The 57671-nt window shown below is 49.4% G+C and carries 53 protein-coding genes and 1 tRNA gene; 22 read left to right on the top strand and 32 right to left on the bottom strand.

Features of this window, described 5'->3' with window-relative positions; all coding sequences use genetic code 11:
* Positions 1–71: 71 nt before the first annotated feature.
* Positions 72–836: a pyruvate dehydrogenase complex transcriptional repressor PdhR gene (gene pdhR / locus M979_RS21220; RefSeq protein WP_034460913.1), complete on the bottom strand. Its 765-nt coding sequence runs from the start codon at positions 834–836 to the stop codon at positions 72–74.
* A 556-nt stretch (positions 837–1392) separates the two neighbouring features.
* Here pdhR and aroP point away from each other — a divergent pair.
* Entirely contained in the window at positions 1393–2751 is a 1359-nt protein-coding gene (gene aroP, locus M979_RS21215; RefSeq protein WP_034460915.1) for an aromatic amino acid transporter AroP, read from the top strand.
* Between the two features lie 143 nt (positions 2752–2894).
* On the opposite strand, the gene ampE is transcribed toward aroP, so the two are convergent.
* Complete coding sequence (ampE, locus tag M979_RS21210; protein ID WP_064556295.1) at positions 2895–3749, bottom strand: beta-lactamase regulator AmpE; 855 nt, start codon at positions 3747–3749, stop codon at positions 2895–2897.
* Positions 3746–4309: a 1,6-anhydro-N-acetylmuramyl-L-alanine amidase AmpD gene (gene ampD, locus M979_RS21205; RefSeq protein WP_064556294.1), complete on the bottom strand. Its 564-nt coding sequence runs from the start codon at positions 4307–4309 to the stop codon at positions 3746–3748. Before ampD ends, ampE begins: the two co-directional genes overlap by 4 nt.
* Before the next feature lie 82 nt (positions 4310–4391).
* On the opposite strand from ampD, the gene nadC reads away from it, so the two are divergent.
* From nadC to hofC, 4 genes are all read left to right on the top strand, one after another.
* Positions 4392–5282, top strand: a complete 891-nt coding sequence (nadC, locus tag M979_RS21200) for a carboxylating nicotinate-nucleotide diphosphorylase (RefSeq protein WP_034460918.1) — start codon at positions 4392–4394, stop codon at positions 5280–5282.
* Between the two features lie 188 nt (positions 5283–5470).
* The gene (gene ppdD / locus M979_RS21195) at positions 5471–5920 is read left to right on the top strand and encodes a prepilin peptidase-dependent pilin (RefSeq protein WP_064556293.1); all 450 of its coding nucleotides are present in this window, start codon (positions 5471–5473) and stop codon (positions 5918–5920) included.
* 3 nt (positions 5921–5923) lie between these two features.
* The gene (gene gspE / locus M979_RS21190; protein ID WP_064556292.1) at positions 5924–7303 is read left to right on the top strand and encodes a type II secretion system protein GspE; all 1380 of its coding nucleotides are present in this window, start codon (positions 5924–5926) and stop codon (positions 7301–7303) included.
* Positions 7296–8501, top strand: coding sequence for a protein transport protein HofC (gene hofC / locus M979_RS21185; protein WP_064556291.1), 1206 nt, complete (start codon positions 7296–7298; stop codon positions 8499–8501). The genes gspE and hofC overlap by 8 nt, the downstream gene beginning before the upstream one ends.
* A gap of 39 nt (positions 8502–8540) precedes the next feature.
* Here hofC and M979_RS21180 read toward each other — a convergent pair whose 3' ends face one another.
* The gene (locus M979_RS21180) at positions 8541–9584 is read right to left on the bottom strand and encodes a GMP reductase (RefSeq protein WP_034460923.1); all 1044 of its coding nucleotides are present in this window, start codon (positions 9582–9584) and stop codon (positions 8541–8543) included.
* A 400-nt stretch (positions 9585–9984) separates the two neighbouring features.
* On the opposite strand from M979_RS21180, the gene coaE reads away from it, so the two are divergent.
* From coaE to yacG, 3 genes are read left to right on the top strand one after another with little or no spacing between them, the layout of a single operon-like run.
* On the top strand, positions 9985–10605 hold the full coding sequence (gene coaE / locus M979_RS21175) for a dephospho-CoA kinase (RefSeq protein WP_034460924.1): 621 nt from the start codon (positions 9985–9987) through the stop codon (positions 10603–10605).
* Complete coding sequence (gene zapD, locus M979_RS21170; RefSeq protein ID WP_034460925.1) at positions 10605–11348, top strand: cell division protein ZapD; 744 nt, start codon at positions 10605–10607, stop codon at positions 11346–11348. Before coaE ends, zapD begins: the two co-directional genes overlap by 1 nt.
* A 9-nt stretch (positions 11349–11357) precedes the next feature.
* A complete protein-coding gene (yacG, locus tag M979_RS21165) occupies positions 11358–11555 on the top strand; it encodes a DNA gyrase inhibitor YacG (RefSeq protein WP_034460927.1) in 198 nt (65 codons plus the stop codon).
* Here the strand turns inward: yacG and mutT are convergent.
* The 3 genes from mutT to secM all read right to left on the bottom strand — a co-directional run bounded on the left by mutT (position 11552) and on the right by secM (position 15289).
* Positions 11552–11941 (bottom strand): 8-oxo-dGTP diphosphatase MutT, encoded by a 390-nt coding sequence (gene mutT, locus M979_RS21160; protein ID WP_064556290.1) that lies wholly within the window; start codon positions 11939–11941, stop codon positions 11552–11554. The genes yacG and mutT overlap by 4 nt on opposite strands.
* Before the next feature lie 64 nt (positions 11942–12005).
* Positions 12006–14711: a preprotein translocase subunit SecA gene (gene secA / locus M979_RS21155; protein WP_064556289.1), complete on the bottom strand. Its 2706-nt coding sequence runs from the start codon at positions 14709–14711 to the stop codon at positions 12006–12008.
* A 68-nt stretch (positions 14712–14779) separates the two neighbouring features.
* Positions 14780–15289 carry a secA translation cis-regulator SecM gene (secM, locus tag M979_RS21150; protein WP_034460933.1) on the bottom strand — a complete coding sequence of 170 codons (510 nt, stop codon included), beginning with the start codon at positions 15287–15289 and terminating at the stop codon, positions 14780–14782.
* Positions 15290–15311: 22 nt separating this feature from the next.
* Here secM and M979_RS21145 point away from each other — a divergent pair, with 22 nt between their 5' ends.
* Complete coding sequence (locus M979_RS21145) at positions 15312–15830, top strand: DUF721 domain-containing protein (protein ID WP_064556288.1); 519 nt, start codon at positions 15312–15314, stop codon at positions 15828–15830.
* Positions 15831–15838: 8 nt separating this feature from the next.
* On the opposite strand, the gene lpxC is transcribed toward M979_RS21145, so the two are convergent.
* From lpxC to leuO, 20 genes are all read right to left on the bottom strand, one after another.
* Positions 15839–16756, bottom strand: a complete 918-nt coding sequence (gene lpxC / locus M979_RS21140; RefSeq protein ID WP_034460936.1) for a UDP-3-O-acyl-N-acetylglucosamine deacetylase — start codon at positions 16754–16756, stop codon at positions 15839–15841.
* Positions 16757–16856: 100 nt separating this feature from the next.
* Positions 16857–18008 (bottom strand): cell division protein FtsZ, encoded by a 1152-nt coding sequence (ftsZ, locus tag M979_RS21135; RefSeq protein WP_034460939.1) that lies wholly within the window; start codon positions 18006–18008, stop codon positions 16857–16859.
* A gap of 63 nt (positions 18009–18071) precedes the next feature.
* Entirely contained in the window at positions 18072–19328 is a 1257-nt protein-coding gene (gene ftsA / locus M979_RS21130) for a cell division protein FtsA (RefSeq protein ID WP_034460940.1), read from the bottom strand.
* Between the two features lie 2 nt (positions 19329–19330).
* Positions 19331–20167, bottom strand: coding sequence for a cell division protein FtsQ (ftsQ, locus tag M979_RS21125; protein ID WP_064556287.1), 837 nt, complete (start codon positions 20165–20167; stop codon positions 19331–19333).
* A gap of 1 nt (position 20168) precedes the next feature.
* Positions 20169–21089, bottom strand: coding sequence for a D-alanine--D-alanine ligase (locus M979_RS21120; protein WP_064556286.1), 921 nt, complete (start codon positions 21087–21089; stop codon positions 20169–20171).
* Position 21090: 1 nt separating this feature from the next.
* Positions 21091–22557: a UDP-N-acetylmuramate--L-alanine ligase gene (gene murC / locus M979_RS21115; protein WP_034460943.1), complete on the bottom strand. Its 1467-nt coding sequence runs from the start codon at positions 22555–22557 to the stop codon at positions 21091–21093.
* 67 nt (positions 22558–22624) lie between these two features.
* On the bottom strand, positions 22625–23692 hold the full coding sequence (gene murG, locus M979_RS21110; protein ID WP_064556285.1) for an undecaprenyldiphospho-muramoylpentapeptide beta-N-acetylglucosaminyltransferase: 1068 nt from the start codon (positions 23690–23692) through the stop codon (positions 22625–22627).
* Positions 23689–24933: a cell division protein FtsW gene (gene ftsW, locus M979_RS21105; protein WP_034460945.1), complete on the bottom strand. Its 1245-nt coding sequence runs from the start codon at positions 24931–24933 to the stop codon at positions 23689–23691. The genes murG and ftsW overlap by 4 nt, the downstream gene beginning before the upstream one ends.
* The gene (gene murD, locus M979_RS21100) at positions 24933–26249 is read right to left on the bottom strand and encodes a UDP-N-acetylmuramoyl-L-alanine--D-glutamate ligase (protein ID WP_064556284.1); all 1317 of its coding nucleotides are present in this window, start codon (positions 26247–26249) and stop codon (positions 24933–24935) included. The genes ftsW and murD overlap by 1 nt, the downstream gene beginning before the upstream one ends.
* Before the next feature lie 2 nt (positions 26250–26251).
* Positions 26252–27334 (bottom strand): phospho-N-acetylmuramoyl-pentapeptide-transferase, encoded by a 1083-nt coding sequence (mraY, locus tag M979_RS21095; RefSeq protein WP_034460947.1) that lies wholly within the window; start codon positions 27332–27334, stop codon positions 26252–26254.
* Positions 27328–28686 carry a UDP-N-acetylmuramoyl-tripeptide--D-alanyl-D-alanine ligase gene (gene murF, locus M979_RS21090; protein ID WP_064556283.1) on the bottom strand — a complete coding sequence of 453 codons (1359 nt, stop codon included), beginning with the start codon at positions 28684–28686 and terminating at the stop codon, positions 27328–27330. The genes mraY and murF overlap by 7 nt, the downstream gene beginning before the upstream one ends.
* Complete coding sequence (murE, locus tag M979_RS21085; RefSeq protein WP_064556282.1) at positions 28683–30170, bottom strand: UDP-N-acetylmuramoyl-L-alanyl-D-glutamate--2,6-diaminopimelate ligase; 1488 nt, start codon at positions 30168–30170, stop codon at positions 28683–28685. Before murE ends, murF begins: the two co-directional genes overlap by 4 nt.
* Entirely contained in the window at positions 30157–31923 is a 1767-nt protein-coding gene (locus M979_RS21080; RefSeq protein ID WP_034460951.1) for a peptidoglycan glycosyltransferase FtsI, read from the bottom strand. Before M979_RS21080 ends, murE begins: the two co-directional genes overlap by 14 nt.
* A gap of 15 nt (positions 31924–31938) precedes the next feature.
* Complete coding sequence (gene ftsL / locus M979_RS21075) at positions 31939–32304, bottom strand: cell division protein FtsL (protein WP_034460952.1); 366 nt, start codon at positions 32302–32304, stop codon at positions 31939–31941.
* Positions 32301–33242, bottom strand: coding sequence for a 16S rRNA (cytosine(1402)-N(4))-methyltransferase RsmH (gene rsmH / locus M979_RS21070; RefSeq protein WP_034460953.1), 942 nt, complete (start codon positions 33240–33242; stop codon positions 32301–32303). Before rsmH ends, ftsL begins: the two co-directional genes overlap by 4 nt.
* 3 nt (positions 33243–33245) lie before the next feature.
* Positions 33246–33704: a division/cell wall cluster transcriptional repressor MraZ gene (gene mraZ / locus M979_RS21065; RefSeq protein ID WP_034460954.1), complete on the bottom strand. Its 459-nt coding sequence runs from the start codon at positions 33702–33704 to the stop codon at positions 33246–33248.
* A 564-nt stretch (positions 33705–34268) separates the two neighbouring features.
* Positions 34269–35273: a catabolite repressor/activator gene (gene cra / locus M979_RS21060; protein ID WP_034460955.1), complete on the bottom strand. Its 1005-nt coding sequence runs from the start codon at positions 35271–35273 to the stop codon at positions 34269–34271.
* Positions 35274–35447: 174 nt separating this feature from the next.
* The gene (gene ilvN / locus M979_RS21055; RefSeq protein ID WP_034460956.1) at positions 35448–35939 is read right to left on the bottom strand and encodes an acetolactate synthase small subunit; all 492 of its coding nucleotides are present in this window, start codon (positions 35937–35939) and stop codon (positions 35448–35450) included.
* Positions 35940–35941: 2 nt separating this feature from the next.
* Complete coding sequence (gene ilvI, locus M979_RS21050) at positions 35942–37666, bottom strand: acetolactate synthase 3 large subunit (protein ID WP_072009481.1); 1725 nt, start codon at positions 37664–37666, stop codon at positions 35942–35944.
* A gap of 411 nt (positions 37667–38077) precedes the next feature.
* Positions 38078–39022, bottom strand: a complete 945-nt coding sequence (gene leuO, locus M979_RS21045; protein WP_064556281.1) for a transcriptional regulator LeuO — start codon at positions 39020–39022, stop codon at positions 38078–38080.
* Between the two features lie 842 nt (positions 39023–39864).
* Here leuO and leuA point away from each other — a divergent pair.
* From leuA to leuD, 4 genes are read left to right on the top strand one after another with little or no spacing between them, the layout of a single operon-like run.
* Positions 39865–41436, top strand: a complete 1572-nt coding sequence (gene leuA, locus M979_RS21040; protein ID WP_064556280.1) for a 2-isopropylmalate synthase — start codon at positions 39865–39867, stop codon at positions 41434–41436.
* A 1-nt stretch (position 41437) separates the two neighbouring features.
* Positions 41438–42529 carry a 3-isopropylmalate dehydrogenase gene (gene leuB, locus M979_RS21035; protein WP_064556279.1) on the top strand — a complete coding sequence of 364 codons (1092 nt, stop codon included), beginning with the start codon at positions 41438–41440 and terminating at the stop codon, positions 42527–42529.
* A gap of 2 nt (positions 42530–42531) precedes the next feature.
* Complete coding sequence (gene leuC / locus M979_RS21030) at positions 42532–43932, top strand: 3-isopropylmalate dehydratase large subunit (RefSeq protein ID WP_034460964.1); 1401 nt, start codon at positions 42532–42534, stop codon at positions 43930–43932.
* An 11-nt stretch (positions 43933–43943) separates the two neighbouring features.
* Positions 43944–44549: a 3-isopropylmalate dehydratase small subunit gene (leuD, locus tag M979_RS21025; protein ID WP_034460965.1), complete on the top strand. Its 606-nt coding sequence runs from the start codon at positions 43944–43946 to the stop codon at positions 44547–44549.
* Positions 44550–44788: 239 nt separating this feature from the next.
* Here leuD and M979_RS21020 read toward each other — a convergent pair whose 3' ends face one another.
* Genes M979_RS21020 through trmB form a run of 3 tightly spaced genes read right to left on the bottom strand, consistent with a single transcriptional unit; the run spans position 44789 to position 46605 of the window.
* Positions 44789–45505, bottom strand: coding sequence for a YggN family protein (locus M979_RS21020; protein ID WP_064556278.1), 717 nt, complete (start codon positions 45503–45505; stop codon positions 44789–44791).
* Positions 45506–45559: 54 nt separating this feature from the next.
* Entirely contained in the window at positions 45560–45886 is a 327-nt protein-coding gene (locus M979_RS21015) for a YggL family protein (protein WP_064556277.1), read from the bottom strand.
* Positions 45886–46605, bottom strand: a complete 720-nt coding sequence (gene trmB / locus M979_RS21010; RefSeq protein WP_034460969.1) for a tRNA (guanosine(46)-N7)-methyltransferase TrmB — start codon at positions 46603–46605, stop codon at positions 45886–45888. Before trmB ends, M979_RS21015 begins: the two co-directional genes overlap by 1 nt.
* 278 nt (positions 46606–46883) lie before the next feature.
* On the opposite strand from trmB, the gene mutY reads away from it, so the two are divergent.
* From mutY to M979_RS20990, 4 genes are all read left to right on the top strand, one after another.
* Complete coding sequence (mutY, locus tag M979_RS21005) at positions 46884–47969, top strand: A/G-specific adenine glycosylase (protein WP_064556276.1); 1086 nt, start codon at positions 46884–46886, stop codon at positions 47967–47969.
* Positions 47970–47971: 2 nt separating this feature from the next.
* Complete coding sequence (locus tag M979_RS21000; protein ID WP_034460971.1) at positions 47972–48244, top strand: oxidative damage protection protein; 273 nt, start codon at positions 47972–47974, stop codon at positions 48242–48244.
* 245 nt (positions 48245–48489) lie between these two features.
* Positions 48490–49566 (top strand): membrane-bound lytic murein transglycosylase MltC, encoded by a 1077-nt coding sequence (mltC, locus tag M979_RS20995; protein ID WP_064556275.1) that lies wholly within the window; start codon positions 48490–48492, stop codon positions 49564–49566.
* A gap of 255 nt (positions 49567–49821) precedes the next feature.
* Positions 49822–51075 carry a nucleoside permease gene (locus tag M979_RS20990; protein ID WP_034460974.1) on the top strand — a complete coding sequence of 418 codons (1254 nt, stop codon included), beginning with the start codon at positions 49822–49824 and terminating at the stop codon, positions 51073–51075.
* A gap of 44 nt (positions 51076–51119) precedes the next feature.
* On the opposite strand, the gene M979_RS20985 is transcribed toward M979_RS20990, so the two are convergent.
* Positions 51120–53258, bottom strand: a complete 2139-nt coding sequence (locus M979_RS20985) for an ornithine decarboxylase (protein ID WP_034460975.1) — start codon at positions 53256–53258, stop codon at positions 51120–51122.
* A gap of 436 nt (positions 53259–53694) precedes the next feature.
* Here M979_RS20985 and M979_RS20980 point away from each other — a divergent pair.
* Positions 53695–53770, top strand: a tRNA-Phe gene (locus M979_RS20980).
* 669 nt (positions 53771–54439) lie between these two features.
* On the opposite strand, the gene M979_RS20975 is transcribed toward M979_RS20980, so the two are convergent.
* Positions 54440–54781, bottom strand: coding sequence for a TehB family protein (locus tag M979_RS20975; RefSeq protein WP_064556274.1), 342 nt, complete (start codon positions 54779–54781; stop codon positions 54440–54442).
* 474 nt (positions 54782–55255) lie between these two features.
* Between M979_RS20975 and M979_RS20970 the strand changes: the two genes are divergently transcribed.
* The 4 genes from M979_RS20970 to M979_RS20955 form a co-directional block, all read left to right on the top strand.
* Positions 55256–55687, top strand: a complete 432-nt coding sequence (locus M979_RS20970; protein WP_064556273.1) for a PPC domain-containing DNA-binding protein — start codon at positions 55256–55258, stop codon at positions 55685–55687.
* Between the two features lie 32 nt (positions 55688–55719).
* The gene (locus M979_RS20965; RefSeq protein WP_034460977.1) at positions 55720–56298 is read left to right on the top strand and encodes an ECF transporter S component; all 579 of its coding nucleotides are present in this window, start codon (positions 55720–55722) and stop codon (positions 56296–56298) included.
* Complete coding sequence (locus M979_RS20960) at positions 56298–57008, top strand: energy-coupling factor transporter transmembrane component T (RefSeq protein WP_034460978.1); 711 nt, start codon at positions 56298–56300, stop codon at positions 57006–57008. The genes M979_RS20965 and M979_RS20960 overlap by 1 nt, the downstream gene beginning before the upstream one ends.
* On the top strand, positions 56993–57671 hold a 679-nt coding region (locus M979_RS20955), incomplete at its 3' end, for an ATP-binding cassette domain-containing protein (protein WP_064556272.1). The genes M979_RS20960 and M979_RS20955, both read left to right, overlap by 16 nt.

The raw sequence follows: 57671 nt of genomic DNA, 5'->3' as shown, positions 1-57671 counted from the left end.
TAAGACAGGTTCTGCGTTTAGTTGCCGCGCTCTAAATAGTGGCGCTTAAAAGAACCAGAAATTTCGGGTTCTCATTCCTTACGTTGCTGTAAGCGCCGTAGAGAACGTTCTCGACGACTCTGTTCGCGGCTGCGATCCAGCAATATTTCTTCGATAAATGCCAGGTGACGGTGCGACGCTTCGCGCGCCTGCTCCGGCTGGCGAGCCATAATCGCCGCAAAAATGCTGGCGCGATGGCTGCTCACTTGCGCCAGCATTTCACGGCGCGCATAGAGCAATTCAAAATTCTGACGAACGTTTTGTTCGAGCATAGGTGACATACAGCGCAACAAGTGTAGTAGCACCACGTTGTGGGCAGCTTCTGTGACGGCGATTTGATACTGCATAACAGCATCGGATTCCGCATCCAGGTCGCCGGACTCTTGCGCTTGTTGAATGGCTACATGGCAGTCGCCAATACGTTTGAGATCTTCGTCCGTACCACGCAATGCCGCGTAATACGCCGCGATACCTTCAAGTGCGTGGCGGGTTTCGAGCAGATCAAACTGGGATTCAGGATGGTCAGACAGCAGTTCGACCAGCGGGTCGCTTAAACTTTGCCAAAGACTGTTCTGGACAAAAGTACCGCCGCCCTGACGACGAAGCAGGAGTCCTTTCGCTTCGAGACGCTGAATGGCCTCGCGTAGTGAAGGACGAGAAACGTCAAATTGTTTTGCCAATTCGCGTTCTGGTGGGAGTTTTTCGCCGGGACGCAAGGTTCCCTCGAGGATGAGAAACTCCAACTGCTGCTCAATCACATCGGATAATTTTGGTTGGCGGATTTTGCTGTAGGCCATTTATTCCCTGTCTCTGCCATTAGCCTTCATGTAGTCAATTGGTATGACCAATTTCACATCGTTGACGCTAAAGTAACAAAGTATTCACCTTCTGTCCATATTGGTTTTGATCAGAATCATTAAACCGGGGGTATTTTAACAACAATAAAGGAATGATGTTTCAAAAATGCAACCACATACAAACCTCACGGTTACCACTAAAGAAGTAGATTTAACTTTTTATAAGTCACCAAATTCGCAATTTTGGGCAACTTGAACCGATTCATCAGTTTAAAATATGAATATTAATTCATCTAATGCGCTTATTGTGGGCGATTAATAAACGAAACGAATAACTCGGATTGGCTGACAACTGCTTTCTTTTTATTCAACTCGTCACGACAAGAATAGAAAGCAGGTGCAAACACTCGCGCTTACCACTATTCTTTGCGCTGCGGTAGTCCAATGCGCAAAATACTGGAATTAAAAACCGTAAAATAAAGACTACACATTACGGAATTACAAACTTACAGAGGCGTAATGAACGCCCTGAAAATAACCACACACGAGGTTAAAGATGGAACAAGGCGACACGCTTAAACGCGGCCTTAAAAACCGCCATATCCAGCTCATCGCGCTGGGTGGTGCAATCGGGACAGGTCTGTTTCTGGGCAGCGCATCTGTCATCCAGTCCGCCGGGCCGGGGATTATTCTGGGTTACGCGATCGCAGGCTTTATTGCCTTTCTGATCATGCGCCAGTTGGGTGAAATGGTTGTTGAAGAGCCGGTAGCAGGTTCATTTAGCCACTTTGCTTACAAATACTGGGGTGGGTTTGCAGGTTTTGCTTCTGGCTGGAACTACTGGGTGCTGTATGTGCTGGTAGCCATGGCAGAACTGACCGCAGTCGGTAAATACATTCAGTTCTGGTATCCGGAAATCCCAACCTGGGCCTCAGCTGCAGTCTTTTTCGTTGTGATCAACGCCATCAACCTGACTAACGTAAAAGTCTTTGGTGAAATGGAGTTTTGGTTCGCGATTATTAAAGTCATCGCCGTTGTCGCCATGATTGTGTTTGGTGCCTGGTTGCTGTTTGGCGGCCACGCAGGTCCACAAGCGACAGTTCGCAACCTCTGGGAACAAGGTGGATTCTTGCCACATGGCTGGACCGGACTTGTCATGATGATGGCCATTATCATGTTCTCGTTCGGCGGGCTGGAACTGGTTGGGATTACTGCGGCTGAAGCAGATAACCCACAAGTTAGCATTCCGAAAGCAACCAACCAGGTTATCTACCGTATTCTGATTTTCTATGTGGGTTCCCTGGCAGTGTTGCTGTCTCTGATGCCATGGACTCGCGTTACCGCTGATACCAGCCCGTTCGTACTGATCTTCCACGAACTGGGTGACACCTTTGTAGCTAACGCACTGAACGTTGTGGTTCTTACCGCCGCACTATCTGTTTATAACAGCTGTGTTTACTGCAACAGCCGTATGCTGTTTGGCCTGGCTCAACAAGGCAACGCGCCTAAAGCGCTGCAGAAAGTTGATAAGCGTGGCGTGCCGGTTAATACCATCATGGTTTCTGCTCTGTTCACCGCGCTGTGCGTACTGATCAACTATCTGGCACCAGCAGAAGCCTTTGGTCTGCTGATGGCGCTGGTGGTATCCGCACTGGTGATCAACTGGGCGATGATTAGCCTGGCGCATATGAAGTTCCGCCGTGCGAAACAACAACAGGGTGTGAAAACGCGTTTCCCTGCTCTGTTCTATCCATTGGGTAACTACGTCTGCTTGCTGTTTATGGCGGCAGTGCTGGTTATCATGGCGATGACGCCAGGCATGGCAATCTCCGTGTGGCTGATTCCTGTATGGGTGGTCATTCTGGGTATTGGTTATTTCATCAAACAGAAGAACTTGAAGAGCGTTAAAGCTTAAGCATGACTTCTGCAAAAAGCCCCGGTGAAGCCTTTGCTCACCGGGGCTTTTTGGTATTAACAATTGGTTATCAATACTATGTGATGTTTCCTGGCATAGAAATATGCCACTGTTTGGCATTCCACCTTACAACCACCGCGACTCTAAACCAGAGTGCCGTAAATAGTCAGTAATGCCACCACCACCAAAATCACCAGCGACGTTTTCTTCGCCATTGAAACTGCGGCTTTCGGTGTTTTGATTTTATCGAGATGTGGTTCTCGGGCTAGCGAATACTGAGCCAGCCTGGTCAATACCTGATATTGCGAAGTATGGCGATCGGCTAATGATGCAAACCATGCTGGAAGCGCCCTTTCTCCATGTCCCAGCAGTGCATATGCCACACCAAACAGACGCACTGGAACCCAGTCCAGTACATGTAAAATGGCATCAATACCTGAATGCAAACGCTCTTGCGGAGAATGATGGCGCGCAAGCCATGTCTGCCATGCACGCAAGAAAGCATAACCCGCAAGCGTTACCGGTCCCCACACACCACCGACGATAAACCAGAAAAGCGGGGCGAGATAAAAACGAAAGTTAATCCACAGCAGCGCATTTTGCAGTTCTTTCAGATACTCACGCTCGTCACAATCGGGTGGAACACCGTGAATCAGCGTCAGTTCACTCGCCATCGCGTCTCGCGCGTGGCTATCGCCATGGCTCGCCGCCTGCAAATACGCATGGTAATGCAAACGAACCTGGCCTGCGCCAATACACAACACGCCGAGAGCAATCCAAAAAACGAGCAGTGGCACGTTGAAGAACAAACCTTGCAACGCACGAATACAGAGGAAAACCACCAACATACACAGGGCGGTCATCAAAATGGTGCGTAATAACGAAAAGCTTTTTACTCGCCGGAAAAGCACTTCAAGGCGGTGATCTAGCTGCCAGTGCTCACCCAGCTTAAATAACCGTTCCCAAATCATCACCAGCAATAATGTAAACAGCGTCATTCCATCTCCTTATTCGACGTTACCTCTACCGAATGGCGAAAACGCGACCAGTCGAATGCAGGGCCTGGGTCGGTTTTACGATCCGGTGCAATATCACAATGTCCCGTCATATGGTCGGCAATTGCCGGATAAGCGTGTCCCAGCACATCCGTAATTTCAGCAAGTTTTTGATATTGCTCATCGGTATAGGGCAGCGTATCTATCCCTTCCAACTCAATACCAATGGAAAAATCGTTACAGCGTTCACGCCCGTGATATACAGAAACCCCTGCATGCCAGGCACGTTTATCAAAAGCAACATACTGAACAATTTCGCCATCACGGCGAATCAGGCAATGCGCTGAAACTCGTAAATGTGCGATACCCGCGAAGTACGGATGAGCTTCTGAATCAAGTGTTCCGGTAAACAACGCATCAATCCACGGCCCACCAAATTCACCTGGTGGCAAACTGATGTTATGCACCACCAACAACGAAGGTGTTTCATCCTCCGGTCGGCAATCGAAATGGGGGGATGGGACATGTTTAACACCCACCAGCCAGCCGTCTTTTAGCTGCATCCACGGTCTCCTTAGAGTGGTACTTGAGGTCGCATCAATGTAGCATGTTTCGACATTAACTAAGCCATTTCGGAGTTTTATCATGCCTCCTCGCCGTTATAACCCAGACCGCCGACGTGACGAGCTTCTCGAACGTATTAACCTTGATATTCCAGAAGCTGTTTCTCAGGCTTTACGTGAAGACCTTGGTGGCGACGTCAATCCCAATAACGATATCACTGCACAACTCCTGGATGCAGACCACCGTTCACATGCCGTAATCATCACCCGTGAAGATGGCGTGTTCTGTGGTAAACGTTGGGTCGAAGAAGTTTTCATCCAGCTTGGCGGGGATGTCAAAGTAACCTGGCATGTTGAAGATGGTGATCTCGTTGTCGCTGACCAGCCACTTTTCGAATTAACCGGATTATCGCGCGTGCTATTAACAGGTGAGCGTACCGCGCTTAACTTTGTGCAAACTCTGTCTGGTGTTGCCAGCGAAGTGCGCACCTATGTTGATTTGTTGGCTGGTACAAACACGCAATTGCTCGATACACGTAAAACGCTGCCGGGCCTGCGTACCGCACTGAAATACGCAGTACTATGCGGAGGTGGCAGCAACCACCGTTTAGGTTTGTCTGACGCATTTTTGATCAAAGAGAACCACATCATCTCCTCAGGATCCATACGCCAGGCGATAGAAAAAGCCTTCTGGTTCCATCCGGATGTGCCTGTTGAGGTTGAAGTCGAGTCTCTTGATGAACTGGAACAGGCACTGCATGCCGGGGCTGACATTATCATGCTCGATAATTTCAATGTTGAAGATATGTGTAAGGCGGTCGCTATCACCAGTGGTAAAGCGCGTCTGGAAGTATCAGGAAACGTAACGAAAGAAACTATCCGGGAATTTGCTGAAACGGGTGTCGACTTTATCTCTGTTGGCGCGCTGACTAAACATGTCCGCGCGCTCGATCTCTCCATGCGTTTCCGCTAATTTCTACCGGGCAGATGAGCTAAAACTCATCTGCTTATTTCTTCCCGTTACGTTACCGCTCGCATTTTTATTGCCACCTATGCAAATCGCAAAAATATCCTGGAAGACAGCTTCCTGATCTTTACACTCGCCCTCGCCTGAAGAATTTAAACGACGCAAAGTGCCGCTATCTCAACATGGAGCGGCATATGAACAAACAACAAGGATTCACACTTATTGAGCTGATGGTAGTGATCGGTATTATTGCGATTCTCAGCGCCATCGGTATTCCTACCTATCAAAACTACCTGCGGAAAGCGGCCCTGACTGACGTTCTGCAAACCTTCCTGCCCTATCGTACCGCTATTGAACTTTGCGCGATTGAACGGGGTGGAATTAGCGAATGTGACGCGGGCAGCAACAGTATTCCTTCACCTAAAACCACCCGCTATGTAAGCAGCATGAGCATCGAAAAAGGTGCTGTTACGCTTGCGGGGCAAGAAAGTCTCAATGGGCTCACCATCTCCCTATCTCCACGTTGGAGCGATGTAGAAGGAGTCGAAGGCTGGTCACGAACCTGTAGCACTGTCAGTAATAATTCTCTTCAACAAACCTGCGAAGAAGTCTTCCGTTTTGATAATAAGCAAGCGGGAAATTAAACCATGGCAAATCAGCAGATTCTCGCACTGTGTAACCAGTATCAGGCGATATTGCTCTCTGAAGCCCCATTGCTGCATATCGCTATTGCGCCAAACCCACCCGTACAGTTTTTTGAAGCATTGCGTTTTATCTGTGATAAGCCTGCCAATGTTGAATACTGGCCAGCTGAACAGCTGGAAAAAGCAAGACACTCACGGTTGTCTGTTAGCTCCGAGGAATCCCTTGAGAACACAGCGCCAGTGGTTCAACTGTTGCAAGATACTCTCCGCAAAGCCCAGCAATTAAGGGCATCAGACATTCACTTCGAACCAATAGAGCAAGGGTATCAAATTCGTTTTCGCATTGATGGCGTGCTGCAGCTGCAACCACGGCTACCATCGCATCTGGCTGCACCGCTAACCGCACGACTTAAGGTATTGGCAAATTTGGATATAGCAGAGCGCCGCCTTCCTCAAGATGGGCAAATGGAAATCGAAATAGAAGAGCGTAAATGTTCATTTCGCATAGCGACACTGCCGGTGTATCACGGTGAAAAAGTTGTCTTACGTTTGATGGCACAAACAGAGCAAACCTTTGAGCTATCGGAGTTAGGCATGTCACCAGAAGATAGCTCTCGCTTTCAAAGCGCGTTAGCCCATCCGCAGGGCATGATTCTCGTCACTGGCCCCACTGGTAGCGGGAAAACACTCACCCTTTACAGTGCATTAAAGATACTTAACCAAGCCTCGGCTAATCTATGCAGTGTTGAAGACCCGATAGAAATCCCTATGCAAGGTCTTAATCAAACGCAAATTAACACTAAAGCGGGGCTTAATTTTCAAAATGTTTTACGCGCCTTGCTACGCCAGGATCCGGACATCATCATGGTGGGCGAAATTCGTGATGGCGATACGGCAGAAATAGCCATTAAAGCTGCGCAAACAGGCCATCTGGTACTTTCAACGCTGCATACCAACTCCACAACTGAGACTGTCGTTCGCCTCGAACAAATGGGAATTGAGCGATGGATGTTAGCATCTGCACTGACCATGGTCGTTGCACAGCGACTGGTACGTAAACTCTGCCCACACTGTAAAGAACAACTTTCCGAAGACATCATTCTACCCACATCGCTTTGGGGAGCTGCTTTGCCTCATTGGCAAGCAAATGGCTGTGATCGCTGTTATGGAGGCTTCTATGGGAGAACTGCATTATTTGAAATTTTAATTATCGATACAGAACTTCAATCCGCAATTATTAACGGCATGCCAGCCAATGAAATTGAAACGCTGGCACGGCAACAAGGCATGATGACGCTATTTGAAAGTGGCTGCCAGGCTGTTGAGCAAGGGCTAACCACTCTCGAAGAGCTATATCGGGTGCTTGGTGTTCCTCATGGCTAAGTTTGTACTCTGGCACTGGAAAGCAGTCGATCAATACGGGCAGATTCAACATGGGGATGTGCTTGGGGATAATGCGGAATCTATCAGAGAGCAGTTAATTAGCGCAGAGCTTCAGCTTTTGCAATTGCGGAAAATACCGCGCGCCCGCCGAGGCTGCTGGCATATCCAGCAAAAAATCCAGGTATTCCGCCAGTTGGCGACGTTGCTACAGGCGGGAATATCCTTGTCTGACGGGCTATTACTCATCGCGCAGCAACATCCTTTTGGTGAATGGCGTGCGCTGCTAAAGGATATCGGGCATCGTGTTTCTAATGGCATATCTTTCTCTGCCGCCTTACAACAATGGCCAGGGATTTTTCCGCCGCTGTTCATCGCTCTGATTCATATTGGTGAGCTAACCGGAAAGCTAGACGAGTGCTGCCAAAAGCTGGCTAATCAACAAGAAAAACTGTACCAACTGCGTAAAAAGGTCATGAAGGCCCTGCGTTATCCACTGTTTATCGTGGCGATAGCACTACTAGTGACTATCGGGATGATGAGTTTTGTACTGCCCGAGTTTGCCAATATTTATCACTCATTTAATGCCCCATTACCCGCTATTACAGTAGCGGTAATGGCAGTATCAAACTGGGTAACAACACAGGGAATATGGTGGCTGTTGGCCAGTTTGATATTCATGACCCTTGGCTATTTTTTGCGAACAAAGAAACCTCATTGGCAAGAGTACGAACAACGTCTGATGCTGCGAATCCCATTGCTCGCTCCGCTATGGCGCGGGCAAATTCTCAGCCAAATCTATACTACTCTATCCCTTTCCCAGCAGGCAGGAATCCCCTTACTACAAGGACTTAAGGCCGTCGAAACCACGTTGCCGCAACGACTATGGAAGAAGGTTATTCAGCAAGTAACCCAGCAGGTGACTCAAGGTATACCTCTATGGCAAACACTCTCACAAAGCGAGCGCTTCACACCATTATGTTGCCAATTGATACGCATAGGAGAAGAATCAGGCGCGCTGGATTTAATGCTCGAGAAGTTAGCAAGTTGGCATCATAACCATACCGAGGAACTGGCAGACAATCTTGCCGCCGCTCTGGAGCCAGTAATGATGTTAGTTGTAGGGATTATCATTGGGACGCTGGTCATCGCGATGTATCTGCCTATTTTTCAGTTAGGCGATGCAATGAGCGCGGGATGACGGCGTAGCGAAAATGCCACGCCGTATATCGCTGATAGCTTAAAGGCTATTGAAAACGCGGTTTTCCTGCTCATTCACACGAATGAACGTAGTACGCTTGGTCAACTCTTTCAGGCGAGAAGCACCCACGTAAGTACATGCGGAACGCAAGCCACCCATGATATCGCGGGCAGTATTTTCAACAGGGCCACGTAATGGCAGCTTAACGGTTTTGCCTTCTGCTGCACGGTACTGTGCAACACCACCAACATGGCGAGTCATTGCAGATTCAGAACTCATACCGTAGAACAGCATGAATTTCTCGCCGTTTTCTTCAACGATTGTGCCGCCACTTTCATCATGACCAGCCAGCATACCGCCCAGCATCACGAAATCTGCGCCACCGCCAAATGCTTTAGCAACATCGCCAGGCATAGTACAACCACCGTCACTAACAATCTGGCCACCCAGGCCATGAGCGGCATCAGCACATTCAATAACAGCAGAAAGCTGCGGGTAACCAACACCTGTTTTCACACGTGTAGTACACACAGAGCCTGGACCAATACCAACTTTAACAATGTCCGCACCGGAGAGGATAAGCTCTTCGCACATCTCGCCAGTAACAACGTTACCTGCACAGATAACTTTATCTGGCCATGCTTCACGAGCTTTAGAAACGAACTGAGTGAAGTGTTCGGAGTAACCATTAGCCACATCGATACAGATAAATTTCAGCGCTGGGTTCAAAGAAAGAATCTGTTTTGTCTTCTGGAAATCAGCGTCTGATGTACCGGTTGAAACCATCACGAACTTCAGAAGGTCGTCTGAAACAGACTTAACGAAGTTGCTCCACTCTTCAACAGAGTAGTGCTTATGAACGGCGGTGAGGATATCAAACGAGGCCAATGCCTGGGCCATGCCGAATGTACCAACAGTGTCCATGTTAGCAGCGATGATCGGAACACCTGACCATGCAATACCGGAGTGTTTGAAAGTGAACTGGCGCTCAAGCTCTACATCAGAGCGGCTTTTCAGTGTGGAACGTTTCGGGCGAATAAGAACGTCTTTAAAACCTAACTTCAAATCTTCTTCAATACGCATGTTGCAGATTCCTGGGTCGAATGGCGAAGGACGCGTGAACGCAATCAGCAATCTATACCCTGAATAATTCGAGTGGCAGAAAGGCGGCAAGGGAGTAAATCCCCGGGAGCTTACTTGAGTAAGTGACTGGGGTTTGTGAGTGCGGCCAACGCATCTGCGGCTTGAAGTATGACGGGTACAACTACCAATTCCAGTGACGTTATCATACGCACTATTAATGGCTCTGCAAGACTGCGAAAACAGTCTTTTTTGCGCTACAATCGTTAGAATTTACCTGAGTAACAGGAAATCACTACATGGGCGTGTTTTTCCCCGTGATGTGGCACTTTCCTGAAGTAATCCAGGTGCAAATAAGCTTTCTATCTCTTTGTTGAAACGTAGATTTAGGGTCTGGTTTTTTATGGTTTATACGGTTGCATTAACGGGTGGCATTGGTAGTGGCAAAAGTACTGTCGCCGATCACTTTTCCCGCTTAGGTATTACCGTTGTAGATGCTGATGTGATTGCGCGTCAGGTCGTAGAGCCAGGACAACCCGCTCTTAGCATTATTTCTGACCATTTTGGTGGTGAGATCCTCCTTCAGGATGGCACTCTCGACCGTCGGGCTCTTCGCGCAAAGATCTTTTCTTCCGCAGAAGAGAAAAAATGGCTCAATGCTCTGCTACACCCACTTATCCATCAGCGAACCCAAGCTGAAATCAACCAGGCTCTTTCTCCCTACGTTTTATGGGTTGTTCCTTTATTAATTGAGAATAACCTACAACAAAAGGCAGATCGTGTTCTGGTTGTTGATGTCTCGCCAGAAGTGCAAATCGCACGTACTATTGCGCGCGATAAAGTTAGTCGCGAACATGTGCTGCAAATACTTGCAGCACAAGCGACGCGCGAGGCACGCTTAAGCGCCGCCGATGATGTAATTAATAATGATGGTGGCACTGTACAGGTGGCCGCACATGTTGACCGTCTGCACCGCCAGTATCTGGAACTGGCAGCCCAGGCCGCACAGCAGGATAACGAATAATGAGCACCCAGATTCTTTTTGAGCACCCACTTAATGAAAAAATGCGCACATGGTTGCGTATCGAGTTCTTAATCCAACAACTCGAAAGTTCATTACCGGTAGACGAAACGGCCAAAGCACTGCATTTTTTCCGCAATATCGGCGACCTGCTGGATGTCTTTGAGCGCGGTGAGATTCGTACTGATATTCTCAAAGAACTGGAGCGCCAGCAGCGTAAGTTATTGAACTGGTCAGAAGTTCCAGGTGTAGATATGCAGCGAATTGATTCACTGCGTAGCCAACTCAAAGAACGCGGCGGTGTTTTAATGGCCGCTCCTCGACTGGGGCAGGCATTACGTGAAGACCGTTTGATAGCCCTGGTTCGCCAGCGTCTGAGTATTCCTGGCGGGTGCTGTAGTTTTGATTTGCCAACCTTACACATCTGGCTGTATTCACCCCAGGATCAACGTGACGCACAAATTAATAGCTGGCTTGCGACGTTGCAGCCATTAAAGCAAGCGCTGGATCTGGTACTAGATATTATTCGCAATTCTGCACCATTCCGTAAACAAACCAGCCTTAATGGTTTTTATCAGGATAACGGGGATGACGCCGATTTACTGCGTTTACAGCTGGACCTTTCGTCGCAGCTTTATCCGCAAGTTTCTGGCCATAAGAGCCGTTTTGCGATCCGTTTCCTGCCGCTAGATAGCGAAAATGGACTCATCCCAGAACGTCTCGATTTTGAGCTGGCGTGCTGTTAAGGAGCCAACATGACTGAAACAATAAAAGTGAATTGCCCGGGCTGCGGTAAAGTTGTCATCTGGGATGAAACGAGCCCCTATCGCCCATTTTGCTGCAAACGCTGCCAGTTGATTGACTTAGGTGAATGGGCCGCCGAAGAAAAACGAATTCCTAGCAGCGGCGATTTATCAGAAAGCGACGACTGGAGTGAAGAAGACCTACGTTAACCTTGCTGTAATTTGCTAATTACCGGTTCATTGGCTGGTGGAAAATCTGATGCCACCAGCGCATTTTGCGCAATCCATTGACCCGGTTGCCCTTCTTTGCCCCACGGCTCGCCTTCCCAGCTTTCCACCATGAAAAACCACAGTGTGATGTGCCTGTCCGGAAACTGATAAGCCAGTTTATCAAACAGCGTGAAATCAGTGGCTGTGATACCTGTCTCTTCCTGAAGCTCACGGACTAATGCTTGTTCAGGCGTTTCATCGGCTTCAATCTTCCCTCCGGGAAACTCAAGCTTGTTGGCCATATGCGCATCAGCCGCTCTTTGAGTAATGAAAATTTCACCCGTTTGATTGCGGATGATACCGACGGCGATTTGTAGTTGTTTCATTTTTATGCAGATGCTCCATAGAAAAAAGGCGCAGCAAGCTGCGCCTTTATCGACAATTACGTTCTTAGCTTAAACGGCCATGACACTGTTTGAATTTCTTACCAGAACCGCATGGGCACGGATCGTTACGACCCACTTTGCGCTCACCCGTTTCTGCTGCCAATGATTCTGCAGCCAGTGTTTCGTCATCCTGGTGGCTCAGCTGTTGCATCTGTGCCAGGCGCTCAGCTTCTTCACGGCGCTGCTGTTCCATTGCCTCAACTTCTTCAGGCATACGAACCTGTACCTTACTCAGCGTACTGATCACTTCATATTTCAGCGCTTCAAGCATTGATGCAAACATGGCGAAAGACTCACGCTTGTATTCTTGCTTAGGATCTTTTTGCGCATAACCACGCAAGTGGATACCCTGGCGTAGATAATCCATTGCTGCAAGGTGCTCTTTCCACAGTGAATCCAGAGTCTGCAACATGACGCCTTTTTCGAAGTGACGCATCATTTCAACACCAACCACTTCTTCTTTGCGCTGATACACTTCGATAGCGTTTTGCAAAATACGCTCACGCAGTGTTTCTTCATGCAGCTCCGGCTCTTTATCCAGCCACTCTTTAATTGGCAGCTCAAGATCAAAGTCGTTTTTCAGACGCTCTTCCAGACCTTCGACATCCCACATTTCTTCCAGTGATTGCGGTGGAATGTGTGCGTCAATAGTCACTTTAAAGACGTCTTCGCGGATGCTATTGATGGTTTCGCTAACGTCGCTCACATCCAGCAATTCGTTACGCTGGCTGTAGATCGCACGACGCTGATCGTTGGCCACATCATCGTATTCCAGAAGCTGTTTACGAATATCGAAGTTACGGCTTTCAACTTTACGCTGGGCGTTAGCAATTGCCTTAGTAACCCATGGGTGTTCAATCGCTTCGCCCGGTTTCATACCGAGTTTACGCATCATGCCTGAAACACGATCCGATGCGAAAATACGCATCAGTGAGTCTTCCATAGACAGGTAGAAGCGAGATGAACCCGCATCACCCTGACGACCGGAACGGCCACGGAGCTGGTTATCGATACGGCGAGATTCGTGACGCTCAGTACCAATGATGTGCAAGCCACCCGATGCCAGAACCGCATCATGACGAACTTGCCAGTCAGCTTTAATCTGCGCGATTTGCTCAGGGGTTGGGTTTTCAAGCTCAGCAACTTCTGCCTGCCAGCTACCACCCAATACGATATCCGTACCACGGCCTGCCATGTTGGTTGCGATGGTCACGGCGGCTGGGTAACCGGCCTGAGCAACGATACCCGCTTCGTTAGCGTGGAACTTGGCGTTCAGAACGTTGTGTTTAATACCCGCTTTAGTCAACTCAGCAGAGACAACTTCGGATTTCTCGATGGAGATAGTACCCACCAGGACTGGCTGACCGTTAGTGGTACGTTCTTTGATGTCTTCGATAATCGCGCCGATTTTATCCAGTTCGGTCATGTAGACCAGATCAGGCATGTCTTTACGAATCATTGGGCGGTTAGTTGGCACAACGATGGTATCGAGCTTGTAGATAGAGCTGAATTCGAACGCTTCGGTATCCGCAGTACCCGTCATACCCGCCAGTTTTTCATACAGACGGAAGTAGTTCTGGAAGGTGATGGATGCCAGCGTCTGGTTTTCGTTCTGTATATCGACGCCTTCTTTAGCTTCGACAGCCTGGTGCAAGCCATCAGACCAACGGCGGCCTTGCATGGTACGACCGGTATGTTCATCGACGATGATGACTTCACCATCTTTAACAATATAGTCAACGTCACGGGTGAACAGCACATGCGCACGCAGTGCAGCAGTCACGTGGTGCATCAGCATAATGTTAGTTGGGGAGTACAAAGACTCGCCTTCTTCCATAATGCCTTCCTGAACCAGCAACTCTTCAACCAGTACCAGACCACGTTCAGTAATGTTTACCTGACGAGATTTTTCATCCACCGAGAAGTGGCCTTCGCCCTGGAAAGTATCAGAATCTTCTTTTTCCTGACGGATCAGGCTCGGGATGATTTTGTTTACTTTGCGGTACATCTCGGAGCTGTCTTCAGCTGGACCGGAGATGATAAGCGGTGTACGCGCTTCATCGATAAGAATTGAGTCAACCTCATCCACCAATGCGTAGTGCAGTTTGCGCTGAACGCGTTCTTCAGGACTGAACGCCATGTTGTCGCGCAGGTAGTCAAAGCCGTATTCGTTGTTGGTGCCGTAAGTGATGTCCGCTGCATAAGCTTCGCGCTTTGCAGGTGCCGGCATGTTTGGCAAGTTGATGCCAACACTCAAGCCAAGGTATTCGAATAAAGGACGGTTGTTTTCAGCATCACGCTGGGCCAGATAGTCGTTCACTGTAACAACGTGAACACCACGGCCGCTTAATGCATTCAGGTATGCAGGCAGAGTTGCAGTCAGTGTTTTACCTTCACCAGTACGCATCTCTGCGATACAACGCTCATTCAGAACCATACCGCCGAGCAACTGTACATCGAAGTGGCGCATGCCAAATACACGTTTACTCGCTTCACGAACAACAGCAAAAGCTTCCGGAATCAGATTCTCCAGCACTTCGCCTTTCTCAAGACGCGCACGGAATTCGCCAGTTTTTGCTTTTAGTTCATCATCGGAAAGTTTTTCAATTTCCGGTTCCATAGCATTGATAAGGTTTACAACTTTACGCATACGGCGCAGGGTGCGGTCGTTACGGCTACCGAAAACTTTTGTTAATAATTTGATTAGCATAATTAATTCTCAAACGCCTACCGTCAGGGCAGAGCTAAAAATAACGTTATAATTAAAGGAAATGGGGTTTAGCTGAGGCGTTGTGGGCCAGCGCGAATACCCTGGACCTGGCTTATCCAAATGGCAGGACTAAAAGTCTCGACAGCTGGCGATTGCCAAAGTGCAGTATGACGCACAATAACTGGGGGTTTACTTTCCTGGGTGAGCAGCGCGCTGAGCGTGTTCAGTAAAGCGAGCTTATGTGCCTGAAGTGGCAAACTCTCTTGTGCTACTGGCTGCGTTTGCGGCGCCATAGCAAAAGAAAGGTGGCGTATTACTGTTCGAATTGCATGCTGATGCCAGTAATCGACACTAAATGATGGTCGGCGGGTACTTTCCTGCAATAATGCCAGACTATTGAAGCTGACCTTGTTGAGGTAATCGTGGCTACTACTGGTGGCGGTTTCAGCAGGTGCAGTTGGCTCGGTATTTTGACCGAGCGCAGGCATGCCGAAACTTGCCGCGACCATCCCCAATAAGAGATGCGGCCAGAAATAACGTCTGCCAAACTGTCGCCAACAATTTAGAATACCAATCACTTTATCCGCCGGAGCATTATGTATGCGTGATAGTCGCCCACAATCTTTAGATCATTTGTTCGATGATGCTGGAGCCGAAAGCGTGTTGCAAAACGTGCAACAACGCGCAACTGCACTACTTAGGCTTAACAGGGCGGTGAAAGGGATATTACCCGCTCAACTACATCCCTGGTGCCGGGTAGCAAATTTCCGACAAGGCATTCTCGTACTTGAAACTGCAAATGCTAGCTGGCTGATGCGTTTACGCTATGAACAAGCCACGCTACTGAGTGCATTACGTGCACAAATATTACCATCATTGACATCAATCGACATCAGGATTAATCCATCACTGGCTGCAATTGGGCAAGAATCAGTACAAGAAAACAGCATTCAAACAGTGAAGGGTAAAACTGAAGGGGTTAACAGAGTTCTGAGTCAGCAAAGTGCTGAGGCACTAAGAATGGTGGCTGAGCGTAGCCCGAAAAAATTAAAGGCAATAATAGAACGACTGGCATCATTGGCCGGAGAGAGTACCAATGAAACCAGTCGCAATAAATAATTCTGGTGTTATGCCAGAACCATTTTCGGTGCTTTGAACGCTAACGGAAGCTCAGCATCGTCTTCGAAGGTTGCCCATTCCCAGGCTTCCTGCTTCGCCAGAACAGCCTGAAGCAATTTGTTATTCAGTGCATGACCTGACTTATAGGCAGTAAACGCGCCGATAATGTTGTGGCCGCACATGAACAAGTCACCAATCGCATCGAGCATTTTGTGACGAACGAATTCATCTTCAAAACGCAAGCCGTCTTCGTTCAGTACGCGATAATCGTCAACAACGATGGCACAATCGAAGCTACCGCCCAGGCACAAACCACGGGACTGCAGATATTCGATATCACGCATGAAACCGAAGGTACGAGCACGGCTAATCTGGCGCATGAAAGCGTCGGCAGAGAAGTTCATGCTGTAACGTTGGGTGCTGGCATCAATCGCCGGATGGTTAAAGTCGATGGTGAAATCCAACGAGAAACCATTATACGGCTTGAATTCAGCCCATTTATCGCCGTCTTCAACGCGCACTGTTTCTTTGACGCGTACAAATTTCTTCGCACAGTTTAATTCGTCAATCCCGGCATCAAGCAGCAGGTAGACGAATGGCGCTGCACTACCGTCCATGATAGGGATTTCAGGGGCATTGACTTCAATAATGATGTTATCAATACCTAATCCCGCAAGGGCGGCATTCAAATGCTCAACGGTAGAAATCCGCACATCGTGCTCGTTCACCAGGCAAGTACAGAGCATGGTATCACGCACAGATTTGGCATCTGCCGGAAAATCTACCGGAGGATTCAAGTCAGTGCGACGATAGATGACCCCGGTATTTGCCGGCGCAGGGCGTAACGTCAGCATGACTTTCTTGCCGGTATGTAAACCGACACCAGTCGCCTGAACGATACGTTTAAGAGTCCTTTGTTTGATCATCGTATAATCTCGCCAAATTAACTATCCAACCGAAGTGTATATCACAATCGGTGGGCCAGTTTAGCACAAAGAGCGCAGTTCCCCAAATTCCGGTTTATTCTTAATCAGCTTGCTTGCGCAAAAACGCTGGAATATCCAGATAATCAGGCTCTTTCGTCGTTTGTGGCGTATTGTCATTAACTACCTTGGCAGCAGGCTTCTGCTCTTGCTGAAGCGGGGCCATACCGTGTTGCTGGTAGCGATCCATAACTGGCTGCTGAGTCTGTTTGTTGGTCACAAGGGTAATTTCTGGACGTTTGTCCATGCCAATACCGGTTGCAACAACAGTTACACGCAGTTCGTCGTTCATCTCTGGGTCCAGAGAAGTACCGATAACCACAGTCGCGTTATCAGATGCGAACGCACGAATGGTGTTACCCACAGTTTCGAACTCATCCAGACGCAGGTCGAAGCCAGCGGTGATGTTGACCAGAACGCCACGAGCGCCGGACAGATCGATGTCTTCCAACAGTGGGCTGGAAATCGCCATTTCTGCCGCTTCTTCAGCACGGTCTTCGCCACTTGCAACACCAGAGCCCATCATGGCATAACCCATTTCGGACATTACGGTACGCACGTCAGCAAAGTCGACGTTCATCAGACCCGGACGAGTAATCAGTTCTGCGATACCTTGCACTGCGCCTTTAAGCACATCGTTTGCTGCGCCAAAAGCGTCAAGCAAAGAAATACCACGACCCAGCACTTTCAATAATTTGTCGTTAGGGATGGTGATCAAGGAGTCGACATGCTTAGAGAGCTCAGCAATACCCTGCTCCGCGAATGCCATGCGCTTCTTGCCTTCAAAGTTGAAAGGCTTAGTCACAACAGCGACGGTCAGGATACCTAGATCTTTGGCCACTTCTGCCACTACAGGTGCAGCACCTGTACCTGTACCACCACCCATACCTGCAGCGATAAATACCATGTCTGCGCCTTCAAGGGCCGCACGTAACGCATCGCGATCTTCTTCCGCAGCGGTACGACCCACCTCAGGGTTCGCTCCAGCACCCAGACCTTTGGTAATACCATTACCAATCTGGATAGTCTGGCCTACAGCAGTTTTACGTAACGCTTGAGCATCAGTATTCACTGCAAAGAATTCAACACCTTCGATGCGTTCACGCACCATGTGTTCAACGGCATTACCGCCGCCACCACCGACGCCGATGACTTTAATCACCGCGTCGTTGGTCAGTTCCATAGGTTCAAACATAGTTTCTCTCCGTTTTGTGCCTGTCGCCTGAGACCGCTAATTTTGTCTGGTCTCTTATAAAAATTAAAACTCTTTTCTCAGCCAGCTGTTGATTCGCTTAATCCATGAGCCGACAGAGGTTCGTTTTTCCACTTCTGCTTCACCACTGAGATGAGTTTCTTTCCCGTAGTGCAGCAAGCCGACTGCTGTGGAGTAATAAGACTCCTGGGCATAATCAGTCAGACCTGTAATATTTAGCGGTTGTCCTATACGTACTTGAGTATGGAACACCCGTTGCGCACAGGCTGCCAGGCCTTCAATTTGCGCGGCACCGCCTGTCAAAACAATCCCCGCGGCCAGGTGGTGCTTTACACCTTGCTGGCGAAGTTGTTCTTGTAACTGCAAAATCTCTTCGTTTACCAGGTTCAACAGCTCGGTATAACGAGGCTCGATGACTTCAGCGAGCGTCTGGCGTTGTAAGCTACGCGGTGGACGTCCACCTACGCTTGGCACTTCAACGTTTTCGTCTTTACCAACTATCGAACCCAGCGCGCACCCATGGCGCACTTTAATGGCTTCAGCATCACTCGGTGGGGTGCCGAAAGCATATGCGATATCGCTGGTCACCACATTCCCTGCATAAGGGATAACTTTGGTGTGGCGCAGTGCGCCGCCAGTGTAAACCGCGATGTCCATAGTACCACCACCGACATCTACTACGCAGACCCCTAATTCACGTTCATCTTCGGTCAATACTGCATAGCTTGCTGCAAGACCTGCAAAAATCAGTTGGTCAACTTTGAGACCACATCGTTCAACAGCTTTGACGATGTTTTTAGCCATATCGTTGTGGCAAGTAATCAAGTGCACTTTAGCCTGCATACGTACACCCGATAAACCTACAGGATTTTTGATGCCTTCCTGGTAGTCAATCGCGTATTCTTGCGGGATTACATGCAAAACACGATGTTCGTCACGTACGCGCACCGACTTTGCGGTGTGAACAACGTTCTCAACGTCTTCCTGTGTCACTTCTTCTTCAGAGATTGGCACCATACCAATCTCATTTTGACAGCTAATATGCTTACCTGACAGCGCAAGGTAGACCGAGGATATCTGGCAATCAGCCATCAACTCGGCTTGGTCTATCGCACGTTGAACGCATTTAACGACTGACTCAAGATCGTTTACGCCACCCTTGTCCATACCACGCGATGGGCAACTGCCCACGCCAATAATATTGACCATACCGTCAGGCAGAACTTCCCCTACTAAAGCGGCAACCTTTGCGGTACCGATCTCCAGTCCTACTACCAGTTTTCTGTCCGTCGCCTTGATCATTGTTATTCTGCCTGTGCCTGATTCTGTTGCTGATTAGGATTAGGTTGTTCTACTACGGGAGCAGGCTGCCAGCCTACTGCCGCGCCTGAGTCATAACGCAAGTCGACATAACTAATCCTTTTATTGTCGGCTTGCTCTTGCTGCTGCAGAACAGGGTAAAGTTCCACAAAGCGACTCAAGCGTTTCATCGTATCGCCCCGGCCCAGGTTGAGCTTAATGCCATTATTCAACGTCAATTGCCAGGAACGACGAGCGGTCATCGCCGCTTCTTTCAACGTAAATTTATCCTTTGCCAGCACTGCGCCCATGTCACGGAAGCCTTCCAACACTTCACCTTCACTGCCTTCTGGGCCGGATAACATAGGTAAATTCTGTTTTGCAGAACGTTCCGCCGGAACGCTAAACGAATTTCCCTGCGCATCAATCATATGCTGATCATTCCAGCGCGCGATGGGTACGTATTCGACCAGATGAATCTTCAGTTCGTCCGGCCACTGCTTTCTGACACTCGCCTGCTTAATCCATGGCAAACGTTCAATTTGCTGCTGGATGATATTCACATCCTGGGTCATAAAGGTGCCCGGGGGCCCAAGTGCCAGAATTGACTGACGAATATCATCATTACGGGTGTAGTGCCGTTCACCAGTAACCACCAACTTTGATAGCGGCAGACGCTGAGCATTTTCCATCCAGCCGACTACGATCCAGCCGCCGATAAATACCGTAAACAGTACTGCGCTCAGGAAAATAATCCCGGCCAGCCGCCCACCATTACTGCGACGAGAACTGGTTTCCTCTTCTTCCTGGCGATTACGCGTATTCAGAGCTGCTTGCGACATATCAGTCTGCCAACTCCAGAATACGGACTACCAGTTGAGAAAACGTCATCCCGGCCTGGCGTGCCGCCATCGGCACTAAACTATGGCTGGTCATCCCCGGAGAAGTATTTACTTCCAGTAGATAAAACTGGCCATCGCTATCAAGCATGACATCTACGCGCCCCCAACCACTGCAACCCAAAACTTGCCAGGCTTGCAGCACTAAAGCCTGCAATTCTTGCTCGCGCGGCTCAATTAAACCGCTCGGGCAGAAATATTGTGTCTCATCAGAGAGATACTTCGCCTCATAATCATAGAAAATTCCGGCGGGTTGGATACGAATTGACGATAATATTTCTTCGCCTACAATCGCAACCGTGTATTCGGGGCCGCTTAGCCATTTTTCGATTAGCACTTCTTCGTCATGCTCAAAGGCTAATTCAAGCGCTGCTGGCAGTGCTGAAACATTATCAACCTTAGACATACCAACGCTTGAGCCTTCACGGCTTGGCTTAACAATGACTGGCAACCCTAAGCTTGCGATGCGTTCGACTGTAGCTGCACAAATGCCAGCTTCAACATCACCGCGGCTTAGCGCAACCCATGGAGCAACCGGTAAATCAGCACCTTTCCACAGCAATTTGGTACGCAGTTTATCCATACTGACAGCAGAAGCCATCACGCCGCTACCGGTGTAAGGCAACTTTAGGAGTTCAAGCAAACCCTGCAGCGTTCCGTCCTCTCCGCCACGGCCATGTAAGGCAATAAATACTTTGTCAAAGCCCTGCGCTTTCAGTTCAGTAACTGGCGTATTTTTAGGATCGACTTCGTGCGCATCAATTCCTGCCTCTCTGAGGCCTGCAAGAACTGCAGCGCCTGATTGCAATGAAACCTCACGTTCAGCGGAAGTACCGCCCAGCAGGACAGCGATTTTATCAGCCATTTTATTCGCTCTCCTTAGTGTGGGACTGCAATTTAAATTCAGCCAGGTTTCTGGCAACTTTCCCGACATTCCCAGCACCTTGCACCAGGATCAGGTCATTTCCCGTCAAAACTGGCGCTAAAATGTCCGCAATCTGACTGGCATCTGGTACCAGAATGGGGTCAACTTTTCCACGCCCACGAATGGTACGACACAGTGAACGGCTATCAGCACCCGGAATTGCAGCTTCGCCAGCAGAATAAACATCCAGCATCAGCAACGAATCTACCTGAGACAACACGTTAGCAAAATCATCGTACAAATCACGGGTACGAGTGAAACGGTGCGGCTGGAAAATCATGACCAGATTTTTATCCGGCCAACCCGCACGCGCCGCCTTAATGGTTGCATCGACCTCTGTCGGATGGTGACCGTAGTCATCCACCAGCATGGCAGTACCTTCTTTGCCATTCACCTGCGCGAGTGGATATTCGCCCAGGAAATCAAAGCGGCGACCAGTTCCCTGGAAGCTTTCCAGTGCACGCAGAATGTCAGCATCATCAATACCTTCTTCTGTGGCTACAGACACCGCAGCAGCCGCATTTAGTGCATTGTGGCGGCCAGGTGCATTCAGGGTAACGTGCAACGCAGGTTTATCCTGACGCGAAATAGTAAAGTGTCCCTGAGCCCCTTTCTGCTGATAGCTTTCAATGCGCACATCCGCATCTTCGCTAAAACCGTACGTAGTGATTTTGCGACCTACGCGCGGCAACAACTCGCGAATAACCGGATCATCGACACACATTACTGCAAGACCATAGAACGGTAAGTTATGCAGGAAGTTAATAAACGTCTGCTTTAAATTCTCGAAGTCACCCTGGTAAGTATCCATGTGGTCAGCTTCGATATTTGTCACCACAGAAACCATCGGCTGCAAATGGAGGAATGACGCATCACTCTCATCGGCTTCTGCAATCAGGTAACGGCTGTGACCTAAACGCGCATGTGTTCCCGCCGCTTTTACCAGGCCACCGTTCACAAAAGTAGGATCGAGTCCTGCTTCTGCATAAATACTAGAAATCATCGCTGTAGTGGTCGTTTTACCGTGCGTACCGGCAATCGCGATGCCATGACGAAAACGCATCAGCTCGGCCAACATTTCGGCACGACGAATAACGGGAATACGAGCTTCATGGGCCGCAACAATTTCCGGGTTATCCATAGAGATCGCGGTAGAAACCACTACAACGCTCGCATCGAGCACGTTTTCCGGGCGATGATTGAAATAAATCGTGGCGCCCAGCGCCGACAACTGCTGAGTGACCGGGTTCGGAGCCAGATCAGACCCACTGATCTGGTAACCTTCGTTAGCTAAAACTTCGGCAATACCGCCCATACCGGCGCCGCCGATGCCAACAAAGTGAATGTGCCGGACGCGACGCATCTCGGGCACGATAGAACGCAGTTTCGCCAGTTGTTGTGTATTCATTCTCTAACCTGCAGCGTCGAACGCCATTACTTCAAATATTCATGGGCAACACAGCCACCCACAATGATTACGCCAGTGCTGCGGCGCTCACTTCTTTTGCTACCCGCTCTGTGGCATCAGGAATGGATACAGCACGCGCACGTTCAGCCATTGCCAATAACGTTGCTCTGTCCCACCCGGCGAGAGTTTGGGTAACGGCATCCACGGTAAACTGCGGTTGCTCCAGTATTTTTGCCGCTCCAGCTTTTTCCAACGGCAGCGCATTCCAGTATTGCTGCCGGTCTTTGTGCTGGAAGGGTACAAACAGTGCAGGTAACCCTGCCGCCGCGACTTCGCTAACGGTTAATGCACCGGAGCGACAAACCACGACATCGGCCCACGCATAAGCGGCGGCCATATCATCAATAAATTCGGTCACTTTATGCTGAGACTGTCCGACTTCGGCATAACCTTGCTTAACAAATTCCTCACCACCTTTGCCACTCTGGTGCCAAATGGTGATGGCATCGTCCAGTCGACCAGCAACCTGCGGGATGATCTGATTCAGCACTCTTGCGCCCTGAGAACCACCAACAACTAATACCCGCACAGGACCATTGCGCCCGGCAAAACGTTCTTGTGGCAATGGTAAAGCCAGCACATCGTTACGTACCGGATTGCCTACTACGTCAGCATTTGGGAATGCGCCCGGAAATGCCTGCATCACTTTTTTAGCGATCTTTGAAAGCCATTTGTTGGTTAACCCGGCAATACCGTTTTGCTCGTGCAACACCACCGGAATACCAAGCGACCAGGCCGCCAGGCCGCCAGGGCCGGATACATAACCGCCCATCCCCAGAACCACGTCCGGATGCCAGGCTTTCATAATGGCCCGCGCCTGACGCCAGGCATTGAAAATACGAACCGGCGCCAGCAACATTGCTTTCAGGCCTTTGCCACGCAAGCCAGAAATACGAATAAAATCGATCTCAATTCCATGTTTAGGAACTAAGTCAGCTTCCATACGATCGGCAGTTCCGAGCCAGCGTACTTGCCAGCCCTGAGCCATTAAGTGATGTGCCACCGCGAGACCCGGGAAGACATGCCCGCCAGTCCCGCCAGCCATCACCATTAACCGCCGGGTTTGATTACTCATCGCACACCCTTCGTAAACGCCTGCGCTTTGGCAAGACGTGTTTCATGATCAATACGCAGCAACATCATGATTGCTGTAGACATAATTAACAGGCTCGAACCACCATAACTGATCAGTGGTAATGTCAGGCCTTTGGTTGGCAACATCCCCGCTGCCGCACCAACGTTGACCAGTGCCTGGAAACTAAACCAGACTCCGATTGAACAACCTAAGAAGCCCGCAAAACGCTGGTCCATTTCTAATGCACGTTTACCGATGGACATCGCACGAAAAGCCACGAAGAATACCATCAATAAAGCTAGTACCACACCGATATATCCCAGCTCTTCAGCGATAATTGAGAAGATGAAGTCGGTATGTGCTTCTGGTAAATACTCGAGTTTTTGAACTGAGTTACCTAAGCCCTGCCCCCACAATTCGCCGCGACCAAATGCCATCAGAGACTGTGTTAGCTGGTAGCCACTACCAAATGGGTCATCCCATGGGTTCCAGAATGATGTTACGCGGCGGATACGATACGGCTCGGCAAGGATCAGCAGAATAACGGCTGAGATACCCATACCGATAATGGCCAGGAACTGCCAGAGTTTAGCCCCTGCCAGGAACAGCATCGCCAGCGTGGTAACAAACAGCACAACCACAGTACCAAGGTCAGGCTGCGCCAGCAGTAGCACGGCTAATACCAGAATGACGCCCATCGGTTTGAGGAAGCCACGCAGGTTATTACGCACTTCATCAACCTTACGAACCAGATAGTTGGCGAGATAACAGAACAACGACAGTTTCGTGAACTCGGCTGGCTGAATACGCAACGGGCCGAAAGCAATCCAACGTGATGCACCGTTAACCGAGCTACCAACAACCAGTACAATCAAAAGCATAGCGATTGATAGCAACAGCATTGCGGTACTGTGACGCTGCCAGAAATCCATCGGCAGGCGTAATGTCACCATTGCCAGCGCAAAAGCCAGAACGATGTACAACCCATCACGTTTTGCGAACAGGAAGGGATCATTGGCCAGGCGCTGCCCTACTGGCATAGATGCAGATGTCACCATAATGAAACCGACAGCAGCTAACCCGAAAGTCAGCCATAACAACGTGCGGTCATACATCACGATGTTATTGGAGTCCGCTTCTTTGGTGCCCATCACCCAGCCTTTAAGCGCCGAGCCCAACCAGCCCAGGATGGCAAATCCAGGCACGCGAGGCATACGCAGGCGAGGGAGAGATAAACGCATCAACCAAGCTCCTTCGCAAGTAAGGTGAATTGGTCACCACGTTGCTCAAAGTTTTTGAACTGATCGAGGCTTGCACAAGCAGGGGAAAGCAGGACCATATCACCCGCCTTGACACGAGAGGCGATTAATTTCATCGCCTGTTCCATCGTTTCAGTTTGCTCAGCAACATCCGGACGCAATGCAGCAAGTTCAGCACCATCGCGACCAAAGCAGTAAAGACGAATTGCAGAGCCTTGCAGGTATTGAGCAAGTGAAGAGAAATCAGCAGATTTGCCATCACCACCCAACAATAGATGCAGAGTACCCTCAACTTTCAAGCCATTTAGCGCCGCTTCAGTGCTACCAACATTGGTCGCTTTAGAATCGTTAATCCAGCGCACGCCGTTACGTTCCCAGGCGAGCTGGAAGCGATGAGCAAGGCCGGTAAATGTTGTAAGTGCTTTCAAGCTACTGGAGCGAGGAAGTTTCACCGCATCAGCCAGCGCCAATGCAGCAAGCGCGTTGGTGTAGTTATGGCGACCAACCACTTTCATCTCTTTGGTGTTGAGTATTTTCTCACCTTTTACCCGCAGCCAGATATCGCCTTGCTGGTGATTAAGGTGATAGTCACCTACGTCGACGCCAAAGCTGATGCAGCGTTCGTCTGCACCGCGCACAGGCATCGTCAGCGCGTCATCTGCGTTGACTACACAGACAGCGGCGTTTTCATAAACACGTAATTTGGCTGCACGATACTGCTGCAGACCAAACGGATATCTGTCCATGTGGTCTTCAGTGACGTTAAGAATCGTCGCCGCAGCAGCTTTCAGGCTAAAGGTGGTTTCCAACTGAAAACTGGATAGCTCAAGCACATAAAGCTCACGATTTGGTTCCAGCAGCATTAACGCAGGTAGGCCAATATTTCCACCGACACCTACATTCACACCAGCTGCTTTAGCCATTTCACCGACTAACGTGGTGACGGTGCTTTTACCATTAGAGCCAGTAATCGCCACAATCGGAGCTTGTGCTTCACGACAAAAGAGTTCGATATCACCCACAATCTCAACGCCAGCATCTGCTGCACGGGTCAAAGCGGGATGAGCTACAGCGATACCAGGGCTGGCAATAATCAAGTCAGCCGCTAACAACCAGTCTTCATTGAGTGAGCCAGTATGTCGCTCCACCGATTCAGGCAATTTCTCAAGACCCGGTGGTGAAATGCGGGTGTCCATCACACGTGGCGTAACACCACGTGCAAGGAAAAAGTCCACGCAAGACAGGCCGGTGAGGCCCAATCCGATAATGACGACGTTTTTACCCTGGTAATCAGTCATAGTTAACGCACCTTCAGGGTAGCCAGGCCAATCAGGACCAGCATCAGCGAAATAATCCAGAAGCGCACAATGACTCGCGGCTCCGGCCAACCTTTCAATTCATAATGGTGATGAATTGGGGCCATGCGGAAAATGCGCTGCCCGCGCAATTTGAAGGAGCCAACTTGCAAGATGACTGACAGCGTTTCAACCACAAACACGCCGCCCATAATGACTAACAGGAATTCCTGACGCAGCAGCACAGCGATAGTTCCGAGTGCGCCACCAAGCGCTAAAGAGCCAACGTCACCCATAAATACTTGCGCCGGGTAGGTGTTGAACCACAAGAAACCAAGCCCCGCACCAACAATTGCCGTACAGACAATGACCAGTTCCCCAGCATGACGTAAATAAGGAATATGCAGATATTCAGCAAATTTGATGTTACCCGTTGCCCAGGCTACCAGCGCAAACCCAGATGCCACCAGCACAGTTGGCATAATCGCCAGGCCATCCAGGCCATCGGTCAGGTTTACTGCGTTGCCAGTACCGACGATAACGAAGTACGCCAATAGTACGTAGAAAAGACCAAGCTGTGGCATTACGTCTTTAAAGAACGGCACAACCAGCTCGGTGGCTGGCGTTCCTTTCCCTACGCTGTACATCGTGAAGGCTACAGCCAGCGCGATGACAGACATCCAGAAGTATTTCCACCGTGCAATCAATCCTTTAGTGTCTTTACGCACCACTTTGCGGTAGTCATCGATAAAGCCAATCACTCCGTAACCAATCAGCACGAACAGCACACACCAGACATAGGGATTTGATGGATATGCCCACATCAACACAGAGATAACGATAGAAGTCAGGATCATAATCCCGCCCATCGTCGGTGTACCGCGTTTGCTGAAATGAGATTCCGGACCGTCGTTACGCACGACCTGGCCGAAGGAGAGTTGCTGCAAACGAGCAATCATACGTGGCCCCATCCATAACGAGATGAACAGAGCAGTCAGCAGGCTGACAATGGCGCGAAACGTCAAATAGGAAAAGACGTTAAAGCCGGAATAATATTTGACCAAGTGTTCGGCCAGCCAAACTAACATGTTCCATTCTCCTGTAATGCGTGTACGACCTGTTCCATGGCGGCACTACGTGAACCCTTCACTAAAATGGTAATCATTGAATGCTCTGCGAGTAGCGCCCTCAGGCGCACAATTAAAGAAGGCTTATCGGTAAAATGTTCGCCAACTTCAGAGGCTGTACTGATTGTTTCGCTCAGTGTGCCCACGCTTAGTACGCAATCAATGCCTGATGCTTTTGCTGCTTCCCCCACCTGACGATGGCATTCCACAGACTCTGCACCCAACTCACCCATGTCACCGACCACCATCACACGGTAACCCGGCATTTCAGACAGCACCTGCGCTGCAGCGGTCATCGACCCCACATTGGCGTTGTAACTGTCGTCGAGTAGCAGTTGGTTTTCAGAAAGTTGAATTGGGAACAGACGCCCAGGTACGGCTTTAAGCCCTGCCAGACCGGTTTTAACCGCCCCCAGAGAAGCGCCTACCGACATCGCAAGTGAGGCCGCAGCCAGCGCATTAGCTATGTTATGGCGACCAGGAAGTGGGAGCGTAACATCAACGTCACCCATTGGTGTTTTGATGGTGAAATCGGTGCCATGCGCGGTGATGTGCACATTGGTTGCAGTAAAATCACTGCCTGTGGCATTCGGTGAAAAACGCCATACTTTGCGCTCACCAATCACTTCCTGCCAGTTCAGCCAGTCATTATTATCTGCGTTGAGAATAGCGATGCCGTTCTCGGACAAACCAGCGAATATTTCGCCTTTTGCTTTTGCAACACCGGCAAGCGACCCAAACCCTTCCAGGTGTGCAGCCGCCAGGTTATTTACCAATGCAGCTTCCGGACGCGTGAGATTCACAGTCCAGGCGATTTCACCCTGGTGATTCGCACCGAGCTCAATGACCGCATATTCATGTTCTGGCGTCAGGCGTAACAACGTCATTGGCACGCCAATATCGTTATTCAGATTGCCAGCGGTATATAAGGTGTTACCGCATTCACGCAAAATAGCCGCGGTCATCTCTTTTACAGAGGTTTTGCCGGAAGAGCCGGTCAGCGCGACAATACGTGTTGGAACTTGCTGACGCACCCAGGCTCCGAGCTCGCCAAATGCCTGATGCGTATCGGCAACGACAAGCTGTGGGACATCAATAGCTAACTTGCGGCTAACCAGTAACGCCCCTGCCCCACCTTTAACGGCATCTTGCGCAAAGTCGTGAGCATCAAAACGCTCACCTTTCAGTGCGACAAACAGACAGCCCTGCGTTAATTTGCGCGTGTCGGTAGTAACATCAATGATATCGATATCGGCACCGTGCAGCTCTCCATGCAGGATGGTAGCGAGTTGACTCAATGAAACGCGAATCATGCCACAACCCCCAAAAGACGGGCGACAGTGACACGATCAGAGTAGTCCAGACGGCGTACACCTACGATTTGATAGTCCTCATGACCTTTCCCTGCCACCAGAACCACATCATTTTCTTGCGCTTGCATAACCGCGTTAGTGACGGCTTCAGCACGGCCTGAAACCACATGTACACGGCCCGCATCCAGCATACCGATCAGAATATCGGCAACGATCGCTTTTGGCTCTTCAGTGCGAGGATTGTCATCGGTAACAACAACAACATCAGCATACTGTTCAGCGATCCCACCCATAATTGGGCGCTTTCCTTTATCACGGTCGCCACCACAGCCGAAGACACACCACAGCTTGCCGCTACAATGTAGACGAGCTGCCTGCAGGGCTTTTTCCAGCGCATCTGGTGTATGGGCATAATCCACCACAACCGTCGGCTTACCAGGAGCTGCGAAAACTTCCATGCGGCCACAAACCGGTTGCAGGCTCGGAGCCGTTTTCAGCAGTTCTTCGAGTGGGTAATCCAGCACTAACAGGGTTGCCAACGCTAACAACAAGTTACTGACGTTAAAAGCCCCCATCAGGCGGCTTTCAATTTCTCCATCGCCCCATGAAGAGCTGAACTGGATGGTGGCCCCGCCATCGTGATAATGCACATTGGTTGCTTTCAACCAACGGCCACGACAGCCTGGCTGCAAATTATTTTCCATCGTAACGGCAACAGCATCAGGCAAACGCGCTAACCAATTGCGTCCGATTTCATCATCGGCATTAATGATTGCATGACCGTAATCATGTTCGGAGAACAACAACCACTTCGCCGCTTCATAACCTGCCATATCACCGTGGTAATCAAGGTGATCGCGGCTGAGATTGGTGAACACACTGGCGGCGAATTTCAATGCAGAAACACGATGCTGAATCAGCCCGTGTGAGGAGACTTCCATGGCCGCAAAGCTTGCGCCTTCATCAGCCAGAGCCGCCAGCACATGCTGCACGTCAACGGCAGAACCAGTGGTGTTTTCGGTCGGTTTCACATTGCCGAGTAAACCATTGCCCACAGTACCCATAACGGCACTGGTTTCGCCTAATAACTGGCTCCACTGTGCAAGTAACTGAGCAGTAGTCGTTTTGCCATTAGTGCCCGTCACGCCAACCAGGCGTAATGCACTTGAGGGTTCGTTGTAAAAACGCCCAGCCAAAGCAGAAAGTCGTTGATGCAACTGACTCAGATAAATAACCGGCACACCGTGCATTTCACGGATTTCGCCATCTACTGCTTCGCCTTCAGCTTCAGCAACGATAGCGGCTACGCCTTGCGCTATTGCCTGCGGGATATATCGACGCCCGTCCGCCTGATGACCGACTACAGCTACAAAAAGGTCGCCCGATGCCGCCACGCGGCTATCGAGTGTCATTTCTCGCAGAGCTCTCTCCGGCGCTTGTGGCACCCACGGAGCAAGAAGGTCGCGCAAATTACGATCTGCCACCTGATCCCTCATTTTGATTAATTACAAATTCACTTTTTTCACCTGTCGCCAGAGCATCCGGTTCGATATTCATGGTGCGCAGAACGCCGCCCATAATGGCACCGAACACAGGTGCAGAGACGGCACCACCGTAATACTTCCCTGCCTGTGGGTCGTTAATCACCACAACCAGCGCAAATCGAGGGTTACTTGCTGGCGCTACGCCTGCGGTGTAAGCAATGTATTTGTTGACGTATTTTCCGTCCGGGCCGACTTTTTTCGCCGTACCGGTCTTGATTGCAATGCGGTAGCCTTTGATGGCTGCTTTAACACCACCACCACCAGGCAATGCCACACTTTCCATCATATGAACGACGGTACGAACCAACTGCTCAGGGAAAATACGTTCACCCGGAACCGGTGGATCAACCTTCGTAATTGACAGTGGGCGATACACGCCGTAGCTGCCAATCGTTGCGTAGACTCGCGCTAACTGTAACGGGGTTACCATTAGCCCGTAGCCGAAAGAGAAGGTGGCCCTCTCTATGTCAGACCACCGTTGTTTTTGCGGATATAAGCCACTGCGTTCTCCGACCAGCCCCAAGTTGGTCGCTTTTCCCAATCCAAAACGTGAGTAAGTATCTACCAACGCTGAGGAGGGCATCGCTAACGCCAGTTTAGAAACCCCGACGTTACTCGACTTCTGTAGCACCCCGGTAAGGGTCAATTCGCTGTAGCGCGCCACATCTTTGATCTCATGACCATTAATGCGGTACGGCACGGTATTCAGAACGGTATTTTCACGTACCACGCCACGTTGCAGCGCAGTCATTACCACCATCGGTTTCACTGTCGAACCCGGCTCGAAAACATCCGTAATGGTACGATTACGCATGATGTCCTTCGGGGTTCCGCTTAAATTATTTGGGTTATAGGATGGACTGTTTGCCATCGCTAACACTTCGCCAGTGCTTACATCGACCAGCACCGCACTACCTGATTCCGCTTTGTTGAAGGCAACAGCATTGTTTAGCTCGCGATAAACTAACGCCTGCAAACGTTCATCGATACTCAACGCGAGGTTATGAGCGGCCTGGCTGTCAGTTGATGAAATGTCTTCAATAACACGCCCGAAACGGTCTTTACGCACGATGCGCTCGCCCGGTTGGCCGGTTAGCCATTTGTCGAAGCTTTTTTCAACACCCTCGATACCCTGGCTATCAACGTTAGTGAAGCCAATAAGGTGAGCGGTTACTTCGCCAGAAGGGTAGTAACGGCGAGATTCCTGACGTAAATGAATGCCGGGAAGTTTGAGTTTTTTGATGTAATCGCCAATATCAGGGTTCACCTGACGGGCGAGATAAATAAATCGGCCTTTCGGGTTGCTGTTAACGCGGGAGGCCAGTTGATCAAGAGGGATTTTCAGAGCATCCGCCAGCGCTTTCCAGCGGTTATCCAGCGTAATACCACCCGCATCATGCAGCTCTTTCGGATCGGCCCAAATCGCATTCACCGGCACGCTTACTGCCAATGGACGACCAGCGCGATCGCTAATCATGCCACGAGAAGTAGAGACTTCCTGCACACGCAAAGAGCGCATGTCTCCCTGGCGAACCAGCATATCTGGCGCAATGATTTGCAGCCAGGCAACGCGCCCCAGCAAGAAAACCAGCGCCAGCAAAATGCAACCGCAAAGCAACGCAAAACGCCAACTTACAAAGTTGGCCTGTTCTTCCTGGCGTTTCGGTTTAAGCGTTTTTGCCGCTGCTCTCATCTGCCACGCGATTCCTTATTGCTGAACTACAATATTTTCCTGCGATGGGTCAACATGCTGCAATTGCAGCTTTTCCGTTGCGACCCGCTCCACCCGGCTATGATCGCCCAGTGCATTTTCTTCCAAAATCAGATTTCGCCATTCGATATCCAGCGCATCACGTTCCACAACCATTTGCTCACGCTGAGCGGTGAGCAGACGGGTGTGGTGAGCGGTTGTCACAACAAAAATGGCAGTAATGATAATGGAGGTGAACAAGATCAGTGGTAGTTTCCCATGACGCAACAAATCACCACCAATCACTCCTGGTAGTGCATGCCGCTCGCCACTGCTCAACTGGCCAGTAACTTTATGTAGGGCTTCTGCCACTTTGCTGATCATGCGTTCGTCCTTTCAGCGATGCGCAGCACCGAACTACGCGCGCGCGGGTTTTCCGCCACTTCTTCATCACCAGGCATCATTTTGCCGATTGATTTTAAATATCTGCCACCGAGCTTATTGAGCTGGGCTTCAGTCATTGGGATACCGGCAGGAACCTGTGGGCCACGGGTGTTTTCGCGCATAAAGCGCTTAACAATGCGGTCTTCAAGAGAATGGAAACTGATAATTGACAGGCGCCCACCCGTTGCCAGTGTTTCAATCGAGCCTTTCAGTGCCTTTTCGATCTCTTCAAGTTCGCTGTTTATCCAGATACGAATAGCCTGGAAAGTACGCGTGGCCGGGTGTTTGAATTTGTCTTTAACCGGCATTGCCGCAGCTACAACCGTCGCAAGTTCTTTAGTGCGTGTCATTGGCTGTTCGCGGTTGCGCTCAATAATGGCGCGCGCAATACGTTTACCAAACTTTTCTTCACCGAAGGTTTTAATCACCCAGGCGATATCTGCTTCTTCAGCACTGAGCAACCATTCCGCAGCTGACTGGCCACGAGTCGGGTCCATACGCATATCCAACGGGCCATCACGCATAAACGAGAAGCCGCGTTCTGCATCATCAAGTTGTGGGGAAGAGACGCCAAGATCCAACAAGATGCCGTCAATTTTGCCTAGTAAGTCGCGTTCGCGTGCGTATTCAGCTAATTCAGAGAAAGGTCCATGAATGATAGAGAAGCGCGGATCATCAATTGCCTTAGCAGCCTCAATCGCTTGAGGATCGCGGTCGATTGCCAACAGGCGCCCTTCTGGTCCCAGTTGGGAAAGAATCAAGCGAGAGTGACCACCGCGGCCAAACGTGCCATCAATGTAAATGCCATCCTGACGAATGTTGAGACCATTCACGGCCTCATCAAGCAGGACTGAAGTATGTTTAAAATTTTCCATCATTATTTATAGTGACAAGTCCTGCAGACGGTCCGACAAGGTAGTCGTCGTAGTCTGCTCAGCGTCGATGTCTTCCTTGACCTGTTGATGCCAGGTCGTTTCATCCCACAGTTCAAACTTATTGAACTGCCCAACCAGCATCACTTCTTTGGTTAGCCCGGCGTATTGGCGCAAAACAGGTGCCAGCAATAATCGCCCGGCGCTATCCATCTGACATTCACTGGCATGGCCCAGTAATAGTCGCTGCACGCGACGTTCAACCGGGTTCATGCTCGACAGACGAGCTAGCTTTTGTTCGATAATTTCCCACTCGGGAAGGGTATAAAGCAGCAGGCATGGGTGATGAATGTCGATGGTACAAACCATCTGACCTTCAGAGGTTTCGACAAGCGCATCCCGGTAACGGGTAGGTACGGCAAGCCGCCCTTTGCTGTCGAGATTGACTAATGTTGCCCCACGGAACATGCCAGCCTCACCCTTAAATTCCCCTTTCCACCACTTTGACCCACAAATTCCCACCCAAAGGAGTTTACGGAGCGGAGGAAAACCTTGTCAAGCAAGCTACAACGCTGATGGAAATAATTTTCATCTCCTAAGCGATTGATAATTGACTGGCGTGAAAAGGCGCTACATCCACGATGCAAAATTAACGTTATGAATATTTGAAAGAAAAAAGATCAATAAGCATAAATATCGTTAAATCGACTGAAAACCTGCAAGGTAAAATATGAAGTGTTCAGTTTGCGACGCGGTCGGCATTTTAAGGTATTTCTCTGCAGGATAACAGCGCCAGATGCAGGCGAAACGCGGGCTGCGGGTTAGTTTGAATGCTCACTAAGAACTATTGTTTAATTATCGGGCACTTTTACACACTGCTATGTAACAAAATAATTCAGAAGGAGGAATTATATCGATTCTGGAATTAAGAGAAGTGTCTATTATCAATGAAAAATAATTACCTGAATAACCATGGGAAATAAAACGGGATTATTCTTAATTAAGAATGGCAGCCGTAACTGCCAACTCTTGTTAGTGGCGACTTAAACTGCCACGGCGATATAGATTACGACGAATACGGGTTAATCCAGGCTTAGGTTTACGTGGCTCATCGAGGCTTGCCAATACTAATTCCAGTACTCGTTCCGCTACATCACGGTGGCGCTGCGCAACAGCCAATACTGGACATTGCAGGAAATCAAGCAGCTCATTGTCTCCGAAAGTCGCAATAGCTAACTCTGAAGGCAAATGCCCTTCACGACGCAATGTTACATCCATGACACCTTGTAATAATGCAAAAGAAGTGGTGTACAGAGCCTGCGGCATTGGGTGAGTTTCCAACCACTTATCAAAAAGCTGCGCGGCGGCTTCACGCTCATAACTATTCGCATATAAGAAGTGCACTTCACGTGGATCATCTTTCCACGCGCTGCGGAAACCTTGTTCACGCAAGTAACTAACTGACAATTCCGGCAACGCGCCAAGATAAAGAACCGTTTCAGCAGGGAAAGTACGCAGCTCGCTGGCCAGCATCTCCGCGTCTTCCTGGTCTGCTCCAACTACGCTGATGAAATTTTCACGATCGAGTGCACGGTCAAGTGCGATGATAGGAAACGGATCATTTGCCCAACGCTGATAGAAAGGGTGTTCAGGTGGCAATGAAGTTGAAACAATGATCGCATCAACCTGGCGTTGTAGAAGATGCTCAATACAACGCATTTCATTATCTGGCTGGTCTTCAGAGCACGCGATAAGCAACTGATATCCGCGCTGACGAGCCTGACGCTCCAGATAGTTGGCGATACGGGTATAACTTGTGTTCTCAAGGTCTGGAATAACTAATCCGATAGAACGCGTGCGCCCGGCACGTAATCCTGCAGCCACAGCATTCGGGTGGTAGTTATGTTCGCGTACAACTGCCATGACTTTCTCAACGGTCTTATCGCTAACGCGATACTGTTTTGCCTTACCGTTGATGACGTAGCTCGCCGTGGTGCGCGAAACTCCAGCCAGGCGCGCGATTTCATCCAATTTCACAGTAGCCCCTTATTTAGGATTTCCATAACCATACCCTGGTCATGGTTTCATTTTTATCATCTAAGCGCAGAATAATACCTCGGGCAACCGCTTTTGCTGGCAGTTGCTGCGCCATTTGCAAAAAAAAACCCGGTACGTGTTTTACCGGGTTTATTATTTAGCCGCCTTTACCGGCTAGCGCATAATCTTATCGCCACGCGATACGCCTACAATACCTGAGCGTGCTACTTCCACAATCTTAGCCACTTCACGAATGGTATTCAGGAACGCATCCAGTTTGTCGCTGGTTCCTGCCAGTTGAACCGTGTAGAGCGTTGGTGTGACATCAATGATTTGCCCACGGAAGATTTCTGCGTTGCGCTTCACTTCTTCACGCCCGTAACCACTTGCCTGCACTTTTACCAGCATGATTTCACGCTCGACATGCGCCCCTTGCACCAGTTCGCTGACACGCAGGACATCCACTAGTTTATGCAGTTGCTTTTCAATCTGCTCCAACACTTTCGCATCACCAACCGTTTGGATAGTCATGCGAGACAGGGTGGGATCGTCAGTCGGAGCCACGGTCAGACTTTCAATGTTGTAACCGCGCTGAGCAAATAAGCCTATAACACGGGACAGCGCCCCGGACTCATTTTCGAGTAATACAGATAATATCCGGCGCATAATCAGGTTCTCTCCGTTTTGCTTAACCACATCTCATCCATACCACCGCCACGGATCTGCATTGGGTACACATGCTCAGTGCCATCAACTGCGACGTCGACAAATACCAGACGCTGGTTACCTACCGCCTCCAGCGCTTCGATCAACTTGCTTTCTAGTTCATGCGGCTCGTTAATGTTGATCCCAACATGCCCATAAGCTTCCGCAACGCGCACAAAATCAGGTAACGACTCCATGTAGGATTGAGAATGGCGGCCAGAATAAATCATGTCTTGCCACTGTTTCACCATACCGAGATAACGGTTGTTGAGGTTAAGCACCAATACCGGCAAACCGTATTGCAGCGCGGTAGAGAGTTCCTGGATATTCATTTGAATACTGCCATCACCTGTAACACAAACCACGGTTTCGTCTGGCAATGCCAGCTTCACACCCAGTGCGGCTGGCAAACCAAAGCCCATAGTGCCGAGGCCACCAGAGTTAATCCAACGGCGAGGTTTATCAAAGGTGTAATAAAGTGCAGCAAACATTTGGTGCTGACCGACATCTGAGGTGACGTAAGCCTCGCCTTTGGTCAAACGATAGATAGTTTCAATCACCGCCTGCGGCTTAATCTTATCGCTTGTTCTATCAAACTCCAGACACTGACGTGCACGCCATTGCTCAATCTGGTGCCACCAGTCACGGATATCATCGCAGGATTGCGACATATCTTCCTGCACCACCAGCTCCAGCATTTGTTGTAAAACCTGACGCGCATCGCCAACAATAGGAATATCCGCACCGACAGTTTTAGAAATAGAAGTTGGGTCGATATCAATATGCAGCACTGTCGCATTCGGGCAGTACTTCGCGAGATTGTTGGTGGTTCGGTCATCAAAGCGCACACCGACACCGAAAATTACATCGGAGTTGTGCATCACCATGTTGGCTTCGTAGGTTCCGTGCATACCTAACATGCCTAATGCCTGCCGATGAGTCCCTGGAAACACGCCAAGACCCATTAAAGAGGAGACCACCGGAATATTCAGCTTCTGGGCTAACTCAAGCAGCTCATCATGGCAGCCAGACGTGATCGCTCCACCACCGACATACATGACCGGCTTTTTCGCCGCCAGCAAGGTTTGCAATGCGCGCTTAATTTGCCCTTTGTGCCCCTGAGTTGTGGGGTTGTAAGAACGCATACTGACTGTTTCGGGGTAACTGTAAGGGAACTTATTTGCCGGACTCATAATGTCTTTTGGCAAATCGACCACAACCGGCCCAGGGCGACCACTTGCAGCAAGCCAGAAGGCTTTTTTGATGATGCCAGGAATGTCTTCTGCTTGTTTGACTAGAAAGCTGTGTTTCACGACCGGACGCGAAATCCCCACCATGTCGCACTCCTGGAATGCATCATAGCCAATCAGCGATGTAGCAACCTGACCAGAAAGCACCACCATTGGAATGGAGTCCATATAAGCAGTGGCGATACCTGTAATCGCATTTGTGGCACCGGGACCAGATGTCACCAGCACGACACCTACTTCGCCGGTTGCACGCGCCAGGCCATCAGCCATATGCACTGCTGCTTGTTCATGGCGTACCAGCACGTGATCAATGCCGCCAATAGTATGAAGCGCATCATAGATATCGAGTACTGCGCCTCCTGGGTAACCGAATACATGTTTAACGCCCTGATCGATAAGCGATCGGACGACCATCTCGGCTCCTGACAACATCTCCATGGTTTGCCTCCAGGCTTACGTGTTTGACCGACCACCGAAATCATTTCAGCTAAGTCGTTGAGGCAGGTTGTTGCGCCCTGCATATGTCTTTTTATTATTGATAGTTACCTAACATAACCGTTGAAAATCAGGCAATCAATTACCAATGTTCACGCCTCAAACAGGGATTTTCTTGCGACCACTACAAAACCCTCGACTGGCAGAGTTAAGCTCTGAATATAAGGAGAAATGATGACTGAAAATATTACGAATGGTGGCTTTGCAGGATAAATCTAATTAGCGCGCGATTTATCAGGTGTTCTGGAGAGAAAGCACAAAATCAACTAAAGCGGAAAAAACTACAAAAACCAATAAAAGAAGGATAACCGGATGGTTTTAACCATCCGGATAACTCAGAAGAAGATTCTAAATCTATTTACTACACACCGTGGTCAGCAATTTCTCCATCCATTGGTGCCCTTTATCGCGGCCGGCGGCTTCATGCCACGATAAATAACAAGTGACCGTATTATCCTTTAGCGGCAATGGGAATGTTTGCAAATTAAGTGAGTCAGAAAACTCCTCTGCTAACCAGCGTGGTGCTATCGCAACCAGTTGCGTCTGCGACACAATATTTAAAACGCTGGTCATTGCCATGCCTTGATAGGCAATACAGGATAGTCTATCTGCTGTTTGATACCATGGTGCACTGAATGATGCAAAGCGTTCCAGAGAAACAACCGCATGTTTTTCGTTATAAATATCTTCTTCAGTTAATGGTTTAACTAAACGTGGATGTTTCTTACTAGCCACCAGGACCATTTCATCTTCAAATAATGGAATACATGTAAACTCAGGACGACGAAATTCAGTATAGCTAATAACAAACTCTGTTTCCTGATAACGCAATTGATGTTCAATATCTTTATTTAAAGACGACTTAAAGAGTAACTGAATTCCTGGCGCAAAGCGTTTCACATTATTAAAGATAACTGATGTTAAAAAATTGTCTAAAGGACTGCTGACACAAATGTTAAACACCCTTTCACTGCAGCCTGGATCAAAGCCTGCTCCTGGCAACTCATTCTGTACCAACTGTAAAGCCTGGCGGATGGAGCCAAACAGTTGGAAAGCGCGAGCCGTAGGCTGTATACCTCGGCCATACCGCACGAATAGCTCATCATTGAACATTATTTTCAATCGGGCTACCGCATTACTCACTGCGGGCTGAGACATCCCCAGAGTTTGAGCTGCACGGGTAATATTCTGCACTTGCATAACAGCATCAAATACAGTTAATAAATTTAAATCAACAGAACGTAGTTGAGGTTTAAACCCATCATGAACTGTTGGTTGTTCTACATAATTATCAGACATGGCTAACTCCACTAAGATGGTTCGTCCTTTTTCACAGATTAATTCTGCGGGCTATCCTTATTATCACTTGCTAAGCAGAACATGCTGATCAATACGATTGAAAACATCATTTAAAAATAAAAATATAATTTTTTATTCATGTTCCCTGACACGCCAACACGGCTTTAGCTACTGACAAGTCTGGTACAACTATAAAGATGCAAATAACTTCTTTCAGTCAATTGATTCCTGAATCAGGCTAATGAAATCACAAAATGACTTTACGCACAATGATTCACCCAATGAATTATATATCAATCATGGATAACATCTCTGGTCGGAAACAATAGTTCTACTGGTAATCGAGTGATAAGGAAAGGAGACAAATTCCTAAAATAGAGTCATGACCGTGAATAAACCCCTTAAATCATAATCATGATGAATGAAACTGATAGCAAACATATTATTTTTAATTGTTTCTGATGATTTCATTTTCACATTAAACGGTAAGCAGTCCTTTTTCATACCTTTTATAAATATTATGAAAAATTGATATACCAGCACAAATAACTGACCATCACACCCACCTAACTATCCCCAAAACTGTGCCTGAGAGAATCGATTGTTGACACAGCAGGGCAGATCAAGTACCAATAAATGCATAACGAATTCACTTGGGGCTTGAAAACATGATTCGCACCATTCGCCTACTAGGTCTACTACTAAACGCAACTTCTTTGCGCGGTAGGCTGGTGGGCGAAATCGAACGTTGATTCAAGCCATCAGACAGAAAAAACCCGCGCCACTGCGCGGGTTTTTTTATGCTCGTAGCAAGGGCCCCTAAGACGAGAAAGGACCACAACATGAGCCAACAAGTCATTATTTTCGATACTACTTTGCGTGATGGTGAGCAGGCATTACAGGCAAGTCTGAGTGTAAAAGAGAAGCTGCAAATTGCGATGGCGCTGGAACGTATGGGTGTTGACGTAATGGAAGTTGGTTTCCCGATTTCATCTCCTGGCGACTTCGAATCTGTACAAACCATCGCTCGCAATATCAAAAATAGCCGTGTGTGTGGCCTCGCTCGCTGTGTTGATAAAGATATTGATGTTGCTGCTGAAGCGTTGAAGATTGCTGAAGCATTCCGAATTCATGTGTTTCTGGCCACGTCCACCATGCACATTGAAACCAAATTACGCAGCACCTTCGATGATGTGTTAGCTCGCGCAGTCAATTCTGTTAAACGCGCCCGTAACTACACTGACGACGTAGAGTTCTCATGTGAAGATGCAGGCCGTACTCCAATCGATAACCTGTGCCGTATAGTAGAAGCCGCCATTGGCGCAGGCGCTACAACTATCAACATTCCAGACACCGTGGGTTACACCACACCGGTACAGTTCGGCGGCATTATTCAGACTTTGTATAATCGCGTCCCTAACATTGATAAAGCTATTATCTCCGTTCACTGCCACGACGATCTGGGCATGGCAACAGGTAACTCTATCGCTGCAATTCAGGCGGGTGCTCGTCAGGTTGAAGGTACACTGAACGGTATCGGCGAACGTGCCGGTAACACCGCGCTGGAAGAAGTCATCATGGCGATTAAAGTACGCGGCCAAATGTTAGACGTGCATACCAATATCAATCACCATGAAATTTACCGCACCAGCCAGATCGTCAGCCAGCTGTGCAACATGCCAATCCCTGCCAACAAAGCCATCGTCGGCTCCAATGCTTTCGCTCACTCCTCCGGTATTCACCAGGATGGCGTGCTGAAAAACCGCGAAAACTACGAAATCATGACCCCGGAAACTATTGGTCTGAATCAGGTGCAGTTGAACCTGACATCCCGTTCTGGTCGCGCGGCTGTGAAACACCGCATGGAAGAGATGGGCTATAAAGAGGACGATTACAACCTGGACTCTTTGTACGACGCTTTCCTGAAACTGGCCGACAAAAAAGGGCAGGTCTTTGACTACGATTTGGAAGCGCTGGCGTTCATCGGCAAGCAACAAGAAGAGCCAGAACACTTCCGCATGGAATACTTCAACGTGCAGTCGGGCTCAAGTGTGATTTCAACCGCTTCTGTCCAGTTGCAATGCGGTGAAAAAACGCAGTCTGAAGCAGCAACAGGCAACGGCCCGGTCGATGCGGTCTACCAGGCGATTAACCGCATCACCAATTACGATGTCGAATTAGTGAAATATCAGCTGTCCGCGAAAGGTCAGGGTAAAGATGCTCTGGGTCAGGTAGATATTGTTGTGACTCATAAAGGCCGCCGCTTCCATGGCGTAGGACTTGCGACCGATATCGTAGAATCTTCAGCGAAAGCGATGATAAATGTGCTGAACAACATCTGGCGCGCAGGCATCGTCGAAAAAGAATTGCAACGCAAAGCTCATAATAAAGAAAATAATCAGGAAACCGTGTGACATGTCAAAAACTCATCATATAGCAGTATTGCCGGGGGACGGCATTGGCCCAGAAGTTATGGCTCAGGCGTTGAAAGTGCTGGATGCAGTTCGTACGCGCTTCGATATGCGTATTACCACCAGTCAATATGACGTGGGTGGGATTGCCATCGACCGTCACGGCAACCCATTGCCACCGGTTACCGTTGAAGGCTGCGAGCAGGCTGATGCCATTCTGTTCGGCTCCGTAGGCGGCCCGAAATGGGAGCATCTGCCGCCGGTTGAACAACCTGAACGTGGCGCATTACTGCCGCTGCGCAAGCACTTTAAATTATTCAGCAACCTGCGCCCTGCCCGCTTGTATAAAGGCCTGGAAGAATTTTGCCCACTGCGCGCAGATATCGCCGCTAACGGTTTCGACATTCTGTGTGTGCGTGAATTGACTGGCGGAATCTACTTCGGCCAGCCGAAAGGTCGCGAAGGCTCCGGTATGCACGAAAAAGCTTTTGATACTGAAGTTTATTACCGCTTCGAGATCGAACGTATCGCGCGTATAGCTTTCGAGTCCGCCCGCAAACGCCGGAACATCGTCACCTCGATTGATAAAGCTAACGTACTGCAATCTTCGGTAATGTGGCGCCAAATCGTTAATGAAATCGCCAACGAATACCCGGACGTCACGCTGACGCACATGTACATCGACAACGCCACCATGCAGTTGATTAAAGACCCGTCTCAGTTTGACGTGTTGCTGTGCTCCAACCTGTTTGGCGATATTCTGTCTGACGAGTGCGCAATGATCACCGGCTCTATGGGCATGTTGCCCTCTGCAAGCCTGAACGAGCAAGGTTTTGGCCTGTATGAACCTGCGGGCGGCTCCGCGCCAGATATTGCAGGTAAAAATATTGCTAACCCAATTGCGCAAATCCTGTCTCTGGCTCTGTTATTGCGCTACAGCCTGGACGCTGAAGAGGCCGCTTTGGCCATCGAAAACGCTATCAACATTGCGCTGGAAGAAGGTTTCCGTACCGGCGATTTGGCTCGCGATGGCAATGCAATCAGCACCGACGAAATGGGCGATACCATTGCTCGCTTCGTGGCAGAGGGGAAATAATCATGGCGAAGACGTTATATCAGAAGTTGTACGATGCCCACGTCGTTTACGAAGCAGTGGATGAAACGCCACTGCTGTATATCGACCGTCATCTGGTTCACGAAGTGACCTCCCCGCAGGCGTTTGATGGCCTGCGTGCGCACAAGCGCCCGGTACGTCAGCCAGGCAAAACCTTTGCCACCATGGACCACAACGTTTCTACGCAGACTAAAGACATCAACGCTTCTGGCGAAATGGCCCGCATTCAAATGCAAGAGTTGATGAAGAACTGCAAAGAGTTCGGCGTTGAACTGTATGACCTTAACCACCCATTCCAGGGTATTGTCCACGTGATGGGCCCTGAGCAAGGCATTACATTGCCTGGCATGACCATTGTTTGTGGCGACTCCCATACCGCGACCCACGGCGCATTTGGCGCACTGGCATTCGGTATCGGTACTTCAGAAGTTGAACATGTTCTGGCAACGCAAACCCTGAAACAGGGTCGTGCGAAAACCATGAAGATTGAAGTGACCGGCACCGCCGCACCAGGTATTACAGCCAAAGACATTGTGCTGGCGATTATTGGCAAAACCGGTAGCGCTGGCGGCACCGGGCATGTGGTGGAATTCTGTGGTAGCGCAATTCAGGCGCTGTCGATGGAAGGCCGCATGACGCTGTGCAACATGGCAATCGAAATGGGGGCCAAAGCCGGTATTGTGGCGCCAGACCAAACCACCTTCGACTACGTAAAAGGCCGTCTGCATGCACCAAAAGCCGCCGAGTGGGATGATGCAGTGGCATACTGGAAAACCTTCAGCACCGACGAAGGCGCTCACTTCGACACTATTGTCACGCTGGATGCAGCTGAAATCGCCCCCCAAGTTACCTGGGGCACAAATCCAGGCCAGGTAATTTCCGTTACCGAAAACATCCCGAATCCAGAATCCTTCGCTGACCCCGTCGAACGTGCTTCTGCCGAGAAAGCATTGGCCTATATGGGCCTGAAACCCGGTATTCCGTTAACCGAAGTCGCTATCGACAAAGTATTTATCGGTTCATGCACCAACTCGCGCATTGAAGATTTACGTGCTGCGGCGCAAATTGCCAAAGGCCGTAAAGTGGCACCAGGCGTGCAGGCGTTAGTGGTTCCGGGTTCCGGTCCGGTAAAAGCGCAGGCGGAAGCTGAAGGCCTGGATAAGATTTTCATCGAAGCCGGCTTTGAATGGCGCTTGCCTGGCTGCTCAATGTGCCTTGCGATGAACAACGACCGCCTGGAGCCAGGCGAACGTTGCGCCTCCACCAGCAACCGCAACTTTGAAGGCCGCCAGGGCCGCGGTGGCCGTACGCACCTGGTTAGCCCGGCAATGGCAGCGGCCGCCGCTGTATCCGGTCACTTTGCTGACATCCGCACGTTGAAATAAGGGAAAACACCATGGCAGAGAAATTTATCCAACATACCGGCCTGGTCGTTCCGCTGGATGCCGCAAACGTTGATACCGACGCAATTATTCCTAAGCAGTTTTTGCAGAAAGTCACACGCACCGGTTTTGGCGCTCATTTGTTTAACGACTGGCGTTTCCTGGATGATGCAGGGCAAAAGCCAAACCCTGAGTTCGTGCTGAACTTCCCGGAGTTTAAAGGTGCCTCTATTTTGCTGGCGCGTGAAAACTTCGGCTGTGGCTCTTCACGTGAACACGCTCCGTGGGCTTTAACCGATTACGGTTTTAAAGTGGTTATCGCACCAAGCTTTGCAGATATTTTCTACGGTAACTCATTCAACAACCAGCTGCTGCCAGTGACGTTGAGCGAAGAAGAAGTCGATGAGCTGTTCAAACTGGTTGCAGCAAATCCAGGGATTAAGTTTGTAGTCGATCTGGAAGCGCAAACCGTGATTGCGGGTGAGAAAAGCTATTCATTTAATATCGATACTTTCCGCCGCCACTGCATGTTAGAAGGGCTGGATAGTATCGGCCTGACGCTGCAACACGAAGGTTCTATTTCTGCTTACGAGCAGAAACAACCGGCGTTTATGCGTTAAGTATCATGGCGGGTGAAGCCCAAACTTCACCCACAATTTAATACCCTAAATAATTCGAGTTGCAGGTAGGCGGCAAGGGAGGGACAAATCTGTCAGGAACAGATTTGAACAGCGCTTGCGCTGGCCCGAAGTGTGAGCCTCATGGACGAGGCTCATAATCCCCAGGAGCTTACTTTAGTAAGTGACTGGGGTGAGTGAGTGCAGCCAACACCCCTGCAGCTTGAAGTATGACGGGTATTTTACTTAAGAGTTTCAACCAGTCCCTTCCGCTGCCCTTCCAGCGTCACCACTTTGCTACAAACGTCGCGGCCAAACTGCTCGAAATCTTTTTCCTGATTTTTCCACTCATTCTGAACTGCGGTCTGCAAACCACCGAGGCTACCGAGCACGTTTTGCAGCGGATTACCGCCACCTTTGAGAACGGCTTTGGCCCCCATCTCATTGATACTGTCCTGAAGGATGCCGCCCATCGCCTGATTTACCAGTTGTTGCCCATCGGCACGCACCTGATCAATCGCTTTGTAATGGAAGGTTAAGCCATCCTGACGCGTTTCAATGATGCGGTTCATCTGCTCTTTAAGCTGCGCGTCGAGTTTGGTCAGACGCCCACGCATACTGCTGCTCTCACCGGCTTGCTGAGCGATGATTTTATCCAGCGCGACACGCCCTTTTTCAACACGGGTCAATGCACCGTTGTTGATCCACGGGAGATCGCTACGCAGTGCTTTCTGGTAATTCACTGCCAATTGGCGCTGAGTTGCGTTTAATGTGTGCGACTTGCCATTAAATTTCAGGCTGCCATCGGGGGCAATAACCAGATTGCCATTCTCACCCACAACCTGAACGGACTGCGGATTAATAACCACGTCATCGCGAGGCGTGACGCTACATTTATAGTCTGCCTGCGCCTGCATCGCGGTTAGCAGCAGAACGCCCATCAGAGCCTTACGAATCATAGTTACTCCTGAAAAAAAGGGCCGGTTTTCACCAGCCCATTTGTACTATTTCAATCAATCCCACCAGACATCAAACAAATCGCTGGTGCGAACGTCTTCTACCTTGTGATCTTCAAGCCATTTGCGCACCAGAGCCTGATGCTCTTCGGTACATTTGCCAATTTCCTGCAGGCAGATTAAGCCTTCCCAGGATAGGTGGCCACCACCATCAAAGGCCAAACCATTCTTATCAATAACTTCGTCAATAAATGCATCAACGGTTTTATCGATTTGTTCTTCGGAGGTGCCTTCCGGGAAACGCCATGCAACAGAGAACCCCAACTCCTGGAACTCATCAATGTGCATTTTCTTACGCAAACGACGGCTACGATTAATTGCCATTACTTTACCCTCTCGAACATTAAGTCCCATACGCCGTGACCAAGACGATGGCCACGTTGTTCAAATTTGGTCACCGGACGTGAATCCGGGCGCGGTACGTAGTCGTTAGTCTCTGACTGGTTTTTATAACCATCAATAGAGGACATCACTTCGAGCATGTGTTCTGCATAAGGTTCCCAGTCGGTTGCCATATGGAACACACCACCCAGTTTCAGTTTGCTTTTTACCAGTTCGGCAAACGGCACTTGAACGATACGGCGCTTATTATGACGCGCTTTGTGCCACGGATCAGGGAAAAAGAGCTGAACCATGGATAAAGAATTGTCAGGAACCATTTTTTGCAACACTTCGACCGCATCGTGACACATCACACGCAGGTTCTCGACACCTTCTTCGTGAGCCGTCGCGAGGCATGCACCAACGCCCGGTGAATGCACTTCTATACCCAAAAAGTTCTGCTGTGGATTAGCCTTTGCCATTGCAACCAACGACGTACCCATGCCGAAACCAATTTCCAGGGTGACTGGCGCTTCGCGGCCAAACAGCTCGGTAAAATCAACAGGCGCGTCTTGATATTCAACGCCCATCACCGGCCAGTAGTTTTCCAGCGCGAACTCCTGCCCTTTAGTCAGGCGGCCCTGGCGGCGTACAAAACTACGAATCCGGCGCATTGCGCGGCCTTCTTCATTAAATTCCGGTGAGATGACGTCATTTTTCATGGTGTTCAGGCTTAGAGTTAGTATTTGGGGAACGGGCATTATCCAAAGTTAATGATGAGAAGCAAGCACCAGAAAGTTCCGGTTTACAGCACGGAGTCGTCTGTGCTGGAATCAGCCCCCTATACCCAAGTTACTTCAAGATGCAGGTAGGCGGCAATCGAGTGAACCCCGATAAGCTTACTTGAGTAAGTGATTCGGGTGAACGAGAGCAGCCAACACCCCTGCATATTGAAGGGTGACGGGTATAATTCACACATTTATCGGATGGCCTGGCAACAATGACACAAGCGCCGCAATTCTCCCACCAGGTTCTCGACTGGTACCAAAAATACGGGCGCAAGACACTGCCATGGCAACTCGAAAAAACGCCTTATAAAGTATGGCTGTCTGAGGTGATGTTGCAACAAACGCAAGTTGCTACCGTCATTCCTTACTTTGAGCGTTTTATGGAGCGCTTCCCGACTGTCACAGATCTCGCCAACGCGCCTCTTGATGAAGTACTGCATTTGTGGACTGGACTGGGGTACTACGCCCGCGCCCGTAACCTACATAAAGCTGCGCAAATGGTGGCGAACCAGCATAGCGGCAAGTTCCCGGAAACTTTTGAAGAAGTGGCCGCATTGCCGGGCGTTGGCCGCTCGACTGCGGGTGCGATTCTTTCCCTGTCACTCGGTAAACACTTCCCGATTCTCGATGGCAACGTAAAACGCGTGCTTGCACGTTGTTATGCCATTGAAGGCTGGCCGGGTAAAAAAGATGTTGAGAAGAAGCTGTGGGATATAGCCGAGCAGGTCACGCCAGCGCAAGGCGTGAGCCAGTTTAACCAGGCAATGATGGATCTTGGAGCGATGGTTTGTACCCGCTCGAAACCAAAATGCGAACTTTGCCCGGTGAATAATATCTGCGTGGCCTATGCCAATAACAGTTGGGCCAGTTATCCAGGTAAGAAGCCTAAAGTCACCATACCGGAACGCACCGGCTATTTACTGATGATGCAGCACCAGGACAGCGTACTGCTTGCCCAGCGCCCACCGGTTGGTCTGTGGGGTGGTTTGTACTGCTTCCCACAGTTCACAACCGAAAAGGAGCTGCGCGACTGGCTGGCACAACACCAGCTTCCAGCAGATAATCTCACGCAATTAACCGCCTTCCGCCATACATTCAGCCACTTCCATTTGGACATTGTTCCAATGTGGCTCCCAGTGCCTTCATTCAGTGGGTGCATGGATGAAGGAACCGCTCTCTGGTATAACTTAGCGCAGCCACCGTCCGTAGGACTGGCCGCCCCTGTAGAGCGATTATTACAGCAATTGCACGCCGAGCCGGTAGTCGTAAAAGCGCCCCGAGCCGTTGAAGAGGAATAATGATGAGCAGAACTATTTTTTGTACTTACCTACAACGTGACGCAGAAGGCCAGGATTTCCAACTTTATCCAGGCGAACTAGGCAAACGTATTTATAACGAAATCTCTAAAGAAGCATGGGCGTTGTGGCAGGCAAAGCAAACCATGCTGATCAACGAACGTAAAATGAGCATGATGAATCCAGAGCATCGCAAAGAGCTGGAAGCTGAAATGGTCAATTTCCTGTTCGAAGGCAAAGAAGTCCACATCGAAGGCTACACGCCGCCAGAAAAATAAAAATACAGGGTCACTCACCCTTATATACCCAGAATAATTTAAGTTGCAGGACAAAAGGCTTCAGCCTTTTGAGCAGCGCTTGCGCTGGTCCCTTGGGGCGAGGCTACGCCGAGTAACGCGGCAGAATACAAATCTCCCGGAACTTACTAAAGTGAGTGACCGGGATTTTTGAGTGCAGCCAGCACTCCTGCAACTTGAAATATGACGGGTACAAACCACATCAAGCACAACGCATACACTGAACGATGAAAAAATTTCTCGCGCTAGCTCTGGTTGTTCCGTTGCTCATCTCATGTTCGAGCAAAAAAGATGATTCCTATAACGAGGCTTTTGTTAAGGACACTAATGGTTTCGATATTTTGATGGGGCAATTTGCTCACAACATCGAAAATATCTGGGGCATGAAGGAAGTGTTGATTGCAGGACCCAAAGACTACGTAAAATATACCGATCAATATTTGACCCGTAGCCATATCAACTTTGACGACGGTACGATTACCATTGAAACCATTGCTGGCACAGATCCTGCGGCGCACTTGCGCCAGGCGATCATCACCACTTTGCTGATGGGTGACGATCCTGGCTCTATCGATCTTTATTCCGATGCCAACGATGTGTTGATCTCCAAACAACCGTTCCTGTATGGCCAGGTGGTTGATAACACCGGCCAGGCGATTCGCTGGGAAGGCCGCGCTGCCAAATTTGCTGACTATCTGCTGCAAACTCGTCTGAAAAGCCGCAGTACCGGGCTTAAAATTGTTTATAGCGTGACTATCAATCTGGTACCAAACCACCTTGATAAACGTGCTCATAAATATATCGGCATGGTGCGTAAAGCATCGAAGAAATACGGCGTCGATGAATCGTTGATTCTGGCCATTATGCAGACTGAATCAAGCTTCAACCCGTACGCAGTCAGCCACGCAGACGCCCTGGGGCTGATGCAGGTTGTACAGCACAGCGCCGGGGTTGATGTATTTAAATCACAAGGGAAATGGGGCAAGCCAAGCCGCAGCTATTTGTTTGATCCTGAAAGCAATATCGATACGGGCACAGCTTATCTCGCCATTCTACAAAACAGCTATCTGAGTGGCATTGATAATCCGACATCGCGTCGTTACGCAATGATAACGGCTTACAACGGCGGTGCAGGCAGCGTGTTACGCGTGTTCAACAGCGACAAAACCCGTGCCTTCAACATTATCAACAGCATGGAACCTGGGGATGTCTACCAGACTCTGACCACGCGCCACCCTTCTGCAGAATCACGTAATTATCTCTACAAAGTGAACACCGCGCAGAAGAGTTACCGCCGACGCTAATTCTGATGCTTGTCATATCTCCCACCCGTCGTTTCTACGGTGGGAGATATCGCTCCTCCCCCGTTTTATCGCCAGATCGCGCAAAAAGTGTAACCGAAATCACTATTCTCGAATGCAATTTGAGGATGTTTTCATTTATTTGCTGAATGTACCAAAAATTACTTCACGGCACTGCTAATGTTACTTTCATAACATATTTCATGTCATATGTTAGAAACGAAACATTCAATACCAAAATCCTGTGAGGAAATTTACATGAACCTTAAGCTGCAGCTAAAAATACTTTCGTTTCTGCAGTTCTGCCTGTGGGGGAGTTGGCTCACCACGCTCGGCTCCTATATGTTCGTCACCCTTAAGTTTGATGGCGCAGCCATCGGCGCGGTGTACAGTTCGTTAGGTATCGCTGCGGTATTCATGCCGACGTTACTCGGCATTATTGCGGACAAATGGATTAGTGCACGCTGGCTCTACGCGGCTTGCCATATCGTTGGCGCCATCACCTTGTATTTCGCCGCACAGGTCACAACACCAGGCGCGATGTTCATCGTTATTCTGCTGAACTCCCTGGCCTATATGCCAACGCTTGGGCTGGTGAACACCATCTCTTACTATCGCCTGCAATCAGCGGGAATGGATATTGTCAGGGACTTCCCGCCAATCCGTATCTGGGGAACCATTGGCTTTATCTTCGCCATGTGGGGCGTGAGCTTCTCAGGTTTTGAATTAAGTCATATGCAGCTTTATATCGGCGCAACGCTGTCAGTCGTTTTAGCCCTGTTCACTCTAACGCTACCGCACATCCCGGTTGCTAACGCGCAGAAAAACCAGAGCTGGACTTCAATGCTTGGGCTGGATGCCTTCGCCTTATTTAAAAACAAGCGCATGGCTATTTTCTTCATCTTCTCGATGCTGTTAGGTGCCGAACTGCAAATTACCAATATGTTTGGTAACACCTTCCTGCACAGTTTTGACCAAAACCCGCTGTTCGCCAGCAGCTTTATTGTCGAACACGCATCTGTGCTGATGTCGATTTCGCAGATTTCCGAAACAGTATTTATCCTGACGATTCCGTTCTTCCTGATTCGTTACGGCATTAAAAACGTGATGCTTATCAGTATCGTAGCGTGGATGTTGCGCTTTGGTCTGTTTGCCTTTGGCGACCCGTCACCAATGGGCACCGTGTTACTGGTACTGTCGATGATCGTCTACGGTTGCGCCTTCGACTTCTTCAACATTTCCGGTTCAGTATTTGTTGAAAAAGAGGTGAGACCAGAAATCCGTGCCAGTGCACAGGGCATGTTCCTGATGATGACAAACGGTTTTGGTTGCATCCTGGGTGGGATTGTCAGCGGTAAAGTGGTGGAGAATTTCACTACAGCAGGGATTACCGATTGGCAGACCGTATGGCTGATTTTCGCCGGTTATTCACTGGTACTGGCCTTCGCCTTTGTGGCACTGTTCAAATACAAACACGTCAGAACGCCAGTTGCTGCCCAGCCTGTGGTTTGATCGTGAACATTCCCCGTTTCGAAACTGAAACGGGGAGTTTTTTATTACGCCTTAACCATATATCCGTAAAGGCGCTTAATCCCATCCGCATCTGTTTCGCTATAAACACCCTGCAACTCCGGCGAGAAGCCCGGCAGCATGTTCACGCCTTCCTCGAGCGCCAGGAAATAACGCAGCGCAGCACTTCCCCAGACTTCGCCTGGCACCACGCAAAGCACACCTGGTGGATACGGCAACGCTCCCTCCGCTGCAATGCGCCCTTCTGACTGGCTCAGACGCACCAGTTCCACATTGCCGCGAATAAACTCGCTGTTTGCATCCTGCGGGTTCATGGCAACGGCAGGGAAGCTGGCTTTGCGGAACATCGCTTTTTGCAGATCCTTCACTTCAAAGCTGACGTAAAGATCGTGCATCTCCTGACAAAGTTGACGCAGCGTGTAGCCTTTATAGCGTTGGGAATACTTCTGATAGATAGTCGGCAGTACGTCCACCAGCGGCGTATCATCTTCAATATGCTGTTCAAATTGCGCCAGCATCGCGACCAGATTCGCCATCTTCTCCACGCTTTCCGCAGGCGTCAGCAGGAATAGAATCGAGTTGAGATCTGCTTTTTCGGGGACAATACCGTTTTCACGCAGGTAGTTTGCGAGGATCGCCGCAGGCACACCAAAGTCCGTATATTGCCCTGTTTGAGGATCGATCCCCGGCGTAGTCAGCAGCAGCTTGCAAGGATCAACAAAGTATTCATCCTGCGCATACCCTTCAAAACCGTGCCACTTTTCACCCGGCTCAAAGCTGAAGAAACGGCGCTCCTGAGCAATTGCTGTTGTTGGGTGATCCTGCCACGGCCTACCCGCAACCACTGGTGGAATAAAGGGTTTAATCATCTTGCAGTTAGCGATGATCGCTTTACGCGCTTCAATCCCCAGATCGACACATTCAGCCCACAGGCGGCGGCCACTCTCCCCTTCGTGAATTTTCGCATTCACATCAAGAGCGGCAAACAGCGGGTAGAAAGGGCTGGTTGAAGCATGCAGCATGAAAGCATTGTTCAAACGCTTATGCGGACAAAAACGCGCTTGCCCACGCAGATGGTTATCTTTCTTGTGGATCTGCGACGTTTGCGAGAATCCAGCCTGCTGTTTATGCACCGATTGCGTAACAAAAATGCCAGGATCGTTTTCGTTCAGATCCAAGAGCAGCGGCGAGCAATCAGCCATCATCGGGATGAATTGCTCATAGCCGACCCATGCTGAATCAAACAAAATGTAATCGCAAAGATGGCCGATATTATCCACGACCTGACGCGCGTTATAAACCGTGCCGTCATAAGTACCGAGCTGGATAATTGCAAGGCGGAATGGGCGTTTTTGCTGAGCACGTTCCGGTGCAACTTCTGCAATCAATTCACGCAGATACTTTTCATCAAAGCAGTGCGCATCAATTCCGCCGATAAAACCAAATGGGTTGCGAGACGCCTCCAGATAAACCGGTGTCGCCCCCGCCTGAATCAATGCGCCGTGGTGGTTTGATTTATGGTTATTGCGATCGAACAGGACCAAATCGCCACGGGTTAGCAGCGCATTCGTCACGACTTTGTTTGCAGCCGACGTACCGTTTAAAACGAAGTACGTTTTATCGGCATTAAATACTTTGGCAGCAAACTTCTGCGCATGTTTGGCCGATCCTTCATGGATCAACAAATCGCCTAGTTTAACGTCCGCATTGCACATATCAGCACGGAATAGATTTTCGCCAAAGAAATCATAGAACTGGCGCCCTGCCGGGTGTTTTTTGAAAAACTCACCATGCTGGTGACCCGGGCAGGCAAAAGTGCTGTTTTCCATCGCGACATATTTCGTTAACGTATCGAAAAATGGCGGCAGCAAGCTTTCTTCATAATCGACAGCGGCGGTTTCCAGTTCCAGATAATCCTGCGCTTTGCCAGTTATCAGTCCCGTGATCCCTTCTTGCTCGCCTGACCATTCATCAGCCGCTAAAAAAACAGGAATCGAAAAGCCCGTGCGTTTGAGCAGCGCCAGAATGCCGCTGCGACTATCCGCGACAGAAAGCACAACAGCGGCGACATCAGTGAAGTCTGTACTATCGAGCGCAACCACTTCACGATGCGTGGACACAGTTGCAACCACATCGTGGCTGGCGGCAATTTTTAAAGATTTCATATGCACAAATCCCAGAGTTCAAGGATGAGTGAGTGCCATGTGGCACAGCAAAGGGAGCATTCCCCGGCGAATGTGTCTTGATGGTCTGCAGGATGATACCCACTCCGACCGCCAGACATCAGTAAAACCAGGCATCGCCTGATTTTACTGATGTCCTACAGCGAGCGTGCGTTGTCCTCACCGCATGGTGTGCAAGGGTCTTCGGGTGAGTGCAGAAAGGTGAACGAGCGCTGTCGAAAGATGTCGGTAAACAGTGACTATAAACATCAATAAGCGTCCCGTTTCAGATGTGTGAAATTTCGCGCAATCATGGCACCTTCTGACCTGTGGTTCAAGACAGCGCTGTTACCTGGAGCACATTATTCGTGCAAACGCACGGCTTATTAACACAAAACCGTTGACGCCAAACGGCCTTTACGGTTTAATGCGCCCCGTTGCCCGGATAGCTCAGTCGGTAGAGCAGGGGATTGAAAATCCCCGTGTCCTTGGTTCGATTCCGAGTCCGGGCACCACTATTTAGAAGAACCCGCCTATGGCGGGTTTTTTGCTATTGGAGATTTGGATTCTTCATCGAACTTCGTTCGATGACTCGTCGCCTCCCTGCGACTCGCCCTGCGGGCCAGCGCAAGCGCTGTTCAAAAACGTTCCCGACGTTTTTAGTCCAAGTCCGGCACCACTATTTAAAGAAACCAGCCTACGAGCTGGTTTTTGCTTTTAGATAACTGAATACTGGCAGCGTAAAGCCTCACCTAAACCTGGATTTAGCTAATAATCTTTAATCTGATAGAAGTAGTACATATATATGGCCGACAACCACGGGTTCCTTCAATACATGCAATTGATGCCTGTTTATTCTGATAACGACGTCGCCAAAGGATCCAGCAAAGTGGTTTTCCTGCAGTAATATTCGTCTCAATAGCGACAGTCTTCATGACAATATCTCTATGAATTAATTTGCTGATGAGGGATCAGCTAGCAGATCCTGGTTTATGGTTGGGTAAAATGGTGCTTCGCACAAAAGGTATTCTTGATATTCAGCAACGTTCAGCAGGAGTTGCTCTCCACAGAGTTCCTGTTCACCATAGTCGACACGGGCTGAAAACTTCCTGAAGAAATTTATCATGATAGTTTCACACTATTTGGAATCGACTCCCCTATTAATGAATAAGGGAGCATCAGGTTTATGCTTTTTTAGCGCTATAAACTTCATCACCGGAGAAAGACGGTTCGGCCCAGAAATTGATATTAAACTGTGCGTCGTCGGTCATCTCGATACGGTGCCAGTACTGCGGCGGGCTGGTCGCGAAGCAACCTGCATTAATCACTACTTTTACTTCATGCTCTGTCGCTTCTTCATTAGCAAAGCCGTAGTAAGTAACGGTCCCTTCCATCACACAAAGCTGCCCAAAAATACCGGCAGAGGTGTTGTGATGGCTCAGGAGCGCAGCAGGGACGTTATCTTTAGTAAAAAAAGGCGTTGAACGTTTAATCGTCCAGTTTTCAGGGATTCTGTGATGGCTCATAAGTTACCTCCGGCTTTAAACATGCATTTAAAATACATGTTTAATTTTTGGCTGTAAAGCATTGTTGATAATAAATCTCATTATCAACAAACGTAGTAATAGCGCCGAATAGCAATCAGAAAATGGGGGCAACGCAAAGCGGCATAATTCACAGTGAAAATCTCTTGGTATGTACAAGGCTACTGCTTGTAATTTAGCCATGAGAAACGACATATGAGTTTTGAAATTCCTATCTCTTTGGTTCGATTACTCGTACTGATTCAGCCTCGAACCTATGCCAGTTTTAGCTGATATATGTCATATACATTGGCTAAATCACTCCCTATTATGTGCCTTAACGTCCGAGGTTCGGAGTTAACTGGAATTAATTACCCTCCTGAAGTACATCCTGCCTGTCTGACGCCACTAAACTCTCTACTGAACGTAGAGCTTTATTTTTCTGTATCTCAAAATCTTGGTTTAGAGGATCTCACTGTGGTGACATCTACGCCATCAACGGCACGTTTTTATGCTTTGCGTCTCATACCACAACAAGAATTGCTCAGTGCGTTACGCGATTTTATTCGCTTACACGGGTTACATGCTGCATGGATAAGCGGTTGCGTCGGTAGCCTGAGCGAAGTGGCTTTTCGCTATGCCGGGCGCGAAGAAACGACCTTATTGAGCGGAAAATTTGAGGTGGTGTCGCTTATTGGCACGCTTGAAGAAGGTGGCGAACATCTGCACTTATCGGTAGCCGATAAAAATGGGCAGATGACAGGTGGCCATGTGATGGACGGCTGCCTGGTTCGCACCACTCTTGAGCTGGTGATTGGGGAATTGAACGATCTTTCATTTAACCGACAACCTTGTGCGCTTTCGGGATATGACGAACTGAGTGTCACACCACGTCATACCCAGAACTAATAGGTCATTCTTCTTTTATCTTTGGGGTACTTATGGCACGTAAAAGGTTGTCCAGTCAGACACTGGTTTTGATTGTTATTTCTATCGCTATCAACATGATTGCAGGTCAGTTAGTGTCGATGCTGAAATTGCCAATTTTTCTAGACTCAATCGGGACATTGCTCAGTGCGGTTCTCGCCGGTCCGATTATCGGCATGTTGGCAGGGTTACTGACCAATATTATTTGGGGATTATTAACCGATCCGATTGCAGCGGCATTTGCTCCAGTAGCCATGGTCATTGGCCTGGTTGCGGGTTTACTGGCGCGCGCAGGCTGGTTCCGTTCACTGCCAAAAGTGATTGTCAGCGGCGTGGTGATCACGCTGGCTGTGACCATCATCGCCGTACCGATCCGCACCTATCTGTTTGGTGGAGTCACCGGTAGTGGCGCTGACTTCTTTGTCGCATATGTGCATTCAATGGGTAATGACCTGATTGAGTCGGTGGCAATGACCGTTCTGGGCGCCAATCTGGTAGATAAAATAGTCACGGCGATTCTCGTCTGGTTGCTGGTACGCAATATGCCGCAACGGACTTTACGTAACTTCCCTGCAATGGCAGCCGTCCGCTAATGCATCCTTTTACCTCCCTGACCATTTGGGTGGTACTCGGCATCAGCAGCTTGCTGATGCCGCTGGGTTATCCCCTTCTGTCTTACAGCCTGGCGATGTTCCTCGCGCTCATTGTGATGAAAAGTACCCGTCACCGCTGGCGTTATGTGGTGTGGGTAATGCTACCGATGGCTGGAGGTCTGTGGCTGGTGCACAGCGGCTGGTTGGCGTGGTGGTTACACGGTGAAGCTCGTGATAATCATCAACTACTGAGAGCGGTAGCCTTATGGTTGCGGCTGCTGGCATTGCTTAGTAGTGGACAAATTTTGCTGCAGTTTGTGCCAGCACAACGCATTATTCGCGCACTTTTTGCCAGTAGATTGCCGCCTGGAATGACCTATTTGCTTGCCGGGCCACTGCTGATTGTCGAACAATTACGCGCGCAACTCGCGGCAATTTACGAAGCACAACTTGCTCGCGGTGTACCGCTTGATGGCCGCTGGTATCAACGCCTGCGTTATATTCCGGCACTGCTGATGCCGCTGACTCACAGTGCCTTAAATGATTTAACGGCGCGGAGTTCTGCGCTAGATATGCGTGCGTTCCGCCTGCATCCGAAGCGCACCACTCTATGGGCACCACCTGATAGCGCGTTGCAACGTGTTATTCGCTACGTCCTGCTGTTGATTATGGTGCTGGAAACAGGAGTCTGGTTATGGCTGTGGCACTGAACGCATTGAGTTTTACTCCACAAGGCAGCCGAGGTTGGCAACTACAAGAGATCAATCTGCACTGTTCTACTCCGGGAATCTATGGCATCTGCGGTGGTAATGGCAGTGGAAAAACCACTCTTGCACAGTTAATAGCCGGTTATTTTCCTGATTTCTTGCCCGGTGATTTACTGGGCGAAGGGCGAGTACTGGATGCACCAATAGGCTCACGATCGCTGGTTGAAATGGCCCAACAAGTGCAATTAATTCAGCAAGCACCGCAATTACAATTGTCAGGATGTACCTTCACTGTCGAAGAAGAGATAGCTTTCGGCCCGGAAAATCTTTGCCTAAGTGAGGCTGAGATTATGGATCGCATCGATCAGGCCCTGATCTTTACCGATTGCCATGCCTTGCGGGCTCGCCATCCGGCAACCCTTTCAGGTGGTGAAACACAGCGCGTAGTAATAGCCTGTGCACTGGCGATGCATCCAAAGCTGTTATTACTTGATGAAGCGTTTAGCCGCCTGACACCACAAGCAACTACCACTTTATTTCAACGGCTGGTGACTTACGCCCAGCAGCAACAGTGCATCATCATACTTTTTGAACGCTCACTGGCGCATATTGGGGCGGAATGCCAGCAAACCTGGACACTCTCTGAGGGGCGATTATCGGTATGTT

The sequence above is a fragment of the Buttiauxella noackiae ATCC 51607 genome (genome assembly GCF_001654865.1).
In the GTDB taxonomy this organism is placed as follows: domain Bacteria; phylum Pseudomonadota; class Gammaproteobacteria; order Enterobacterales; family Enterobacteriaceae; genus Buttiauxella; species Buttiauxella noackiae.
The sequence above is the reverse complement of the archived record's forward strand: the minus strand, read 5'-3'. Positions and strand labels throughout refer to the sequence as shown.

Coding starts and splice junctions, on each gene's coding strand:
- ftsL (WP_034460952.1), bottom strand. CDS start 32,304: ATGATCAGCAAAGTGGCAGAAGCCCTACATAAAGTTACTGGCCAGTTG.
- gspE (WP_064556292.1), top strand. CDS start 5,924: ATGGCAAATCAGCAGATTCTCGCACTGTGTAACCAGTATCAGGCGATA.
- lpxC (WP_034460936.1), bottom strand. CDS start 16,756: ATGATCAAACAAAGGACTCTTAAACGTATCGTTCAGGCGACTGGTGTC.
- ppdD (WP_064556293.1), top strand. CDS start 5,471: ATGAACAAACAACAAGGATTCACACTTATTGAGCTGATGGTAGTGATC.
- mraZ (WP_034460954.1), bottom strand. CDS start 33,704: ATGTTCCGTGGGGCAACATTAGTCAATCTCGACAGCAAAGGGCGGCTT.
- M979_RS21120 (WP_064556286.1), bottom strand. CDS start 21,089: ATGGCTGATAAAATCGCTGTCCTGCTGGGCGGTACTTCCGCTGAACGT.
- M979_RS21015 (WP_064556277.1), bottom strand. CDS start 45,886: ATGGCAATTAATCGTAGCCGTCGTTTGCGTAAGAAAATGCACATTGAT.
- M979_RS20960 (WP_034460978.1), top strand. CDS start 56,298: ATGCATCCTTTTACCTCCCTGACCATTTGGGTGGTACTCGGCATCAGC.
- murC (WP_034460943.1), bottom strand. CDS start 22,557: ATGAATACACAACAACTGGCGAAACTGCGTTCTATCGTGCCCGAGATG.
- mraY (WP_034460947.1), bottom strand. CDS start 27,334: ATGTTAGTTTGGCTGGCCGAACACTTGGTCAAATATTATTCCGGCTTT.
- leuA (WP_064556280.1), top strand. CDS start 39,865: ATGAGCCAACAAGTCATTATTTTCGATACTACTTTGCGTGATGGTGAG.
- ftsA (WP_034460940.1), bottom strand. CDS start 19,328: ATGATCAAGGCGACGGACAGAAAACTGGTAGTAGGACTGGAGATCGGT.
- coaE (WP_034460924.1), top strand. CDS start 9,985: ATGGTTTATACGGTTGCATTAACGGGTGGCATTGGTAGTGGCAAAAGT.
- ampE (WP_064556295.1), bottom strand. CDS start 3,749: ATGACGCTGTTTACATTATTGCTGGTGATGATTTGGGAACGGTTATTT.
- nadC (WP_034460918.1), top strand. CDS start 4,392: ATGCCTCCTCGCCGTTATAACCCAGACCGCCGACGTGACGAGCTTCTC.
- rsmH (WP_034460953.1), bottom strand. CDS start 33,242: ATGATGGAAAATTTTAAACATACTTCAGTCCTGCTTGATGAGGCCGTG.
- ftsQ (WP_064556287.1), bottom strand. CDS start 20,167: ATGTCGCAAGCAGCTCTGAATACGCGTAATCGCCAGGAAGAAGAGGAA.
- hofC (WP_064556291.1), top strand. CDS start 7,296: ATGGCTAAGTTTGTACTCTGGCACTGGAAAGCAGTCGATCAATACGGG.
- leuD (WP_034460965.1), top strand. CDS start 43,944: ATGGCAGAGAAATTTATCCAACATACCGGCCTGGTCGTTCCGCTGGAT.
- mutT (WP_064556290.1), bottom strand. CDS start 11,941: ATGAAACAACTACAAATCGCCGTCGGTATCATCCGCAATCAAACGGGT.
- murG (WP_064556285.1), bottom strand. CDS start 23,692: ATGAGTAATCAAACCCGGCGGTTAATGGTGATGGCTGGCGGGACTGGC.
- mutY (WP_064556276.1), top strand. CDS start 46,884: ATGACACAAGCGCCGCAATTCTCCCACCAGGTTCTCGACTGGTACCAA.
- ampD (WP_064556294.1), bottom strand. CDS start 4,309: ATGCAGCTAAAAGACGGCTGGCTGGTGGGTGTTAAACATGTCCCATCC.
- M979_RS21000 (WP_034460971.1), top strand. CDS start 47,972: ATGAGCAGAACTATTTTTTGTACTTACCTACAACGTGACGCAGAAGGC.
- secA (WP_064556289.1), bottom strand. CDS start 14,711: ATGCTAATCAAATTATTAACAAAAGTTTTCGGTAGCCGTAACGACCGC.
- M979_RS20985 (WP_034460975.1), bottom strand. CDS start 53,258: ATGAAATCTTTAAAAATTGCCGCCAGCCACGATGTGGTTGCAACTGTG.
- M979_RS21080 (WP_034460951.1), bottom strand. CDS start 31,923: ATGAGAGCAGCGGCAAAAACGCTTAAACCGAAACGCCAGGAAGAACAG.
- ftsZ (WP_034460939.1), bottom strand. CDS start 18,008: ATGTTTGAACCTATGGAACTGACCAACGACGCGGTGATTAAAGTCATC.
- leuC (WP_034460964.1), top strand. CDS start 42,532: ATGGCGAAGACGTTATATCAGAAGTTGTACGATGCCCACGTCGTTTAC.
- M979_RS20965 (WP_034460977.1), top strand. CDS start 55,720: ATGGCACGTAAAAGGTTGTCCAGTCAGACACTGGTTTTGATTGTTATT.
- M979_RS21145 (WP_064556288.1), top strand. CDS start 15,312: ATGCGTGATAGTCGCCCACAATCTTTAGATCATTTGTTCGATGATGCT.
- murF (WP_064556283.1), bottom strand. CDS start 28,686: ATGATTCGCGTTTCATTGAGTCAACTCGCTACCATCCTGCATGGAGAG.
- M979_RS21180 (WP_034460923.1), bottom strand. CDS start 9,584: ATGCGTATTGAAGAAGATTTGAAGTTAGGTTTTAAAGACGTTCTTATT.
- M979_RS20975 (WP_064556274.1), bottom strand. CDS start 54,781: ATGAGCCATCACAGAATCCCTGAAAACTGGACGATTAAACGTTCAACG.
- leuO (WP_064556281.1), bottom strand. CDS start 39,022: ATGTCTGATAATTATGTAGAACAACCAACAGTTCATGATGGGTTTAAA.
- leuB (WP_064556279.1), top strand. CDS start 41,438: ATGTCAAAAACTCATCATATAGCAGTATTGCCGGGGGACGGCATTGGC.
- M979_RS21020 (WP_064556278.1), bottom strand. CDS start 45,505: ATGATTCGTAAGGCTCTGATGGGCGTTCTGCTGCTAACCGCGATGCAG.
- trmB (WP_034460969.1), bottom strand. CDS start 46,605: ATGAAAAATGACGTCATCTCACCGGAATTTAATGAAGAAGGCCGCGCA.
- M979_RS20990 (WP_034460974.1), top strand. CDS start 49,822: ATGAACCTTAAGCTGCAGCTAAAAATACTTTCGTTTCTGCAGTTCTGC.
- pdhR (WP_034460913.1), bottom strand. CDS start 836: ATGGCCTACAGCAAAATCCGCCAACCAAAATTATCCGATGTGATTGAG.
- mltC (WP_064556275.1), top strand. CDS start 48,490: ATGAAAAAATTTCTCGCGCTAGCTCTGGTTGTTCCGTTGCTCATCTCA.
- zapD (WP_034460925.1), top strand. CDS start 10,605: ATGAGCACCCAGATTCTTTTTGAGCACCCACTTAATGAAAAAATGCGC.
- murD (WP_064556284.1), bottom strand. CDS start 26,249: ATGACTGATTACCAGGGTAAAAACGTCGTCATTATCGGATTGGGCCTC.
- ftsW (WP_034460945.1), bottom strand. CDS start 24,933: ATGCGTTTATCTCTCCCTCGCCTGCGTATGCCTCGCGTGCCTGGATTT.
- aroP (WP_034460915.1), top strand. CDS start 1,393: ATGGAACAAGGCGACACGCTTAAACGCGGCCTTAAAAACCGCCATATC.
- ilvN (WP_034460956.1), bottom strand. CDS start 35,939: ATGCGCCGGATATTATCTGTATTACTCGAAAATGAGTCCGGGGCGCTG.
- ilvI (WP_072009481.1), bottom strand. CDS start 37,666: ATGGAGATGTTGTCAGGAGCCGAGATGGTCGTCCGATCGCTTATCGAT.
- yacG (WP_034460927.1), top strand. CDS start 11,358: ATGACTGAAACAATAAAAGTGAATTGCCCGGGCTGCGGTAAAGTTGTC.